Genomic DNA, 47,378 nt, shown 5'->3' on the forward strand with positions numbered 1-47,378 from the left:
TTGAGCCTGCGTCCTTTGGCCTGTCTGTTGAGGCGCTGCTCTGGATCAGGGCTTCGCCGCAGCACGTTGAGCGTGTAGGAAAGAGCCTCGCTGAACTTCCCACGGTCCGGTATGCAGCCGCGATCGCCGGCAATTACCAGATCATGGCCGACGTCACTGTGGAGGACATGTCCTCCCTTTACCGTTTCATCACGGACTCAGAGTGGGCCCAGGAGGCCACCGGCGTGGACGTGTCGATCCTGCTGGACGCGCGAAAGCGCGGGGGACGGGTCATGCGCTCGCCGTGGTAACAGGCTCGGCTTTCACAACAGGCGCGACGGCGGCGTACCGGGTCCGCTGCTCGAAGGCGTGGCCGTAGCGGAGCAGCTGCATATCCGTGTAGTGGTTGCTGGCCAACTGGAGGCCGATGGGCAGCCCGGAGGAACTGAATCCCGCCGGCACACTGAGCACAGGAAGGCCGGTGGCCGAGAGGAGGCAGGCCGATCGCATCCAATCCAGATAGGTCTCGGAGGGTACGCCGGCAACGTCCAAGGGATATCGGAGGGCGGCGTCGAAGGGGAGCACCTGGGCGCACGGGCTGGCGAACAGATCGTATCGGCCAAAGAAGTCCTGGATGCCACGTTCCAACCGGGTCCGGGCTGCCGCCGTTTCAATGAGGTCCCGGGCCGTCAACGCGAACCCCTTTTCCACATTCCAGTGCACTTCAGGCTTGATCACGTCCCCCGCGCGGGCCAGGAGGGGCCCCAGGCCAGCAGCGAAGTCCATGGCGCGCGTGTTGCCAAACACCAGGTCCGCTTCGCTGAAATCGGGAGTCGCTTCTTCCACGATCGCCCCGAGCTCCTCGAAAACGGAAAGCTGCCGTTCCAGATGTTCCACGATTTCGGGCTCCACAGGCACGCCGATGCCAAAGTCGCGGGACCAGCCGATCCGCACGCCGCGCATGTCCGTCTCCATGCTGGAGCGGAAAACCTCAGGATCCAGGCCCTCAGGGTGCGGAACCCGCGGATCCTTGCCTGCCGTGACGGACATGAACAACGCAATGTCCTCCACGCTCCGGGCCATCGGTCCGGTCCTTCCCAGCCACGCGAAGGCGTTGACATCGGACGGCATGGGGATGACCGCCGTCGACGGCCTGAAACCCACCACGTTGCAGAAGGAAGCCGGGATGCGCAGCGAACCGCCCATGTCGCTGCCGTCGCCGATGCTTTGGACGCGGGAGGCTACGACGGCGGCCACCCCGCCGCTGCTGCCTCCGGCACTCAGGGTTGGTGCGTAGGGATTGGTAGTGGTGCCGAAGAGGTCGTTGAACGTGTGCGAGCCCGCGCCGAACTCGGGAACATTCGACTTCCCTGTGCTGACCACGCCGGCTGCCTTGAGCCGCGCGATGATGAGGTCGTCGGCGTCGGGTACGAAGTCGCGCAAGGCGAGGGAGCCCTGGGTGGTGCGCATCCCGGCGGTGTTGTTCGTGTCCTTGTGCGTCATGGGCAGGCCGTGGAGGGGCGGCAGGTCAGCCCCCGAAGCCGTCAGCTGGTCGGCGCGATGGGCCAACTCCTGGGCGCCGTCGGCGTCCAGGGTCACCACGGCGTTGATCACGGGGTTCACTTCGGCAATGCGGTCCAGGTGATCGGCCAACGCTTCCCGCGCCGAGATTTTCTTCCCCCGGATTGCTGCGGAAAGTTCGACGGCGGACAGCTCGCCAATGGTGTCGGACATGGTGCTCCTTTGCTGGATGTCTACTGCCTGAAAGTGTGCAGGGTCACACCGAGGTAGGGAAGCCTCGATCGAGTGATGGCAAGCTTTGACCGATTCGGCCATTCATGTGGCTGATTCCGTCAGCTCTTGTGTGTGATCCGGCTCATAGCAGAAGGTGTTGGTAACCCGCTGGCCGATCTGGTCGGAGGGTAAGGATTAGCCCTACGGCGCCGCATACCGCACAGCGTGGTTCGGTCACGGAGTTGCCGCGGGGCCAACACCCGGAGGTTCCTTTGTTCCAACCCCTGGCACTTCAACCCCTCGCCCCCACTGACTCCACCGACATCATGGCCATCGCCAACAATCCCGTGCTGTGGATCTGCGTGGCCGGCGTCTTCGGCGTCATCATCATCCAATCCGTGATCTTCATGAAAGCGGCGCGACGCGCAGCCCCCTCCGTGGACATGAGTACGCAGGACATCAAAACCTCATTCCGTTCGGGCGCCGTATCGGCCATTGGCCCTTCCCTGGCTGTCTCCCTTGTAGCCATTGCCCTCCTGGGCCTTTTCGGAGCCCCGGCGGTCCTGTCCCGTATCGGCCTGATCGGCTCCGCGGCCTACGACGTTTCGGCCGCCGGCATCGCAGCAGGGTCCATGGGCGCCAAGCTTGGGGACGCCACTTATACGCAAAGTGTCTTCGCCGTCGCGTTCTTCGCCATGAGCATCGGCGGAGCCATGTGGATGCTCGCCACCCTCATTCTGACGCCGCTGCTGCGCAAAGGCGACGCCAAGATCCGCTCCATCAACCCCGCGGCCATGGCCATCGTCCCGGCGGCGGCACTGATCGGAGCTTTCTCCTGCCTGGGGCTCACCGAGTTGCCCAAGTCCGGCATCCATGTGCTGTCCTTCATCGGCTCCGCGGCCGTTATGGGGACCTGCCTCCTGCTGGCCAAGAAGTTGGGCAAGAGCTGGCTGCGGGAGTGGGGTCTCGGGATTTCCATCGTCATCGGCCTGGCCGCCGCTTATCTGGCCGCCGGCGCCTGAGCCGGCCCGCCGCCGTCGTCCTCCACACCGGCACCTGACCCGGGCACGAAAGGAACACCCCATGTCTTCCATCACCTCTGATCCCACCACCAGCACCGCCTCCATGGCGGACTTCAACCGCACCACGTCCCGCTGGGGCCAAATCACCATGATCGCCGGCCTGCTGATTTCCGTTGCCGGTCCGCTGTACCTTGTCTTCGCCACCGGCCTCGATATTGGACCGGCGCAGCTCTGGGTCGCTTTTGCGGCCGTCGCTGCAACGTTCGGCATCATCTGGATCGTCGAGCCGCTCACGTACTATCCGATCCTGGGGCCAGCCGCGATGTACCAGGCGTTCATGATCGGCAACATCTCCAACAAGCTCCTGCCTGCCGCGCTGATCGCCCAAACCAACATCGGCGCAAAGCCGGGCAGCAAGCGGGCTGAACTGGCCGCCGTCGTCGCCATCTGTGGCGCCGCGGTAGTCCACCTGACCTCGCTGGCGATCTTTGTTGGGCTCCTGGGCACGTGGTTGATCAGCGTCATCCCGCCTTCGGTTTTGATGGTCACCCGCTTGTATGTGCTGCCCACAGTGCTGGGTGCCGTGCTGGTCCAGGCCATCGTGTCCATGAAGCAGCCCCGCACCACCGTGTTCGCCCTGCTGGTCTCGGCCGTCGTCGTGTTCGTGGTGTTGCCGCTGGTGCCGTCACTCGCCATGGTTTCCACCGCCATCGCCGTTCTGGGGACCATCCTGTTGGCCTGGTTCTTCCGCAGCAAGGCCACCATCGCTGAGGCGAAGCCCATCCACATCGAGTAGCAGCAGCCCACAGAACAGAGCCATCACCCGCGAAGGAAGACAGGACAAATGACAGCCACAGCTACCGCCCCCGCCCTCGATGCCAGCCAGACCGCCAAGCTCCACGAGTTGTACCGGCACCTCCACGCACACCCGGAGCTGTCCATGCAGGAGTTCGCCACCGCCACCCTGATCGAGGAGCAGCTGGACGGGCTCGGCATCGAGCACTTCCGCTGCGGAGGAACCGGTGTTGTGGGCGTCCTGCGGAACGGCGACGGACCGGTGGTGGCCTTCCGCGCCGACTCCGATGGCCTTCCCATCGAGGAAGCAACCGGCCTCGACTATGCAAGCACGGACACTGGCACGCTCCCGGATGGCACGGTGGTTCCCGTCATGCACGGTTGCGGCCACGACACGCACGTGGCCAGCCTGTTGGGTGCCGCCGAAGTGCTTACAGACAACCGGGACGTCTGGTCAGGAACGCTGGTGCTGATCTTCCAGCCCGGCGAGGAGACTGCAGCCGGCGCGCTTGCCATGCTCGACGACGGACTATGGGACAAGGCGCCGAAGCCGGAAGTGGTGTTCGGGCAGCACGTCATGCCACGTCCGGTGGGCACTGTCGCGATCTCCAGCGGACCGGTTGCTGCCATGGCCGATTCACTCAGGGTCACCGTACATGGGCAGCAATCACACGGCTCACAGCCGCAGGATTCCATTGATCCGATCGTCATGGCCGCACACATGGTCACCCGGTTGCAGGGGATCGTGTCCCGCGAGCTCGACCCGCGGAAGTCCGCCGTCGTCACCGTTGGGACCTTTCATGCCGGCCTTAAGGAGAACATCATTCCGGCCTCGGCCGAGTTCACGCTTAACATTCGCACGTTCGACGAGGACGTCCGTCGCCAGGTCCTTGCCGCGGTCCGTCGCATCGTTACGGCCGAGGCCGCCGCGTCAGGTGCACCCGGGCCGGACATCGAGGAAATGTACCGTTTCCCGCAGTGCTTCAACGACCCCGACGCCGTTCCTCCCGTGCTGGAGGCGCTGCGGCTGGCGTTGGGGGCCGAGTCGGTGGAAATCACTCCTCCGATGATGGGCAGCGAGGACTTCGGGCACCTCGGCACTGCGATCGGTGTTCCGTCGGTGTTTTGGATGTTCGGTGGGACGCCGGTTGCCGGGCTTGAAGGGCCTCTCCCGGTCAACCACTCGCCCTTCTTCGCTCCCGAGCTGGAAGGTTCACTGGCCGGGGGAGTCTCTGCCGCCGTCGCGGTTTTGTTGTCCCGGCTCGGGAACTGAGGGACGCATGCGCCGGGCTGCCTGCGCATAGTCTGCTGCTCCAACCCAGCCAGCTGCAGGCACGAAAAAGGCGCGCCCGTTCGCTGAGCGCGCCTTTCCCGTGATGTCTTGTCAGTCCTTGAAAGCGTCCTTGACCTTTTCGCCGGCCTGCTTCAGATCGCCCTTGGCTTGGTCAGTCTGGCCCTCAGCCTTCAGGCTTTCGTCGCCGGTGGCGTTGCCTGCAGCTTCCTTGCCCTTGCCGCCTGCCTTTTCGGCAGCGTTCTCAATCTTGTCGCCCAGTCCCATGGTGTTTCCTCCTCTGGTTCGGCAGCCGATCGTGTTCGGCTGCCTCCATACTAAGCAGTCTTAGTATCTGGTTGGCAAGTCTGGTAACTCGAAGCCGCGGTCAATGAAGACCTGCGTCGGGCTACTTGGCGGCTGACATGCCCGGTTGCAGGGTGTATTGCTTGGGCAGCTTCAGGGACCGTTCGGCCATCACGTCCCGCAGCTGGTCCGGGTAGTCGGTGATGACGCCGTCCACGCCGTCGTCCATGAGTTTGCGCATCGTTGGTTTGTCATCGACCGTCCATGGGATGACTTGCATTCCCTTGGCGTGGGCGCGGGTCACCATGTCGGCGTTCACGTAGGGTACGTAGCCAGGGTCTGTGACGGTGCCGTTCTGTGGTGTGCCGTGGACGGGAGAGATAGCGTCGAAGCCGAGGGAAGCGGCAGCGTCCACCAGGTCCCCGCCGAAGTCGTCCGCGTCGATTCCGCCGAGCCAGGGGGATTTGCCCGGTTGTCCGGCCTGGAGGAAGTCCTTGTTGGTCAGTGCGACGGTGCGGATGCCGGGCTGGCGTTCCTTCACCAGGCGCAGCGAGCCCCAGTCGAAGCTTTCGATGGAGACGCGTTCTGCCATGTGTGCTTTGTTGATTTCGCGCAGGGCCACCTCGACGAACTGTTCGCGCGGGGCGGTCTCTTCGGGTGCGCCGGCTTCGACCTTGGTTTCGATGTTGAACTTGACCTGGCTGGCCCGGTAACGGTTGGCGAGGTCGAATACTTCGGCGAGGGTGGGCATCTTCGCACCCGGGGAGGGCTGTTGGCCGGGGAACTGGGGCAGTGTCTGGGAGCCGCAGTCCAGGCTGCGGACCTGGTCGAAGGTGAGGTCCTTGATGTACTTGCCGACGTACGGGTAGGACGGGTCACCCGGGGTGACGGGTGCGGTGTCTTTGCATTTCTGGCCGCTGATCTTCCGGTCGTGGGTGATGACCTCCCGGCCGTCCTTGGTGATCTGCAGGTCCATCTCCAGGGTGGACACGCCGGTCTCGATGCCCTTGGCGAAAGAGGCGAGCGTGGATTCGACGGTCAGGCCGATGCCGCCGCGGTGCGCTTGCAGGTCAAAGTGGTTGTCGGTGCCGTGGGGGTTGGTGTCCGAGGCGTGGGCCGGGAGGGATGTTCCCAGGGCGAGGCCGGCGGTAATGGCGGCCGCGGTCAGCAGCTTCGTGTATTTCATGGGTTCTCCAAAGTGGGTCGGGTGGCGCCTAGTTGCGCTTGTTGTCGTGGCCTTTGTGGGTGATGTTGGCGATGGCGCCGGTCTGTTCGTTGAGCAGGACGTTGTCGTTGCGTTCGTGGTGGAAGTTGAACATGGCGTTCATGGTTCCGGCGGCGGCGTCCGCTGAGGCGTCGCCGATCTGGCCGGTATGCCAGTTGTCTTCGATAAAGCGCAGGATCGAGGCCTGGTCGGTTTCGTTGTGGTCCACGAAGTTTTTCTTGGCATAGGGGGAGATGACTACGAGCGGTTGGCGCGGGCCGGGGCCGCAGCGGTCAGCGTACCCGCCGGCGATGGGGACGCCGTTGGCCGCGGCGTTCTGGCACCAGGCGGCGTCGTCGGGGCTGTTGGAGGCGTTCTTGGGCTGGGCGGCGACGTGGTCGTACCAGCCGTCGGAGTCGTCGTAGGCGAGAACGACGGCGGTGCTGTCCCAGTTTTTGGACTGCTGGATCTCGTTGACGGTCTTGGTGATGAAGTTCTGCTCATCGACCGGGTCTGAGTATGAGGCGTGGCCGTCCTGGTAGTTGGAGGCTTTCAGGAAGGACACGGCGGGCATGTTGTCGCTGTTGACGACCTTGGTGAAGTCGGTGAGGTCGTATTGGTGGTTCGCCTGGCCGTTGTGCCCGATTTCCGCGTCGGAGGCTGGGGCCAGGTGGTGGGGGTTGGCAGTGGAGGCGTAGTACTGGAAGGGCTGGTGGTGGGGGTTGTAGTCCGTGCTGGAGACTCCGGCGACGTTGTTATGGGTGCTCTTGCAGGCAGCGGGCGTCGTTGCGGTTGCCGCGGCGGTGGGTGCGAAGCCGCCCTGGAACCAGCCCCAGGACACGCCCTGGTCGTTGAGCAGGTCGCCGATGTTCTTGCCGGTCATGCCGGCGAGGTTGCTGGTCTTGGCGTGGCTGTTGTTGGAGCAGTCGTCGTAGACCGGGTCCGGGTCATTGATCATGGTCCCGACGCCGTTGGAGTCGGGGACGCGGACCGTGTAGTCGCTGGCGGTGGGGTTCACAGGCTGGCCGGCTGCCGTGAATTCCTTGACACCGTGGGTCTGGCCGGAGACCAGGTTCAGCGCGCCGGGGGTGGAAGGCCCGAAGACGGTGCTGAAGTGGTTGTCGCTCATGGCGTATTTCTGGGCGTAGTTCCAGATCCCGGTGACGGTGTTGCCGTCGTAGTAGTCCATGGTCAGCCCGGGGCGCCCGTACTGGTTCGGTGCACATGCATCCTTGCTGGTGAACTCCACGAACTTATCCATCAGCCCGCCGTTGTACGCCTTCTGTTCGGCGGTGTACTCATGGTCCTGGTCGCAGGTGACGGCCTGCATCGGGGACAGCCGCGCCGGCTGGACCGAGTTGGGGTTGTTCGGAGCCAGCAGGCCAGCTTTGGCGAGAGTATTGATTTCCTTCGGTGTGTCCTCGGATGCCTTGAATGCGGCAGCCGGTGTGCCGGAGCCCTGCTGGGCCTCGCCCGGAATGTTCGCCGCGTTGGGGTACGTCGCGAAGTAGTGGTCAAAGGAGACGTTCTCCTGGAAGAGCACCACCACATGCTTGATCGGCGTGGCGGTATCGCCCTGGGCTTTAAGGGCGGTGGCCGGGGCCACGCCGAATCCGACCAGTCCGGCCGCCAGGGCTGAGGCGGCGAGGGCGGCCGCGCCGGTCGCGGCGGCCACTCGTTTGCGGGTAACGGGTGCCTGAATAGGCATGGGGTATCCAATCGTTCAGTTTGGGTGTGGATTGCCGCGGGGCGGCGGGTCTTGGGGGTGTTACTTGGCGGGTGCGACGTCGGCTTCGTACGTGAGGATTTCGGTGCCGTTGCCTTCTTCGCCGTTGTCCGGGGCGACCTTCATGGTGAGGTGGTTCCCGTCGGCGGTCATCTTGAACGGGTTGCGGGTGGCCACGTGCCCGGCGGTGGACCATCGCTGGAACGGCACCTCGCGGGATACCTCGTGGGATTTGAGGTCAATCATGGCCATGCCGCCAAGTTCGTAGGTTGCCGTGGTGCCGCCTGCAGCGGGGGTCTGCGGGAGGTTGGTTACCCCGGCGCAGAGCATTTTGGCGTTGGGGACGTACTGGCAGTCCTGGTAGTCGATGAAGTAGTTCGGGTTCTCCCAAGTGGACAGTTGCTTGCCCTGGAGGTTCCATTCGGCGAACCGGCGCGAGCCCCAGGTGTTGCCGACCAGGTGGCCGGTCTGCTTGTCCAGGACGATGCCACCGAAGTGGTCTTTGACCTCGAACTGCTTGTGCACAGCCAGGGTCGTGGCGTCGACCTTGTAGATGATGGCGCTGCTGTTGGGTCGGTATTGGGCGACTGGAACCCAAACATTGGTTCCGTCAAAGTCGATGCCGCCGGGGTGGTACATGTCGCCCTCGCCCAGGATGATGTCTTGTTGCAGGTTCCCGGACCGGTCCATGACGAACAGGTGGCCGATGCCCTTGCCAGGGGTGCGGTCGTAACCGTCCTGCGGTGCCGTGTATTTGACGGTGGGTTCCGTGATCTGCACGGCAGAGAGGAAGATGTGGTCCTGGGTGTAGGCAATTCCTTCGGTGTGATAGGTCGGGAAGTTCAGCTTCAACTTGGAGGTCTGCTGCCAGGCGGTGTTTCGGTCGACGTGGTTGAAGGCGTCGGCCAGTGCGGTATCCGTTTCGTGGTGGGTTCCGGTTTCCGCGGGGCTTGCGCCCTTGCCCGGTTCATTGGCCTGCGCTGCCGTGGTGCTGGCGATCGCCGCTGCGGCAAGTATCAGGGACGCGACCGTTGTGATGGCGCGCCGGGTGGTTTTGGAGCTCATGGGGGCCTCTTAAGGTTGGGGTCTCAACAGGAACTCCCAAGTTACTTATGGGTAATTAACCGGAAGTGGCGCGATGGTGAACAGCGCCCATCTGAAGGGTGGAACCACGGCAGTACGGGCACGTGGGAGGTCGCTCCACGTCAGGCTTACGGGCCTTAGGCAGCAAAAAGCCCCGGCCAGTCCTAAAGTAAGGGCTGGCCGGGGCTTGCTCAGAGCTTCCTATCAGAATCGAACTGATGACCTTTTCATTACGAGTGAAACGCTCTACCGACTGAGCTAAGGAAGCACCGCGTTCATCACCGGTTTCCCGGGCGATCACGCAAGACATAACTGTAATAGAGGCAGCGCGCCCGGGTCAAAACGAGGGCGGAGGCGGCCGTTGCGGGGATGTTCACCCGCATGTCGGGCCGGGTTCAGGCTGCGGTCTCCCGGCGGCCTGAAGCTGGGGAACCAACCGTGCCACGCACACAAGCCGAAGGAGCCGCCCAATGACCGGGGACGCATTGATCACGGACGCCAGCCACACACCCAACAGGCTGCGGCTCGCGGTGGTGGACATGGTGGGCACCACCATCACCGACGACGGCCGTACGGAGCGGGCCATGTCCCGGGCACTAGTGGAACATGGCATAGAACCCGGCAGCAGCCGGTTCGAGAGCATGCTTGGTTACGCCCGCGACACTATGGGATTCTCGAAAATGACGGTATTCAGCCACCTTTTTGAGGATGCAGCCACCGCAGAGAGCGCCAACAAGGTCTTCGAGAAGGCCTACGACGAGATGATCGACGACGGCGGCGTCCGCGCCATTCCGGGGGCGGAGGACGCCATCCTGTGGATGCGTGAATCCGGCATGCAGATCTGCCTGGCCACCGGCTTTGGCCGCCACACGCAGAATACCGTGCTTGAATCGCTCGGCTGGATGGGGCTCGCGGATCTTAGCCTGTGCCCCGCGGATGCCGGACGGGGCCGACCCTACCCGGACATGATCCTGACGGCCGTGCTCGCGTTGGATCTCGACGATGTCCGGGAGGTGGCCGTAGTCGGCGACACGAGTTCGGACATGGTGTCGGGCGTACGTTCAGGGGCGTCGCTCATCGCCGGCGTGCTGACCGGCTCGCATTCGGAGGCCACCCTGCGCGCTGCCGGCGCAACCGCCGTGGTGGACTCCATCAAGCAGCTCCCGCTCCTGGTGGAAAAGCGCGAAGCCAGGCACCTCTAGCATTTCAGGCCATCCTGCGGCAGCTTCCCGTCGACAAAGTAGTCGTCGACGGCGTTGCTGACGCAGGTGTTGCTGCGGCCGTAGGCGGTGTGCCCCTCACCTTCCCATGTGACCAGGGATGCGGTTCCCAGCTGTTTGCGCAACGACTCGGACCATTCCAGGGGAGTTGCGGGGTCGCCGGTTGTGCCTACCACCACGATTGGTGCGGATCCCTTGTACTCCACAGGTGCCGGTGTCCGTGTGTGCGGGTACGGCCAGTCCCTGCAGTTGACACCGCCATAAGCGAAGAAGGAACCGAACGTGGGGGAGTCCAGCTTGAGCTGGGCTTCCTCCGCCCGCATCGCGGCGGGATCACTGACCATGGGGTAGTCCAGGCAGTTGATGGCTTGGAACGCGAGGGCGGAGTTGGAACTGTAGGTGCCATTGGCTTCGCGGTCCGCTCCCAGATCTGCGAGCCGCATCATGGGGGAAGCGTCGCCGGAAAACGCAGCGTCAAGTGCCTGGGTGAGGGCTGGCCAGCTTTGGTCGTTGTACAACGGCAGGATCAGGCCATTGACAAAGTCGTTGCTGGTCACCAGGCGGCCGTCCTTCGCCGTTTGTGGGTTTTGGTCCACGGCGTTGATGAGGTCCCTGATCTCCTGGACGCCGTTGTCCACGGACCCGCTGAGCGGGCACGAGTTTTGCTGCTGGCAGTTGGCCACGTAGGTGTGGATGGCCCGTTCGAAGGCCTTTGCCTGTCCCGCAGTCAAGGCTTCATTGCTGATGGAGGGATCCACGGCCCCGTCCAGGACCAGGCGACCCACGTTGTCCGGGAAGAGCGAGGCGTAGGTGGACCCAAGGAAAGTCCCGTAGGAGAAGCCCAGGTAGTTCAGCTTCGCATCGTTCATGACAGCGCGCAGGACATCCAGGTCCTTGGCAGCACTCACGGTGTCTATGTGGCCCAGGACCGCGCCGGTTTGCTGGGAACACTGCTGTGCCAACGTCTTGTTGAAGGCAAAAGCGGCTTCAAGTCCTTGGTCGGTGTCTTTCCTGAAGACCTTCGCGCGGGCAGCATCCCGTTCGGCATCGGTCATGCAGGTCACGGGGGCTGAACGGCCCACGCCCCTCGGATCGAAGCCCACCACGTCAAAGTTGGCGCGGAGCTTTTCCGTCAGGAGGGTCTTGCCTGCGTCCTTCACGAAGTCCACACCGGAGCCGCCCGGTCCGCCAGGATTCACAAGGACGGTGCCTTGCTTGTTGCTGGTGCTGGGCAGCTTGATGATGGACAGCGAGATATCGCCGGCGTCTGGGTTTGCGTAGTCCAAGGGCACCTGGACTTTGCCGCAGTGGAATCCGTCCTCGCATGAACTCCACTCCACGGACTGGGAGTAGAACTTCTCCAGACCCTTGGGAGCCGAAGCGGCGATGGACGGGTCCACCGTGCTGGTGGACGGCTTGGCCGTGGGGGTGGGCATGAACGGAAGGGTGCAGGCGCTCAGTACCAGCAAGGAAGCGAGAGCGACGCACAGCGCTGCGAACCGGCGTGGTGCGGACTTCATGGATTCTCCTATTGCTGGATGAGGCTGGTAGCCATGGACTCGACGGCCAACAGCGGGGCCACGTTGGTGGTGGTGATGCGGACACGTGCTTTGTTGATGGCGTCCATCCGGGCAAGGGTGGTTTCCGGGCTTGAACGACCGGCGTACTCTTCCAACTCGCCCTTGAGCTCAACGTTGACCAGCTCCACGGCGTTCCCCAACTGGATGATCAGCACGTCCCGGTAGAAAGACAGCAAATCCGTCAAAGTGCGGTCCAGCGAGTCCGTGATGGAGCGCTTGGCGCGGCGCTTTTGGTCATCCTCAAGCTGTTTGACCTGGCTGCGCATGGAGGGCGGCAGCGTTCCGGATTCCGGGGCACCAAGGCTCGCGAGCAGGGCAATCTTCTCTGCCGCGTCGCGTTCGTCATTGGAGCTGTTCGCTTCGTCGGTGGCGATCTTCACAAGTTTCTCGGCCATCATCACGGCAGCTGTGACGCCCCGGAGCCCCAAGGGAATCCGGACGGTTTCCAAACGACGCTCCCTGGCGTCGGCGTCACGGGCCAGACGCCTGGCGATACCGATGTGGCTTTGCGCAGCACGCGCTGCACGGTCGGCGAGTTGGCGATCGACGCCGTCGCGCCTTACCAAGAGGTCCGCGACATCGGAGGCCGGGGGGAGCCGCAGGCTCACCGGACGGCATCGCGACCGGATAGTGACCAGGACATCGGCCGGCGAAGGGGCACACAGCATCCAGATGGTGCGTGGCGTGGGTTCCTCGATGGCCTTGAGCAACACGTTGGTGGTGCGCTCCGCCATGCGGTCCGCATCCTCCACCACAATGATCCGCCAGCGGCCCGTGGCTGGCCGGTCTCCGGCCTTGGACACGAGTTCGCGGGCTTCGTCGATAGTAATGGTGACTTTTTCGGTCCGCACGAACGTCACATCCGAGTGCGTCTCGCCCAGAATCGTGTGGCAGGCCGCGCATTCGCCGCAGCCGCGACGGGTGACGTCGTCCTGCTCGCAGTTCAGGGCAGCAGCGAACGCTTTGGCTGCGTTGGAACGGCCGGACCCCGGGGGACCGGTGAACAGCCAGGCGTGGGTGAGGCCGGTTTCGCCCTGCGCCGCCTGCTTCAGCTGCGCCACGACGGGCGCCTGCCCCTGGAGGTCGTCCCAGACACTCACGGACGCACGTCCGAAACAGGCACGTCCGGAACGTGGCCGGTCAACAACGACTCCACCCGGTCCAGGATCCTGGCGGTCAGCGACTCGATGTCCGCGTTCGCCGGCAGTACCAGGTAGCTTGACGGGTCCGTCGCTGCCCGGTCCAGGAACGCGTGGCGGATAGTGGAGTGGAACTGGTCAGGTTCCGATTCAAGCCGGTCCTCGGCGGCGTCCCCTGCGGTACGGCGCTGGCGGCCGTCGGCGGGATCGACGTCGAGCAGTACTGTCAGGTCCGGATGCAGCCCTTCGGTGGCCCATTCATTAAGGGTCAAAACGCCTTCGGCGCCCAAACCGCGGCCAGCGCCCTGATAGGCAACCGACGAATCGACGTAGCGGTCCGTGATGACCACCGTCCCCTCGGCAAGGGCCGGCCGGATGACCTGGCTGGCGTGTGCGGCGCGGGCTGCGGCAAACATGAGGGCTTCGGTGCGCGCATCGATAGTGCCGTGCCCGTGGTCCAGGACAAGGGAGCGAAGTTTCTCGCCAATGGGAGTGCCGCCGGGTTCGCGGGTTCGCAGCACAGAAAGTCCGCGTGACTCAAGGGCGTCAGAGAGCCGGGCCGCCTGCGTGGACTTGCCCGCTCCGTCCCCGCCTTCGAAGGCGATAAAAAGACCTGCTCTCGGAATACTCACGCGTCTAGCCTACCGAGCTTCACCGACATCAAGGCGCGTAACGCCTTTCATCCACAGCCTTGGCCGCGGCTACGCTAAAACCATGAGCCTCTCCGATCAGCGCGCCGCCGAATTGTCTCCGGAAACCGTTGTGGTGGCTGCCGGCCGCCCGGAGCGCGCCCATGATGAGCCCGTGAATCCGCCCATCGTCCTTTCCTCCACATACTTCGGTACCGGCCCGCTCAACGACGGTGACCGTGGCTACGGACGCTACGCCAACCCCACGTGGGACCCCTTCGAGGATGCTTTGGCCAAGCTCGAGGGTGCGTCCCTTCCCGGCCTGCTCTACGCGTCCGGCCTGTCAGCGGTCAGTTCGGCGCTTTCGCTGGTTCCGGCGGGCGGCGTAGTTGTCATGCCTTCACACAGCTACTCGGGCTCACTGGTGATGGCCACCGAGTTGGCGGAGAAAGGCTTCCTGGAGCTGCGGACCGTTGACATCACGGACACGGACGCGGTCAAGGCCCTGATCAGCCCCGAGGAGGGCAAGAAGGCCAACCTCCTCTGGCTTGAGAGCCCCACCAACCCCATGCTCGGCATCGCCGACATCCGCGCCCTCACTGACGCTGCACACGCCGTGGGTGCCCTCGTCGTCACGGACAACACCTTTTCGACGCCTTTGGTGCAGCAGCCGCTGAGCCTGGGCTCCGACGTCGTCCTCCACTCGGTAACCAAGTACCTCGCCGGGCATTCCGACGTCGTCCTCGGTGCGTTGGTGACGTCCAACCCGGAACTGCGGGCCACGCTGCTGCACCACCGGATCATCCACGGCGGCATCGCCGGGCCCTTTGAAGCATGGCTGGCCCTGCGCGGCCTGCGCACGCTGGCGCTGCGGATCGAGCGTTCGCAAGCCTCGGCGGCTACGCTCGCCGAACGCCTCAGCACCCACCCGCGCGTGGAAACCATCCGTTTCCCCGGCCTGCCCACGGATCCAGGCCACCAGCGTGCCAAGGATCAGATGAAGGGCTTCGGTTCCATCCTGTGTATCCAGATCGCCGGTGACCACCACCGAAGCGGCGCTGAGGCCGCGGACGAACTGGTCCGTGCCCTGCAGCTTTGGCTCCCCGCCACCTCGTTGGGTGGGGTGGAGTCCCTTATAGAACGGCGACGCCGGCACGCGGCTGAGCCGGTCAGCGTTCCGGAGAACCTGGTCCGGTTGAGCGTCGGGATCGAAAATGTCGAGGACCTCTGGTCGGACCTGGACCAAGCGCTCAAGTCTTTGGACAGCTAGGCTAAGGGGCGTGGACGGAAAATCTTTGATCGGCCTTGTCAGCTACGGGGTCTATATGATCGTCGGCCTGGTTGCCCTTGCCTTGGAATTGTGGGCCTTCGCGGACTGCCTGCGGCATCGGCCCACGCTGTTTGTGGCCGCTTCCAAGCGCACCAAGACGTTCTGGCTGGCCCTCACCGGTGTGGCGCTTGCGATCGGTGCTCTTTCTCTATGGGGCGCGGGTGGCAGCTTCAGCCTGTTCGGCATCGCAGCTGTCACGGCGGCCTCCGTCTACCTCGCCGACGTCCGTCCCGCGCTCAAGGAAGCCGGCAGCGGCGGCAACCGCAACGTCGGACCATACGGCCCCTGGTAAACAGCGTTATTTTGGCGCCACCGCGTCCCAAGCGACGGTTAATTCGCCAAGGCGCCACCGGGCTGGCCCGTCCTGAAGCGGCCACCCGGCGTCGCGCAGTGAACGGCACATAGCCGTCCAGCGCTGCCGGTTCCCGAACGACGCCAGGGGAGCCGCCTCCAGCCACGCCTTGTCCATGGCCTGCAGGAAAACATGGACCGGTTCGCCGGGCACGTTGCGGTGAATCAGCGCCTTGGGCAGCCGTTCGGCTACCTCCGAGGGCAGTTCGAAACTCCCGAACCGCACGGAAAAGCTCAAGCTCAACGGTCGCTCCGGATCGAGCGCCACCCACGTGACGCGCCTGCCGATTTCATCGCAGGTTCCATCAATGAACAGGCCCCCGGGGGCCAACCGGGACTGCACCAAGGCCCAGATGTCTTTGACGTCGGCCTCCTCGTATTGCCGCAGCACGTTGAAGGCCCTGACCAACACTGGATTGCCGGGCACGGGGAGCTCGAAGCCGCCCACGTGGAAGCTTAGCCCTGGCCGTTCGAGGGCCTTCGCGGTCCGCACCCGCTCCGGTTCGATCTCGATCCCGCAGACCCGCACATCCGGGCGGACGGCCTGGAGCCGTTCAAAAAGCTCGACGGCGGTGGTCGGCGAAGCGCCGTAGCCCAGGTCCACCACCAAGGGCTCGACGGCGGCGCGCAGCCGCCACGCCTGCGGCCCGGCCAGCCAACGATCCAGGCGGCGCATCCGGTTGGGGTTGGTGGTGCCACGGGTGATGTTGCCAACCGGTTTCCCGCCCCGACTCCGGGGAGAGCCCACCCGTTCCGCTTTTTGCACCACGGCCAACACTTTATCGGGTCCGATGCCCGCCCCAAGCGTGTAACGGGGGCGCACGCCGTAACGCCCGGCACGGCACCGGACCCCTCGGCTAGGATAAAAACCATGACTTACAAGCTGATTCTGCTGCGCCACGGCCACAGCGACTGGAACGCCAAGAACCTGTTCACCGGTTGGGTGGACGTTGACCTGAACGACCAAGGCCGCAAAGAAGCAGTACGCGGTGGGGAACTCCTGGTTGAGAACAACATCCTCCCGGATATCCTCTACACCTCGCTCCTGAAGCGCGCCATCAACACCGCCAACATGGCACTGGACAAGGCCGACCGCGGTTGGATCCCCGTCAAGCGCGACTGGCGCCTCAACGAACGCCACTACGGCGCCCTTCAGGGCAAGGACAAGGCCCAGACGCTGGCCGAGTTCGGTGAAGAGCAGTTCATGGAATGGCGCCGCAGCTACGACACCCCGCCGCCGCCCCTGTCCGACGACAGCGAATTCTCCCAGGCCCACGACCCCCGCTACGCGGACCTCGGCGATGCACTGCCGCGCACCGAATGCCTCAAGGACGTCCTTGTGCGCCTCCTCCCGTACTGGGAATCGGACATCAAGGAAGACCTCACGGCCGGCAAGACCGTCCTGGTCACCGCACACGGCAACTCCCTGCGCGCACTGGTCAAGCACCTGGACGGCATCAGCGACGAAGCCATTGCCGGGCTGAACATCCCCACGGGCATCCCGCTGGTGTACGAACTGGACGAGGACTTCCAGCCCATCACCCCGGGCGGAACCTACCTCGACCCCGAAGCAGCAGCCCAGGCCATCCTCGCGGTGGCCAACCAAGGCAAAAAGTAAGGCTTCGCGGTTCTTCGCCGGGTGCTCGGTCGTTCCTCCCTTAGACGCACTCCGGCCGAAGAACGCGCTGCGCCAAAACAGGGGCGGCCGGTTACCTTTCCGTGAAAGGTGACCGGCCGCCGTCGTATCTGCAGTTGTAAGGCTAGAAGCCCTCGGGCTGCCATTCGCCCGTCACCAGGTAGGTGACCTTCCGGGCGACGGAAACACCGTGATCGGCGAAGCGCTCGAAGTAGCGGCTGGCCAAGGCAACGTCCACGGTGGTGGACGGGCTTTCAGTCCAGTCCGGGGAAGCGATCGCCTTGAAGACGCTGAGGTGGAGGTCGTCCACGGCGATGTTGATCTTCAGGATGTCGCGGGCAACCTCAAGATCGCGGGTTTCGAGAAGCTCGATGACCTTCGCGGTGATCTCAATGTCGTGCTGCGCCATGGCCTTGAAGGTCTGGGTCATCGACGCGGGGATGACCGTTGCCGGGTAGCGGAGGCGTGCAAGCTGGGCTACGTGGCGGGCGAGGTCGCCCATGCGCTCCAGCGAAGCGCTCATGCGAAGCGAACCGACGATCATGCGGAGGTCGCTGGCCACGGGACCCTGCAACGCCAGGATGTCGATGGCGCGCTCGTCGAGGCTGTTCTGCAGGAAGTCGATGCGGGCGTCCGCTGCGATGACGTCCTGGGCCAGATCCACGTCGGCGCCTTCGAAGGATGTTGTGGCCTTCGTGATTGCTTCGTGAACCAGCTTGGAGATCTCGATGAGGTCGTCACCTACCTGGGTAAGTTCCGCCTGAAAAACCTTGCGCACTAAGGCGTCCTTTCCTTGGAGATCCCGTTCCCATGATGGGGGCCGGATCTCAAAACCATTGACAGTCCAACCAGTAACTGTGTCAGGGGTCAGTGAACTGTTCGGCACCTTTAGATGAACGTTAGTTGAACCGTCCGCGTTTGGCCCCGGATCCATGCTCGGCCGTGTTTCAACAGCATAAGCTGGACCCGTGGATCCATTGCTCATAGGTGTCGTCGCAGGCCTCGTTGGCCTGTCATTGGGCGTCTTTGGCATGCTCGCATTCAAGCTCAGCGAACGCCAGCGGAGCATTGTCGACCTCGACGTCACTGAACCCCTGCTTCCTGAAGGCGCAGCGGAAGTCCTTGCCGTCGTCGGGCGTGCCTTCGTGGTGGTGGACGCCATTGATGGCGTGGTCCGCGCAAGTCCCGCCGCCTACGCCTACGGCCTGGTCCGCGGCCACACCGTGGTGCACAAGCAACTTCTGGACATGACCGCGAAGGTCCGCCGCGATGGCGTGATCCTGGAGGAACAGTACGAGCTTCCGCGTGGTCCGTTGGGCAAGGGCACCATCGTGGTCCAGGTCCGCGCTGCCATGCTCGGCTGGGAATACATCGTGCTCCTGGCCGACGACCGCACCGAGATCACCCGCACGGAGGAGATCCGGAACGACTTCGTGGCCAACGTCTCCCACGAACTCAAGACGCCCGTGGGGGCCATTTCGTTGCTTGCCGAGGCACTGGAAGCCTCGCCCGACGACGAAGAAGCGGTGCGGCGTTTTGCCAAACGCATGCACAAGGAATCCGGCAGGCTCGCGGCCCTGGTCCAGGACATCATTGAACTTTCCCGCCTGCAGGGCGCCAATGTGGCCCAGCAAGGGCACGCTGTGGACATCAACACAGTCATCAACGAAGCCGTGGACCGCTCGCAGCTCCCAGCCGAAAGCAAGAACATCCAGATCGTGGTGGGCGGCCATTCCGAGTCCCTGGTTTTCGGTGACCGCGACCTCCTGGTGACGGCCCTGCGGAACCTGATCGACAACGCGATCCGCTATTCGCCCGAAAACACGCGGGTCGGCGTCGGCGTCAGAACCCGCGAAGGCGTCGTGGCCATTTCCGTCACGGACCAGGGCGAGGGCCTGACTCCCGAGGACCAGGAACGCGTCTTCGAGCGCTTCTACCGCGTGGACGCCGCGCGTTCGAGGCACACCGGCGGTACGGGCCTTGGCCTCAGCATCGTCAAGCACGTGGTCTCCAACCACGGCGGCGAGGTGACCGTTTGGTCCCAGCCCGGCCAAGGTTCCACGTTCACTGTCCGCCTGCCGGAGATGGAAGGCCAGGACGACGACGCCGGCCTGCCGCCCACGGCGCACGAACTTCCGGCGGCTGTGGCCGCCGTCGAACCCCATCACGCGAGCCAAAACGCGAGTGAAAAAACGGGCACCAGCGGTGCCCAAGAGCAAGGAGCCAGCGCTTGAGCCGGATTTTGATAGTTGAGGACGAGGAGTCCTTTAGCGATCCCCTTTCCTACTTGCTGGGCAAGGAGGGTTTCGACGTTGAGGTAGTGGACAACGGCAGCGACGCTTTGGTGGAGTTCGATCGGAATGGCGCCGACCTGGTGCTCCTTGACCTCCAGCTGCCGGGCACTCCGGGCACCGAAGTCTGCCGCCAACTGCGTCAACGCTCCAGCGTTCCTGTGATCATGCTGACCGCCAAGGACTCGGAGATCGACAAGGTAGTGGGCCTGGAACTCGGCGCCGACGATTACGTCACCAAGCCTTATTCCTCCCGTGAGCTTGTAGCCAGGGTCCGCGCCGTCCTTCGCCGTCAAGGGGAACCGGAGGAGCTGATCACGTCCACCGTGCAGGCCGGTCCTGTCCGCATGGACATCGAGCGCCACGTGGTGAGCGTGAACGGCGAGCAGGTGTCCCTGCCGCTGAAGGAGTTTGAGCTGCTGGAAATGCTGCTCCGGAACTCCGGCAGGGTCCTGACGCGTGGCCAATTGATCGACCGCGTTTGGGGTTCGGACTACGTGGGGGACACCAAGACCCTGGACGTCCACGTCAAGCGGCTACGCAGCAAGATCGAGCCGGATCCCTCGCTGCCGCGCTACCTGGTGACTGTGCGGGGCCTGGGCTACAAGTTCGAGCCGTAAGCCTTCGCCCCCGCATAGGCGCGTTGGCGGGTAAAAAACAAAAGGAAGGGTTCCGCCGCGGCGGAACCCTTCCTTTTGTTGTATGGCTTTCGTGTGCCGCCTGCTAGTGGCCGGCTGCTGCCGACTCCGTGGAGGTAGCAGTGGTGGACGGCGTGGCCGATCCGGACGGCGAAGGCGTTGCCGAGCTGGACGGAAGGTACTTCTTGTATTCGGGAAGCGTGCCGTTGACAACAGGAATGTTGATCTGGGCGGAGTCGGAACCGCTGCGGACCGTGACCTTCGCCAGGCCGCCGGGTGCAGCGCCGGCCGTGCTGAGTACGGCAGCGTCGCTTTCCTCGTTCAGGTAGGTCTCCGACTTTGCCTTGACGGGGATTTCCGTCTGGGCGCCGTCCGCTCCGCTGATGGTCAGCGTTGCGTCGGAGTTGGACTGGTTGAATACGGCACCGATGACTCGGCCGGATTCCTTCTCGCCCGAAGCAACAATCAGCATGTTGCGCAGCTGCAGCTTGCCGAGATCAGCTTTGATCCCGTCCGATGCCGAGTACTGGTGGGTAGTCTGCTGGGCGTTGACGAATCCGCAGCCGGTGACGGACAGAAGACCGACGCCGATTGCAGCCGCCGCAATTGCCAGCTTGCCGCGCTGGACAGGGTTCATCGCAGTATTGCGCACGACACCTACTCCTCAAGAGTCATTGGAACACTTTTCAGCCATAGCCTATCGGCAAACCCGTCGAAATAAGGATTCGGGGAACGTATGTGGCGCAGTCAACGGGAACGATTTGTCCGACAGCTTCGCTGTTCGATGCATCTTTCCTTGATTACGTCAAGAGGTTGGACGAATCCCTTTTGGGCCTCTTTCCCAGTATTGGCGCGGCTGGAGAGCCCGTTCGATGCCAGTCGTATGCCTTAATCGTGATAGACTAATCTGCGGGAAAGGGGAAAGTCCACATGGTTTTTGAGGTCGGCGAGACAGTAGTTTACCCTCACCACGGTGCAGCAAAAATTGAGGAAATCAAGATGCGCACCATCAAGGGCGAAGAGAAGATGTATCTCAAGCTCAAGGTGGCTCAGGGTGATCTGACCATTGAAGTTCCAGCAGAGAACGTTGACCTTGTTGGGGTCCGGGACGTAGTGGGCAAAGAAGGCTTGGAGCACGTTTTTGACGTTCTCCGCGCCGAGTTCACTGAAGAGCCTACCAACTGGTCACGTCGTTACAAGGCGAACCTGGAGAAGCTTGCTTCGGGCGATGTCATCAAGGTGGCAGAGGTCGTTCGCGATCTTTGGCGTCGTGATCACGATCGCGGCCTTTCCGCAGGCGAGAAGCGCATGCTGGCCAAGGCGCGGCAGATTCTGATTTCAGAACTGGCCCTGGCTGAGAAGACGGATGAAGAGAAGGCTGCAAGCGTTCTTGACGAGGTCTTGGCTTCCTAAGAATTGAGCCCCGGTGGTGCGAAAGCGCCGCCGGGTTTCTTTTTGCCCAAAAACGTGGCCGCCGTTCCACGGAACCCGCCCGCCATGTGGGTATTCCAGCCAGAATGCGCATAACCTTGGGCGCATGACTCATCCTTCCAAGCGCGCCGTTACGGCCGTGATCGTGGTGGCAGCCGGTTCCGGCGAACGCCTCGGATACGGCATGCCCAAAGCCCAGGTTCCGCTGGGCGGGGAAACCATCCTGATGCACGCCCTGCGTGGCGTGGTGGCATCCGACGTCGCACGCCAGGTCTGCGTCGCCGTGCCCCAGGGCGACACTGCCCTCCGCGCGCTGATCGCCGAATTCACCGTTGACCTCGTTGACGGTGGCCCTGAAATTTCGGTCGTCGACGGCGGATCGACCCGCGCCGATTCCGTCCGCGCCGCTTTGGCTGCCTTGGAAGACGGGACCGAGTTCGTCCTCGTGCACGATGCCGCGCGCGCCCTGGCCCCGGAGCGCGTCTTCGAGCGGGTGGCCGAGGCCTTGGCCGCAGGCGCTAAAGCCGTCATCCCCACAATGCCCGTGGTCGACACGATCAAGACTGTCGCCGGGACCGACGGTGCGGATGCCTTGATCGCCCCTGAATTGGTCACCGGCACGGCTCCCCGCGAAGAGCTCCGCGCTGTACAGACCCCGCAGGGCTTTGAACTGGCTACGCTGCTCCGGGCCCACGAGGCTGCCGGGCTCTTCGACGGGAAGCAGGCCGCGGCCGTCACCGACGACGCCATGCTCGTTGAACTCCTTGGCGTCCCCGTTCATGCCGTTCGTGGGGCGAGCCAATCACTGAAAATCACGACGCCGCTGGACCTCATCATCGCTGAAGGTCTCCTCGAAGGTCCCTTGGGCATCCGGTGGGTGGAGGGATAGTGGCTGCCGAGAACATGCTGCTGCCCCGGACCGGTATCGGCATCGATGTCCACGCCTTTGCCCCCGACGACGACCCCCAGCCGCTCTGGTTGGGCGGGCTCCTTTGGGAAGGTGAGCAAGGGCTGTCCGGCCATTCCGACGGCGATTGCGTCGCCCACGCAGCTGCGGACGCGCTCTTCTCCGCCTGTGGCATCGGCGACCTCGGAACGCACTTCGGCACGGACCGTCCCGAGTACGCCGGGGCGTCGGGGGTCAAGCTTCTCGGGGAGGCCGCCCGGATCGTGCGCGAGGCAGGCTTCGAAATCGGCAACGTAGCCGTCCAGTTCGTCGCCATCCGACCAAAGTTCGGCCCCCGGCGCGAGGAATCCCAACGGGTCCTGAGCCAGGCCGCCAACGCTCCGGTCAGTGTCACCGCTACCACCAGCGACGGTCTGGGTTTCACCGGACGCGGCGAAGGTATCTCCGCCGTCGCCACTGCCCTCGTCTACCCGGCTGCCAGCTCCCACCCGGGACCGGCAAAAGGTGCGCCGCATGCCTAAGTCACCTACCGGCGTCGTACGTCCCGCCGTGCTGCTGTCCGCAGGGCTTGCCGCCGCGCTCCTGCTGGGTGGCTGTGCAGGGGCGCCAAGGATGGACGTGAAGGCCAGTTGCGACTTCCTGAATGGTGACGCCTTCAAACCGGACGGCAATCAACAACAGCAGTCAAAGCAGCTCGCTGAGCACTACCACGAGCTGGGGGACAAGCTGGCCCCGGAGATTGCCGATCCCATCAAGGAAATGGCCGCAATCATGGACAGGGCTGCTGCCTCGTCGCTGGGGGCGGCCACCCAGGAGCAACAGGAAAAGCTCAAGGTGCAGTTCAACAAGATCGGTGAATACTGCAAGTAGGCAGGTCACGCCGCGTCATCGGCTAATCTGGAGCGGTGACCCTGCGCTTTTATGACACCGCCTCCGCCGAAGTCCGCGACTTCGTTCCCCTCGAAGACGGCAAGGCCAGCGTCTACTACTGCGGAGCCACCGTCCAGGGAATGCCACACGTGGGTCACGTCCGGTCCGCCATCGCTTTCGACCAGCTGACCCGTTGGCTGGAATTCCGCGGCCTCCGCGTCACCGTGGTGCGCAACGTCACCGACATTGACGACAAAATCCTGGCCAAGTCCCAGCAGTCGTTTGGCCCGGACTGGGACGCTGAACCCACCGCCAAGCATGCCGAGGAATGGTGGGCTTTGGCCTACCGCTACGAGCAGGAATTCGAGAAAGCCTACGAATCCCTGGGCGTCCAGCGGCCCACCTACGAGCCCCGTGCAACCGGCCACATCCCCGAGATGCACGCACTCATCCAGCGACTCATCGACCGCGGCCATGCATACCCCGCCTTGGATGATTCCGGCGACGTCTACTTCGACGTGCGCTCCTGGAGCAAGTACGGCTCCCTGACGCGGCAGAACATTGATGACATGCAAGGCGCAGCCGACGCCGATCCTCGGGGCAAGCGCGACGCCCGCGACTTCGCGCTGTGGAAGGGTTACAAAGAAGGCGAGCCCGCCACCGCGAAGTGGGATTCGCCGTGGGGTGCGGGCCGTCCCGGCTGGCACCTCGAGTGCTCCGCCATGGTTACCAAGTACCTTGGCACGCGTTTCGATATCCACGGTGGGGGACTGGACCTCCGTTTCCCGCACCACGAGAACGAAATGGCCCAGTCCCAGGCTGCAGGCGACGAGTTTGCCAACTTCTGGATGCACAACGGCATGGTCACTTTCGAAGGCGAAAAGATGTCCAAGTCGATTGGCAATACAGTGAGCCCGGCCGAGATGCTCGAACTCGCTTCACCACGCGTGGTCCGTTACTACCTGGGCCAGGCGCACTACCGCTCCATCCTGGACTACCGGCCCACCTCGCTTCAGGAAGCTGCCGCGGCCGTGGAGCGCATTGACGGGTTCATTTCCAAAGCCACGGCAAAGGTGGGCATGGATGTCGTCGAGGTTGCACCTCAGGCCAACATGCCTGCAGCCTTCATTGCCGCCATGGATGACGACCTCAACGTGCCCCAGGCGCTCGGCGTGCTGCACGAAACCGTGCGTGCCGGAAATACGGCCTTGGCATCAGGCGACCTGGAGGCGACCAAGGCAGCGCTTGCTGGCGTGATGTCCATGACAGAGGTCCTCGGCCTGGATTCCGTCAAGCAGCCCGAAGCTACCCGGGGCAGGGAGCACGCCGCGCTGGAAGTCCTGGTGGAAGCCCAACTCCAGGCGCGCGCAGCAGCGAGGGCCAGCAAGGACTGGGCAGCATCCGACGCGATCCGTGACACGCTCGCTGCCGCCGGCGTCGTCGTCGAAGATGGTGCGGACGGCGCTACCTGGAGCCTGAAGCGCGACTGACAAGGGGCCTCGACGGCCGAATTGCATTGGGTCAGTAGACTTGATTCCAGACTTACTCACGAAATCAAGGATGGAATCTCATGGCCAATAATGGTCGCCGGTCGGTCAAGCAGAAGAAGGGCCCCACCACCGGAACCGGTGGCCACGGCCGCAAGGCCCTGGAAGGCAAGGGTCCCACGCCCAAGGCGGAGGAACGGACCTACCACAAGGCATACAAGAACAAACAGCTGGCTGAGCGCTCGGCTGCCAAGCGCGGGCCTGCACGTCCGGGCACGGGCGCACGCTCAGGTCCCAAGGGTCGCGCAACGGAAGAACTGGTCACCGGCCGTAACTCGGTTGTCGAGGCGCTCCGCGCCGGCATCCCGGCCAAGGCCCTGCACGTAGCCATCCGCATTGAGATGGACGACCGCGTCAAGGAATCCCTGAAGCTCGCAGCCGAGCGCGGCATCCCGCTGCTCGAAACCGGCAAGCCCGAGCTCGACCGCATGACTGAAGAGGCTGTCCACCAGGGCCTCGTACTGCAGATCCCGCCCTACGAATACCAGGACGCGTACGACCTCGCCGAGGAAACCATCGCCAAATGGAAGAAGGGGCACATCTCCAACGCCCCCATCTTCGTGGCCCTCGACGGCATCACCGACCCCCGCAACCTCGGCGCAATCATCCGCTCCGTCTCCGCGTTCAGCGGCCACGGCGTGATCGTCCCCGAGCGTCGCTCCGTCGGCGTCACAGCGTCCGCTTGGAAGACCAGCGCCGGTGCCGCTGTCCGCGTGCCCGTGGCCCGCGCGTCGAACCTCAACAACGCGCTCAAGCAGTTCAAGAACATGGGCATCTACGTCCTGGGCCTGGACGGCGACGGCGATGTTTCGTTGCCCGACCTCACCGTAGCCACCGAACCGGTATGCATCGTGGTTGGCTCCGAAGGCAAGGGCCTCAGCCGATTGGTCCGCGAAAACTGCGACCAGATCGTGTCGATCCCGATTGATTCCGCCATGGAGTCGCTCAACGCATCCATGGCCGTGGGAATCTCGCTGTACGAAGTATCGAGGCAGCGCGCCGCCAAGTAGGCCCTAAGGCGCCGCAAGCGCCATCCTCCGCGTGCTCCCCACCGTCCCCCTAGCCTCGCAAGCTCGGCAAGGGAACCCTGACGGCGTGGGCCCCGTCCTCGCTTGGACGCACGCTTCCGGATGACGCCTGCGGCGCCTTTCGCGTGCCTGCACCCAACGCTCTCTCACTTCCCGCCTGTTTGGGGCGGACGCTCGCTCACTTCCCGCCTGTTTGGGGTGGACGCTCGCTCAGTTCTCGCCGGGATGTGGAGGAGCGTTGGGCTCAAGGGGTAGGGATGTGAAGGAGCGTTGGGCTCAAGGGGTAGGGACGTGAGAGAGGGACGGCCGGAAGGGGTAGGGATGTGAGAGAGGGCTAGAAGTCGCGGCGGTTGGCCAGTACGGGGAGTTTTTGGCGGGCTTCTTCGACATCGGCGGGGTCGAGGTCGGCGAAGATGAGGCCGGGTTCGCTTTCGAGCGATTCCAGGACCTGGCCGAAGGGGGATACGACGGCGGAGTACCCGACTCCCGTGGGCGCGGTGCCTTTGGCTTCGATGCCTTGGGTGGCTGGGTCGGCCTGGCCACAAGCGAGCACGAACGTGGTGGTGTCCACGGCGCGGGCCCTGGCCAGAAGCTGCCATTGCTCGGCCTTGCCGGGTCCTGATCCCCATGACGCGGACACGATGTTCACCACGGCGCCGCGTTGGGCGTTGGCCGTGAAGAGTGCAGGAAAACGGATGTCGTAGCAGGTGGCCAAACCGAAGGTGACGCCGCCGGCGTCGAACGTCACCGGGTCTGTACCGGCCTCAACGGTGTCCGATTCCGCAAAGCCGAACGCGTCGAAGAGGTGGATCTTGTCGTAACTGGCCTCGAGGCCGGGCCCGGTGGCCAGAAGCGTGTTCCGCACCCGCGGCTTACCTGCCTCGGAGGGAGTGCCGGGTGTGAACATACCCGCGACGATCACCACATCAAGCTCCGCAGCGAGGGCGCGCACGCGGCTGGCCCACGGTCCGTCGAGGGGTTCGGCGATGTCCAACAGCGAGTTCCCGAACGCGCGCATCATGGCCTCCGGGAAAACCACAAGCCCGGCTCCGCCCTCCTTGGCGCGGCGGGCGTACTCCTCCAGGAGCCGCAGATTTTCGGTCAGATCCCGGCCGGTGATGACTTGGGCGAGTGCAACGCGCACCATTGAACCTCCAGTTGTCTCCGTTCCAGTATGCCAAGTAATGAATTCACTGGGCCGAACGTCGTCACATGAGCGCCGGACGCGGCACATAGTGGGCGTGGAACTAAACTTGCAATCAATGGTTATGCCTATCTTTGACACAGAAGCTGCCGTCGACGCGTCGCGTCCCCGGCCCCTCGGACTGAGCACGCCCCAGTCCGGCCTTTCCGGTGCGCCGGATGCGCAGGACCATGAAGTGAATGTGGCCGTCTTCGCGCCTGACTTGGAGCGGGTGGAGGTTGCCTTCCAGTCCCCGGGTGCCCCATGGCGCGCGCAGGTTCTTCCCAATGTGGAAGATGGCGTGCACTTCGGGCTGATCGCCGGAATGCCGCCCGGCACCCGTTATGGTTTCCGCGAGGCACCCGCAGAGGCTGGCCTCCCCATGCCGGTTCCTGCTTTGGACCTGGACGACGACGGCGGGACCGGGCTGCTGCTCGATCCTTACGGTCGCGCTGTGGACCAGCGGGGCGAGTTCCTCACGAGCGTCCACATGGACAACAGTTTTGATTGGGGCGACGACCAGCCGCCAAGGACGCCCTTGCGGACGTCCGTGATTTATGAAGCCCACATCCGTGGGCAGACGATGCTTCACCCGGACATCCCGGAGCACCTCCGCGGCACGTACGCGGGGATGGCGCATCCTGTCATGATCCAGCACCTCACGGAGCTGGGGATTACCGCGGTTCAGTTGTTGCCCATCCACTTCCACTTGGATGAGGCGCACCTGCAGGACCTTGGCATGACCAACTACTGGGGCTACAACACGGCGGCATTCTTTGCCCCGCATGCCGACTACGCCACCGAGGCCGCCCGGAACGCTGGCCCGCACGCCGTGCAGGATGAGCTCAAGGGCATGATCAAGTTGCTGCATGCGGCCGGCATCGAGGTGATCCTCGATGTTGTGTATAACCACACAGCCGAGGCCGGACCTGACGGGCCCGCCATCAGCTTCCGGGGGTTGGCTGAGAAGCGGTACTATCGGCACGACGCCCACGGACGCTACCTGGACACCACCGGCTGCGGAAACACGTTGGACTTCAGCGATCCCGTGGTAGTGGACCTCGCCCTGGATTCCTTGCGTTACTGGGTGAACGACTTCCACGTGGACGGTTTCCGCTTCGACCTTGCGGTGACCCTCTGCCGTGACGCGGGGAACACGTTCGACCCCCAGCACCCGTTCCTGCAAGCCATCGCCGAAGACCCGGTGTTGTCTGAGGTCAAGCTCATCGCTGAGCCGTGGGATGTAGGCTACGGCGGCTGGCAGACAGGCCGCTTCCCGCATGGCTGGTCGGACTGGAATGACCACTTCCGCGACGGCGTACGCAGCTTCTGGCTGTCCGACCGCGCCGCCTTTGAGGCCGGTGGCCAGGGTGGCTCCGTGGCGTCGTTGGCTGAGCTCATGGCCGGTTCAGCCAATCTCTTCGCATCATCCGGGCGCACGCGCCTTGCCTCGGTCAACTTCATCACGGCCCACGATGGCTTCACGTTGAAGGACCTGGTCAGCTACGACCGTAAGCACAATGAGGCCAACGGGGAGCAGAACCGCGACGGGCACGGCGACAACCGGAGCTACAACCACGGAGTGGAGGGCCGCAGCGAGAATGAGGCGATTGTTGCCGCCCGTTCCTTGTCCATCCGCAACCTGATGGCCACGTTGCTGCTGTCCTTCGGTGTCCCCATGATCACGGCCGGCGACGAGCTTGGCCGAACGCAGCAGGGCAACAACAATGCTTACTGCCAGGACAATCCCACGGCCTGGCTCGACTGGAGCCGCACGCAGGAAGCCAACGCCATGTTCCGGACCACACGGGAGCTGGTCAGGCTTCGCAGGTGGTTCCTGAGGCGCCAGCCTGAGAGCTTCCCCGGCCAGGCGAATGACGCGAGCCTGCAGTGGTTCGATGACAAGGGCAAACGGATGACTCCGGCCCGCTGGAACGATCCCAACGTCCGCTCGGTCCAACTGCTGATGGGCCATGAAGACAGTGAGATCCGGGGCCTGATCGTCGTGAACGGCAGCAACCACGACGTGAAGATGATCTTGCCCGAGATCCTGAGCGAGTCGGGCATCGGCAAGCGGATGTTTGAACTCCGCTTCACCACATCGGTGCTGCACGAGCGTCGCAAGGGCGCGTTGGTGGCGTCGGGCGAGAGGGATATCCTGCAAGCCAACACCATCAACGTCTACCGCACGTAGCCCCACCGAACAGGAAATCCCCACATGAACCGCAGCCGCAGCAAACTGGTGGCTTTCGCGGGGCTGGTGATCGCCGTCGTCGTACTTGTGGTTGCCATGGTGGGCGGCGGCGCCCTGACCGCCCCCTCTACCGCGCCGCCGACGCCTTCCAGCGCGCAAACCACGACGCCGGTACCTGGCGCCGTTTCCACGGCGGCTGCCGGCGTGGCGAACCCTTCCAGCCTGCCCACGATCAACGCGTCGCAGCTCCCTAAGGAAGCCCGGCAGACACTGGCCCTGATCGCGAAGGGTGGCCCGTACCCGTACGGTGAAGATGATGGAAACTTCGGTAATTTCGAAGGACTTCTCCCTAAGAAGGCGAGCGGCTTCTATAAGGAGTACACCGTTGTCACACCCGGCGCGTCCAACCGCGGCGCACGCCGGATCATCGTGGGCAAGGACACCGCCAAGTACTACACCGCCGACCATTACGAGTCGTTCAAGTTCATTGTCGAAGGCAAGTAGGAGCCCATGAAAATCTATTCAGCAGACACTTGGACCCTTGAAGAACTCAAGGAACAGGTCTCCGACGCCGGCCGCCGCACCCTCCTGGTACCGCCCGCCAACACCAAGCAGTCAGTGTTGGAAGTCTTCGCCCAGGTCCTCGACTTCCCCGAGTTCTACGGCGTGAACCTGGACGCCTTGAACGACTCCCTGCACGACTACGCGGACGCCTTGTCACAGGACGACGGCGGCCCGGTCACCATGATCTGGCAGGTCCCGGCGGCCTACCGAACGGACCGCTCCTTCGGCGTGGTCTGCGAGATCCTGCAGGACGCAGAGCGTTACGCGGGCCGGGACCTGGCAGTGATCGCGGTTTTCCAGAACTAGTCGCTCCGACGTCACAAGTGGTTCCCACCTGAGTTGTGGCAACCGCCGAAATATCCTAAGTGGTGCGAGCGGCCCAATCGTGACGCGAAAAATTGAATATTTCTTTGTTTGTTCCCTTTGTTTCAAAAGGTTGAAATTAAAAGTGTCGGGAGATACATTCTTGCAGAGGCAATTATGTGCCTCGTCACTTGCGAATTGGGGAACGCGCGGACGTAATTGCAAACCTCATGGCGCACGAGCTGAATGAGGATCAGTAAATATGAAAAAGCTCTCACGGGTGGCTGCTGTCGTCGCGCTTTCCACTGGGGCCCTTTTGCCGCCGGCCAGTCGGCGAATGCCAGTATCTTTTACGATAACAATGATTACGGCGGCGCGACGTACGGAGCCGACAATTCGACCTGGATGGGGTCCTTTGACAATAAGGCGAGTTCAGTAAAAAACTTCGGCTACTACGTAACCTGGTGGCAAGACATTAACTACGGCGGAGCTGGCTTCGGCAGCTCCAACGACTATAGCGCCATGGGTTGGTACGTGCCCTTCCTGGGAACGTGGAATGACAACATCAGCAGCTTCCATCGGGGATAAGTCCAGCAGCACTCTGTCCGCTTAGCACAGAGTGAGCACCACCATGCTTTGACCTGCCGATCAAAGTATCTGCAGGTCAAAGTTGCTGTCTGAGAAGTGGCTAGGCGACTCAGTCGAGGCGCTCGAAGTGAGATTGGAAGCGGAAGTGCCGAGAAGAATTCCTGAACGAAGGACGCGCTGGGCTGTGCTTGTTTCGGTCTCGCTAGCCATGGCCGTAGCTTTGGCTATTTCATCCTGTTCTGGGGCCGCGGACAGTCCAATCACCCCAGACCCATCTGGAAAAGTGAATCTGGACTACGAGAATTCTCTGATTGTGTTTCCTGTCGATTCGTATGGAATCTCGGCTCGTGATCGCTCTCAAATTCTCCTCGCGCGGGAAGTCATTATGACTACGTGCATGAAGAAATTTGGCTTCATCGACGATCCGAACGCTGCTTATCCCAGGGCAGAGAACCGGAACTTTGGCGTGTGGAACGTTGATCGCGTGAGGCAGCACGGCTTCCGGCTTATTGGAGAAGACTCTCAATCGAACCGGAAGCACGATGAGGCGGGTGCGTGGGGCGACGCCAGATATGAGTGTCTCGCCAGTGAAAAGAGCAAGATCGATGAAATCACTCCACCGGACGATCTTATGAACGGGGGCACTGCAGCAGAAATTGCCTTGAAGAGCCTGAGCATGGCATCAGAAACCTCTGCCTGGAAAGCCGCCAAAGATGACTGGGACAATTGCATCTCAGCGGCCGGCTTGACGCCGGGACGGGACGCCGCCACCGCGATGTGGTCGAGCCAGCAGTCCTTTGACCTGCAGGTGAGGACAGATCAGCAAAACCCGTCGAAGGCGGACGCTGCTGAGGGCATCCGAATCGCCACGATTGAAGCCGAATGCAATCAGGAGGTACGGCTAACCCAAACGCTCGGCGATATTCAAGCAAGCTACCAGTTGCCGCTCATAAGGCAGAATGAGGCAGTTCTTATTGAGCTCAAGAAGAAGAGCCAGAAGTACGTGGATGCCGCTGAGAAGTTGTTGAAAGAGACGCAGTGAAGGATGCCCAGCCCAAGAGAGCGGCGGCAGCTGTTGGCTTGACTCGGCTCTCGCGACGGTGGCTGGTCGTCCTTTTGGCACTGACCGCAGTCATTTCGGCGGGGGTGGGCTTGCTGGCTGGGCGCGTCTTTGATCAATCAGATGTCATTCGGCCAGAGAACTCTATGGCCGAAGTCCCCGTCTATGCAAAGGTTGAAAACCGTATTGTCGACGATCGGCTAACGTTCGCCGGAGTTATCAAAGCCGGACCGGAAGTGCCGATCCTCATCGATCTAGAGGGACAAGAACCAATTGTCGTGCGTCAGACGCTTAAGGCGGGGGAAGCGTTAGAGTGGGGCGACCTTGCGGGGGTAGTTTCCGGCAAGCCCTATTTCGTTCTGCCGGGTCCGCTCCCGTTGTATCGGGATCTCTCTCAAGGCGATGAGGGAGATGACGTGTTGGCTCTGCAACGGGCGCTTACGCAAATGGGGTACGTCACCCGCGAAACTGGTCACTTGGACAGCGCAACCATAGCAGCAGCATCCTCTTTCTTTGCCAGCGAGGGTTTCACCTTGAACAGCGGCCGAGTGCCCGCCGAGAAGAGTCACCAAGTCGAACCAGGAGCTACACCGGAAAATCCGGCACCAGACGGCTCGAAAGGGTGTCGATCCCGTTCAGGCAACTGCTGGCCCTCCCCGTCGCTAGCGCGACCGTAATCTCCGCGGTGGAAATAGGGCAGAAAGTGACCGTCCAAAGCCCTCTGGCCACGTTTCAAACCGAAAACAACTTCGTCGAGTTCATTGCTGAGGGCCAGCAGGCGGAATCCCTCAGGACTGGGCAGGATGTCACTATCAGGGTCGCGGAGAAGGAACTGACAGGACGGATCACAGCAGTAGGTCCATTTACGGATGCGGGTAATGGGCAACGTGTGGGATATCCCGTGACGGTAGAGGCCATAACTAAGGCAGATCTGGCCTTGTTGACCCCCAATTTAAGCGTCACTGTGGCAGGTAAGGGTAGTGCGGCACAGGCTCTCGCAGTGCCGTTATCCGGTATTCGACAGGATGCCGATGGGGCTTACGTTCTCAGAAGTTCGGGGGGCGATAGAAGTACAAAGGACCCCGCAGCACGCGTCCCCATCACGGTTCTTCGGTCAGGGGGAGGTTTCGCCGCGGTCACTGGTGATCTCAGCGAGGGGGACGAGGTCCAAATATCGTGACGACTTCGCGATCGGCGCTCCTCGCACATGGAGCGGGAGAAGCGGGATTCGATGAAACATTGGCCATCAGCTTGGCAGGAGTTTCGCGCACATATCCAGGCGGCGGGCCCCCGGCTCTATCTGACGTCTCACTGGCGATTCAGTCCGGTGAGTTCGTGTCCATTGTGGGTCCCTCAGGCTCGGGGAAATCGACGCTTTTGAACATCATGGGCTTATTGGACAGGCCCAGCTCCGGACGCCTCGTAATTCGTGGGCAGGCCGCCGGAGCCGCTTCAGAACGAAACCTCGACACGGTGCGCCTGGACTCCATCGGGTTTGTTTTCCAGTCGTCTAACGTCATCGGTGACCAAAGCGTGATAAGCAATGCCGCTATCGGGCTGCGGGTCCAGGGCGTGCCGATGGACGAACGAGCAGAGACTGCATTGGACGCGCTGGAGTTCGTGGGGCTGGAGCATAAGCGCATGGTGCAAGCTAAACTCCTGTCAGGCGGAGAACGGCAACGCCTTGCAATAGCAAGAGCAATCGCAACGCACCCGCAGATCATCCTTGCCGACGAGCCGACAGGCAATCTTGATTCCGACAACGGTCAACGGGTCATCGAATACCTTCGGAAGCTCAACTCCGAGGGTGTCACCGTAATTATCATCACCCATGATTTGAATGTGGCGAACCAAGCAAATCGCCGGATCGAGATCCAGGACGGTCGAATCACGAGTGACGCCGAAACCAATAATCATCCCAGGCCGCGACGTAAGGTCCCGGCCCACCCAGCGCCCTTCGTTATGTCAAGCCAGCAGTCATGGGCGTCACGCATCGCTCAGTCCCTTTTGGATGATTGGGGTGATGCGCTCACCGCGCTCTCCGCTCGTACCATCCGAACGACCCTCCTCATCCTTGCCTTTGCCATCGCCATTGGCGGGATGACTGGCGCCCTTGGTATCAGTTCAACCACTTCGAATGCCATTAACACTCGGCTGGCGATTGCGTCACAGGATACTCTGTCCATGACTGTCGGAGACGGACCTGTTGTGCTTCCGAGCGATTTCGATGAACTTCGTTCCGGGGTAGATCGCATTACCCGCGTTCCTCATGTAGTTGGCGCATCCTATGTTTACTCAGCGGTTCCGGCAGACGTACGTATTACACGGGTTGGACCTTCCGATCTGGAACCTGAAACGCCGTTGTCACTTCATTCCTCCTCGAAGAACTACTTCGATGACTTCGGTATACGGCTAATTCCCGACAACAGCCGGACTGCCCTCGACAACCCACGAGCTGGTCCCCTCGCAATAGTCTCGACCAAGGCAGCAAAAGCGCTCGACATCCCGTATAGCAGGAAAACGGGTCCGGTTGAGGGGGCGAGCATATGGATCGATGACCGGCTTGTGCCCGTTATTGGTGTATTCGATCCCGGTCCAAATTTTCCTGAGTACGCCAACTCCGTCTTCGTAGACGCCAGCATAATGCGTGCCGTATCCAGGACCGACCTAAAAATTCAAGTTAGAACTGAAAAGGGCTTCTCGGCTGCGATCGCGCAAGTTGCACCGCTGGCGTACTCGCCGAGCGACCCCGGAAAGGCGCAGGTGGACGTCACCGCCGATATTCAGTCGATCAGGCAGGGTGTCTCAAATGACCTCGGGTCCCTCATTGCTTTGCTGTCGCTTGTCCTGATGCTCCTGGCCGTTATCACTGCGGCTTCCTCGATGTACCTGACGGTTCAGAACCGGTCGGCAGAGGTAGCCCTCCGACGAGCGATCGGCTCAAGTCGATGGCTGATTTGCCGGTCCTTCATTCTTGAGGGCTTCATCGTTGGAATAACAGCAGGTTTGCTTGGCGGCATCATCGGAACCATGACCACGCTCGGGGTCTCTTGGATCCAGTCCTGGCCGCCTGTGTTGCCGTCAGATCTCTGGCTCGTCGGAATCCTTCTAGGTACGGCCACCGGTATTGTGAGTGCCATATATCCTGCCTGGGTCGCCAGCCGCAAGGATCCCGCTATTGCAATTCGGGGCTAGCAAGCCCACACTCAAACGTCGCTGGCCCGCTAATTCGTTGTTGGGCAACAACGGCAAAGCGGGCCAGCAACGGATCAGGCTTAGGCGTTCGCGATCAACCCCAACTCAGCTTTGGAAGCCAACGCTGAGTGCTTCGGGAACACGCGGACGGTGTAGCCGAAGGAGCCTGAGCGGTTGATGACCAGGGAGCCGTTGAAGAGGTGGCGTCCGTTCCCGAGGTCCTCCACGGAGTCCAGCTCGGCCACCACCACATCCTCCAGCTCATCGGTCTCTTCGGCGCGGCCGAAGGCGACCTCCACGGAGACGTCGTCGGGTGTCAGGTTGTTGAGGGCCACGTAGGCGTTAACCTGCAGGGTGTCGCCCACCTGGGGTTCCTCGGAGACGCCAACGGAGTCCACGTGTTCCACTACGACTTCGGGCCACGCGCTCCGCACCTTCGACGTCCAGGCAGCGAGTTCCTTCGCTTCCTTGAACGATTCAGCCACGGCGCGGCGCCCCGAAACAGCGGCCGGGCAGTAGAGGTTGTTCACGTAGTCGTGCAGCATGCGTTCTGCCGAGACCGCCGGGCCGAGGTTGGCCAGGGTGTGCTTGATCATGGATACCCAATGAGTGGGCACGGTCTCGGTGCTGGACTCGGACGGGCCTGCCGCACCGGCACCCTGGGCCACGGTTGTGCCGTAGAAGCGCGGCGCCACCTGGGTTTCAAGCAGCTCGTACAGTGCGGATGCTTCGATGTCGTCGCGCTCGTCGGCGGAGGCGTTGTTGTTGGCCGTGGGGATGGCCCAGCCGTTTTCGCCGTCGTACATTTCGTCCCACCAGCCGTCGAGGACGGACAGGTTGAGCGAGCCGTTGATCGCGGCCTTCATGCCGGACGTACCGCAGGCTTCGAGCGGGCGGAGCGGGTTGTTGAGCCAGACGTCGCAGCCCGGGAAGAGGGTCCGCGCCATGGCGATGTCGTAGTTGGGCAGGAACACGATCCTGTGCCGGACTGCGGGGTCGTCAGTGAAGCGGACCAGGTCCTGGATCATTTTCTTGCCGGCATCGTCCGCAGGGTGGGACTTCCCGGCGATGACCAATTGGATGGGGTGCTTGGGGTCCAGGAGCAGGGCCTTCAGGCGTGCGGGGTCGCGCAGCATGAGGGTGAGCCGCTTGTAGGTGGGGACGCGGCGGGCGAAGCCGATGGTGAGGACGTCGGGGTCCAGCACTGAATCGGTCCACCCAAGTTCGGCGTCCGCGGCGCCGCGCTTCTTCCACGACGCCCGGAGACGGCGTCGAACGTCGTCGATGAGCTGGGCGCGCAGGTCGCGGCGGAGCGCCCACACGTCTTCGTCGCTGACGTTGTAGGCCAGGTCCCAGCGTCCCAGCGCTTCCGCTTCGGCGCCGAACTGGTGCCGGGCCAGGGAAGAGATGCGCGGGTCCACCCAGGTGGGTACGTGGACGCCGTTGGTGACGGACGTGATGGGAATTTCGGAGTGGTCGAATCCCGGCCACAGCCCGGCGAACATTTCGCGCGAAACCACGCCGTGCAGTTTGGCGACGCCGTTGGCCCGCTGCGCGAGGCGCAGGCCCATGACGGCCATGTTGAAGACGGAGGGGTTGCCGCCTTCGTAGTTTTCCCGGCCGAGTTCCAGGATCCGGTCGGTGGGAACGGCTGGCGCCAGTCCGGCGTCGAAGAAGTGCTTGATCTGCACGGTTTCGAAGCGGTCGATGCCTGCGGGCACGGGTGTGTGCGTGGTGAAGACGGTGGAGGCGCGTCCCGCGGCCAGGGCTTCGTCCCAGCTGAGGGGATCGGTGGCGTTGGACATGGCTTCCTGGATGCGTTCGATTCCCAGGAAACCTGCGTGGCCTTCGTTGGTGTGGAAAACCTCGGGCGCCGGCGTGCCGGTGAGCTCCTGGTAGACGCGGAGGGCCTTGACGCCGCCCATGCCCAGCAGCAGTTCCTGCTGGAGGCGGTGGTCGCCGCCGCCGCCGTAGAGGCGGTCGGTGATGCCACGGGCAGCTTCGTCGTTGGACGGAACGTTTGAGTCCAGCAACAGCAGTGGAACGCGTCCGACGTCGGCACGCCACACGTGCGCGTGGAGTTCACGGCCGTTGGGCAGCGGCAGGGAGATGTGGACTGGCTTGCCGGGGACGCCGTCCTTGCCGGGGTGGCGAAGCAGGGTCAGCGGCAGGCCGTCCGGGTCCAGAACGGGGTACGTTTCCTGCTGCCAGGCGTCGCGGGACAAGGACTGCTTGAAGTAGCCGGCCTGGTAGAGGAGGCCGACGCCGATCAGCGGCACGCCGAGGTCGGACGCGGCTTTGAGGTGGTCGCCTGCCAGGATGCCGAGGCCACCGGAGTACTGCGGCAGGACCTCGGTGATGCCGAATTCCGGGGAGAAGTAGGCGATGCAGGCGGGAGCGTCCTCTCCGAGGCCCTGGTACCAGCGCGGTTCGCTGAGGTACCGGTCCAGGTCCGCTGCTGCGTCCTGCACGCGGGACACTACGTCGCCGTTGTTGGCGAGGTCCTGCAGCTGTTCGCGGCTGATCGACCCCAGGAGGGCTATAGGGTCGTGTTGCGAGGCCTCCCAGAGAGCCGGGTTAAGGCTCGCAAAAAGTTCCCTGGTGGGCCTGTGCCAGGACCAGCGCAAGTTGGTCGCCAAGCGGGCCAGGGGCCTGATGGGCTCAGGGAGGACGGTGCGGACTGTAAACCTTCGAATTGCCTTCACGAGCGCCACACTAACGGACTGGCATGGCAGTCGGAACCGGATTGGGTTTCTTTTAGGTAAAAGTCATCTTGCGCAGAGGAGAAAGGTCGTTTGCTTAGCATTTCCCGATTTTTGTCGCTAACGTCGTGCTTGTGACGAATACCGTGCGAAACATCACCGCCCTGAAAACCAAGACGAAAACGGACATCACCGACGGACTTCGTTTCGGCCGGTTCCCCATCACGGCTGTTCAGCCGGTGGTGGAGGGTGGCCGTTTCCCGGCGAAGGCCCTGCCGGGGGAGGACCTCGTGGTGGGTGCCACGGTCTTCCGTGAAGGCCACGACCAGCTTGGTGTGTCCGCTGTGCTGCTCGACCCGAGAGGCAGGGAGCGCCAGCGTGTGCGCCTGAATCCCGCCCAGGGCGAACAATGGAAGGGCCTTGACCGCTGGGAGGGCCTCATCACCCCCGGTGGCACTGGCGCATGGTCATTCGTCATCGAGGCGTGGCACGACCGCTACGGAACGTGGCACCACAACGCAGAGGTCAAGATCGCCGCCGGCATCGACGTCGAGTTGATGCTCGCCGAGGGCGCAGCCCTCCTGGCCGAAGCAGCCGACGACGCCGGGCGCAGCGGGGCGGACAAGCGCACCCTTCGTGCCGCTTCTGTCGTGCTGGCCGACACCTCCAAGTCTGCCGAGGAGCGCCTTGCTGCCGGGTTCAGCGCCCAGGTGCTGGCCGCCGTCGAGCGCCTTCCGATCCGCGAATTGGTGACTGTTTCCGAACGCTTCCCCCTGCAGGTGGAGCGCGACCTTGCCGGTCGGGCCGCCTGGTACGAGTTCTTCCCCCGTTCCGAGGGCGCGGTTTTCGACCACAACACCGGGGTGTGGACGTCCGGTAATTTCCGTACGGCGGCGAAGCGGCTCGACGCCGTGGCGGAGATGGGATTCGATGTTATCTACATGCCGCCCATCCACCCGATCGGCTTCCAGCACCGGAAGGGACGCAACAACACCCTGACTCCGGGGCCCAACGACCCGGGTTCGCCGTGGGCCATTGGCTCCAAGGACGGTGGCCACGACGCCATCCACCCCGAGCTGGGGACGTTTGAGGATTTTGATGCTTTTGTTGCCCGCGCCAACGAGCTCGGGCTTGAGGTAGCGCTGGACCTCGCCTTGCAGGCAGCCCCTGACCACCCTTGGGTAACGTCGAACCCTGAATGGTTCACCACGCGTGTGGACGGTTCCATTGCATATGCGGAGAACCCGCCCAAGAAATACCAGGACATCTACCCGCTGAACTTTGACAATGATCCCGCGGGCCTGTCGAAGGAAATCCTGCGGATCGTGCTCTTGTGGATCAGCCACGGCGTGAAGGTCTTCCGCGTGGACAACCCGCACACCAAACCCGTCTGGTTCTGGGAGTGGCTGATCGGGAAGGTCAACAAGAAGCACCCCGACGTCGTTTTCCTCGCCGAAGCTTTCACCCGCCCGCCCATGATGCATGCCCTGGGCCGGGCCGGTTTCCAGCAGTCCTACACGTATTTCACGTGGCGCAACACCAAGACGGAGCTGGAAGAGTACTTCTACGAGGTCAGCCACGTCAGCCCGGCGTATTTCCGGCCCAACTTCTTCGTCAACACCCCTGACATCCTCACCGAGTACCTGCAGTACGGCGGTCCGGCGGCTTTCAAGATCCGCGCAGTCCTGGCTTCCACAGCCAGCCCGTTGTGGGGCGTGTACGCCGGCTACGAGCTGTATGAGCATGTTGCCCGCCCTGGTGCCGAGGAGTACATCGACAACGAAAAGTTCGAGATCAAGGCCCGGGACTGGGAGGGTGCGGCCGCGTCAGGGCGGACCCTTGCTCCGTACATCACGCGGCTCAACGCCATACGCAAGAACCACGTGGCGTTGGGGGACCTGCAGAACCTGACGTTGCACCACAGCACGGACGACGCCACCATTGTCTACTCCAAGCACAAGACTCTTCCGGACGGCACCAAGGACACGTTGATCATCGTGGTCAACGTGGATCCGCACAGCGCCCGGGAGAGCACGGTGTCCCTGGACCTGGCAGCGTTGCAGCTGGACCCTGAGGACTTCAACGAGGACGGCCGCTTCCGCGTGGACGACCTGATCAGCGGACAGAGCTGGGAGTGGGGCGAGCACAACTACGTCCGCCTGGACGCCCATGTTGAACCCGCACACATCCTGAGCATCCGGAGGCAGCTTTAGTGAGTTTCTCTCCGCAAAACCCCAGCCAGTACTTCACTCCGAAGAACACCTTCGAGTTGAACGCCCCAGGTCTCCAGCACGATCCGAACTGGTACCGCAAGGCAGTCTTCTATGAGGTACTGGTGCGGGCCTTTGCGGATGCCAACGGGGACGGCTCGGGCGACTTTCAGGGGCTGATCGAGAAGTTGGACTACCTGCAGTGGCTGGGCGTGGATTGCCTGTGGCTGCCGCCGTTCTTCCATTCCCCGTTGCGTGATGGCGGCTACGACATTGCGGACTACACCTCGGTGCTGGACGAGTTCGGGACCATCAGCGATTTCAAGCGGCTGGTGGCTGAGGCGCACGCCCGCGGCGTCCGGGTGATCATCGATCTTCCCCTGAACCACACCTCGGACCAGCACCCTTGGTTCCAGGAATCACGCAAGGACCCAACGGGCCCCTACGGGGATTTCTATGTGTGGAGTGACACGGACGAGAAGTACCAGGATGCCCGCATCATTTTCGTTGATACGGAAGAGTCGAACTGGACCTTCGACCCTATCCGCCGCCAGTTCTTCTGGCACCGGTTCTTCAGCCACCAACCCGACCTGAACTTCGAGAACCCCAAGGTCATCGAGGCCCTCTTCGACGTGGTCCGGTTCTGGCTGGACCAGGGCATCGACGGTTTCCGTGCCGATGCCATTCCGTACCTGTTCGAAGAAGAGGGCACCAACTGCGAGAACCTGCCGGCCACGCACGCCTTCCTGCAGGATCTTCGCCGGATGGTGGACGCGAACTACCCGGGCCGTGTGATCATCGCGGAGGCCAACCAGCCGCCGCATGAAGTGGTGGAGTATTTCGGCACGGAGGAAGCTCCTGAATGCCATATGGCCTTCCACTTCCCGATCATGCCCCGGCTGTATTACGCCCTGCGCGACCAGAAAGCCGCGCCGATCATCGAGACGTTGCGAGAGACCCCCGAGATCCCCAAGGGTGCCCAATGGGGCACATTCCTCAGGAACCACGACGAGCTCACCCTGGAGATGGTGCCGGCCGAGGAGCGTGCCGCGATGCTGGGGTGGTACGCCCCGGATCCGCGCATGCGGGCGAACATCGGTATCAGGCGCAGGCTGGCCCCGCTGCTGGATAATTCCCGCGCCGAGATCGAACTGATCAACGCGCTGTTGCTGTCCCTGCCTGGTAGTCCCTTCCTTTACTACGGGGATGAGATCGGCATGGGAGACAACATCTGGTTGGACGACCGCGACGCCGTCCGCACGCCCATGCAGTGGAACCCCGATCGGAATGCGGGCTTCTCGGGAGCGGATCCGGGAAAGCTGTACCTCCCGGTCATCCAGTCGCTGGTTTACAACTACAGCATGGCCAACGTTGAGGCGGAGGCGGCGCACTCCGGTTCGCTGCTGCGCTGGACGCGGCAGATCCTCAGCGTTCGAAAGAACCATCCGGTGTTCGGCTTGGGCGGTTTCCGCCACATTGAGGCCGACCACGAGGTAGTGCTGGCGTACGTGCGTGAGTTGCCGCCCGGTAATCCGGATGGGGAGGTCGCCGAAACCATACTGTGTGTGTTCAACCTTTCGCAGCACCCTGTGGCAGCTACCTTGGACCTTCCCGAGTTTGCGGGCCGCGGCCTGCGCGATATCTTCGGCGGCCAACCCTTCCCGGCTGTCGGCGAGAACGGCAACCTGACCGTGATGCTGGGCAGCCACAGCTTCTATTGGCTGCGGCTGCGCTCGGCATCTTCCAATCCATCGTCGCCTTTTACCCAGGCGATCCCCGTGGTGTCGACCAAAGGATGAGATGAGCAAGGGAACAAACAACCCCGCCATTGAAAGTCTTCTCCGGACCTGGCTCCCCACCAAGCGCTGGTTCCCGGTGAAGAGCCCCGATTTTGCCGTTGAGCAGGTGGGCGGTTTCAGACTCCCAGCCGCCGCCGATGATGCCGCGTTTGAGGTGGTGTTGTTGGCAGTCACCTACCGGACGGCCGACGGCGGTCCCCGGACTGACGTTGTCCAGGTGCCGTTGAGCTTCCGCAGCCAGCCGCTCGTGGACGCGCCCACAGCGCTTTTGGGTGAGTTCACTGATCCGGAACGAGGGCTTCAACTGGTGTACGACGCCGTGTACGACTCCGCGTTCGTTTCCGCTTGGCTGGACTTCATGCGCAGCGAAGCCTCCTTGGAGGACAGCCTGGCGCAGGGGCATCTCACCCACGGCAAGGTCACGCTCCCCAGGAATCCGGTTTCTGCGCGAGTCCTCTCCGGTGAGCAATCGAATACCTCGGTCATCATCGACGACGGCGACTCGGCCGCCATCCTCAAGGTTTTCCGCGTGCTGGCGGCCGGCAAGAACCCGGAAGTGGAGCTGGGCGCAGCACTGACGGCGGCCGGAACCAGCGAGGTTCCCGCGACGCTTGGTTGGATCACCGGCTCGTGGCACCAACCGGCGTCGAACGGTTCCGCAACCGCCACCGGTGAGCTGACAGTCGCCCACGAGTTCCTCCTGGGTGGGCAGGATGCCTGGCGCCTGGCCGTCGACGCCGCGGCGGCAGGGAAAGATTTCACCGCGGAAGCCCGCGGCTTGGGAGCGGCGACAGCCACAGTCCATGCCCGGCTGGCCGAAACGTTCGGCGTTCTGGACGGTCAGGCACAGGGCCCGGACATCATCGCCACTGTTGCCAGGCGGGTCCGTCAGTCCTGGGCAGAGGCCGCCTCCGCCGTCGGGCCTTACGACGCGAATGTTCAGGAACTGCTGGACACTTTGGACCCGCGCGACGTCGGGCAGTTGCAACGCGTGCATGGCGATCTTCACCTTGGGCAGATCCTCTGGGTCCCGGGCGCGGAAGACCGCGCAGGGCGTTGGGCCATCCTGGACTTCGAAGGGGAACCGCTGCGCACCATTGACGAACGCAATATGCCCGACCTTCCCCTGCGGGACGTGTCGGGAATGCTGCGGTCCTTCGACTACGCCGCAGGCGCCGCCACGCGCGAGAATGCCGACGCCTCGGTGCCCGAAACCTGGGTGGATGACTGCGCTGCCGCCTTCCTTGAGGGGTACAGCGACGTCACCCCCGGAACCATAGACCGCCGCTCGCCGCTCTTTGTGGCATTGTGGCTGGACAAGGCCTTATACGAGGTGGTCTACGAGCTGCGAAACCGGCCCGACTGGCTGTCGATCCCGGTCAACGCATCGCGACGAATCCTCGACAACACAAGCCGCGGCAAGCATGCGGCAGCTACAGCGGAAGGTAATGACATGACTGGCTCTGCACGTACCGAACGGCCCCGAGTCCCACTGCACGTGGATTCCGAGACCTTGGAACGCGTGGCAGCGGGGGCTTACCACGCACCGCACTCCGTGCTCGGCGCCCATCTGGATGATCACGGCCACGTCACCATCCGGACCGTGAAGCACTTGGCCAAGTCCGTTGCGGTAGTGACCGAAGCCGGACGCACGGACATGACGCACGAGGCACACGGTGTCTGGGCTGCCGTCCTGGAACCGCTGCAGGCCGGCCACGTGCCCGACTACCGTTTGGAAGTGGCGTACGACGCCGAGACAGTCACCGTTGATGACCCGTACCACTACTTGCCTACGGTGGGCGAGGTAGACCTGCACCTGATCGGCGAAGGCCGGCACGAGCGGCTGTGGGACGTCCTTGGTGCCCATGTCCAGCACTACCGGTCCTCGCTGAGCGAAGTGGACGGGGTCTCCTTCGCGGTGTGGGCTCCAAACGCGCAGGCTGTCCGGGTCAAGGGTGACTTCAACGGCTGGGACGGCCGCTCTCACGGCATGCGTTCCTTGGGCTCCTCGGGCGTATGGGAACTCTTCGTTCCCGGTGTTGTAGTAGGGGCGTGCTACAAATACGAGATCCTGACCAAAGAAGGGCAGTGGGTGGAGAAAGCGGACCCCCTGGCCTTCGGGACCGAAGTTCCGCCGCTGACTGCCTCGCGGGTGGTTGATCCGAGCTACCGCTTCAAGGATGAAGAGTGGATGGCTGCCCGTGCACAAAGGGATCCCCACAATTCGCCGATGAGCGTCTACGAAGTCCACCTGGGCTCTTGGCGATTGGGCCTTGGCTACAAGGAACTGGCCAAGGAACTCGTCGACTATGTGAAGTGGCTTGGCTTCTCCCACGTGGAGTTCATGCCCGTCGCCGAGCACCCCTTCGGCGGCTCGTGGGGCTACCAGGTGACGTCCTATTTTGCGCCGACGTCCCGGTTCGGGCACCCGGACGAGTTCCGGTTCCTCGTGGATTCCCTGCACCAGGCAGGCATCGGTGTGCTCCTGGACTGGGTCCCGGCGCACTTCCCCAAGGACGCCTGGGCTTTGGCCAAGTTCGACGGCCAGCCCCTGTATGAGCACTCCGATCCCGCCCTCGGTGAGCACCCGGACTGGGGAACACTGATCTTTGACTTCGGGCGCAGCGAGGTCCGGAACTTCCTGGTGGCCAACGCGCTGTACTGGCTGGAGGAGTTCCACATCGACGGCCTGCGCGTGGACGCGGTGGCATCCATGATCTACCTGGATTACTCCCGCGAAGAAGGACAGTGGCGCCCCAACAAGTTCGGCGGCCGCGAAAACCTCGAGGCCATCTCCTTCATGCAGGAAGTCAACGCCACGGTCTACAAGTCCCACCCGGGAGCCATCATCATCGCCGAAGAGTCCACGGCATTCCCCGGTGTGACGGCACCGACCAACCATGGCGGGCTCGGCTTCGGGCTCAAATGGAACATGGGCTGGATGCACGATTCGCTGAAGTACATCTCCGAAGACCCCATCAACCGCAAATGGCACCATGGCACCATCACGTTCTCCCTGGTCTACGCGTTCACGGAAAACTTCCTGCTGCCCATCAGCCACGACGAGGTAGTCCACGGCAAGGGTTCCATGCTGCGCAAGATGCCGGGTGACCGGTGGCAGCAGCTGGCAAACCTTCGCGCCTTCTTTGCATACCAGTGGGCGCACCCGGGCAAGCAGCTCATCTTCATGGGTACCGAGTTCGGCCAGGAAGCGGAGTGGTCCGAACAGTACGGGCTGGACTGGTTCCTCGCCGACATCCCGGCCCACCGCGGACTCCAGCTTCTGGTCAAGGACCTCAATGAGCTGTATTCCTCGACGCCGGCACTGTACCAACGCGACAACGAAGCCGGCGGTTTCCAGTGGATCAACGGCGGGGACGCGGACCACAACGTCCTCACCTTCATCCGGTGGGACCATGAAGGCAAGCCGCTGGTCTGTGCCATCAACTTCTCCGGCGGCCCGCACAAGGACTACATCCTGGGTGTACCTGGAGCAGGGGAGTGGGTGGAGGTGCTGAACACCGACGCCGAAACGTATGGCGGCTCGGGTGTCGTCAACGCCGGCACCTTGAAGGCCAGTGCGCCGGGAACCGATGGACAGCCGGCCGCGCTCACCGTCACGCTTCCGCCGCTTGGGGCCTCGTGGTTCGCGCCCTCCGAATAGACCCACGCTCTCTCACGTAATCACCCCTTCCGGCCGACGCTCTCTCACGTAATCACCCCTTCCAGGCAACGCTCCTCCACTGTGGTGGGGGAGCGTTGTTGTTAGGCAAGCCCGTCCTGAGACAGGGGCTTTGCCAAGCCGGCAGAGTGTGTGTATAGTTAGTACCCGCGCTGCTCCCCAGTGGAGGAAGGCGAAACCGACATGAATCCTCAAGGAAAATCAAGTCAACTTCGCCGATTTGACCCGGAGGCGGGCAGCGGGTAAGTTTGAAAAGTTGCTCCGGAGCGATCCTGGACCCCTTGTGGGGTGTGGGTGGTGCCGGTAAGTGTCTGTTGTTTGAGAACTCAATAGTGTGCCAAGTTTGTTGATACCGATTGTTTTATTGATTGGTTGAAATTATGGCTGGATCATTGCGCACCCCCGTGTGTGGTGGTCTGGTTTTCAGCTGGTTTCGAATTTTGTGCAGCCGCGTTTTACCGTTATTTCCGGTGGGTGTGGTTGTGTCTGTTTGATTTTTTTTACTTCAACGGAGAGTTTGATCCTGGCTCAGGATGAACGCTGGCGGCGTGCTTAACACATGCAAGTCGAACGATGATCCCAGCTTGCTGGGGGATTAGTGGCGAACGGGTGAGTAACACGTGAGTAACCTGCCCTTGACTCTGGGATAAGCCTGGGAAACTGGGTCTAATACCGGATATGACCATTCCACGCATGTGGTGGTGGTGGAAAGCTTTTGTGGTTTTGGATGGACTCGCGGCCTATCAGCTTGTTGGTGGGGTAATGGCCTACCAAGGCGACGACGGGTAGCCGGCCTGAGAGGGTGACCGGCCACACTGGGACTGAGACACGGCCCAGACTCCTACGGGAGGCAGCAGTGGGGAATATTGCACAATGGGCGCAAGCCTGATGCAGCGACGCCGCGTGAGGGATGACGGCCTTCGGGTTGTAAACCTCTTTCAGTAGGGAAGAAGCGAAAGTGACGGTACCTGCAGAAGAAGCGCCGGCTAACTACGTGCCAGCAGCCGCGGTAATACGTAGGGCGCAAGCGTTATCCGGAATTATTGGGCGTAAAGAGCTCGTAGGCGGTTTGTCGCGTCTGCTGTGAAAGACCGGGGCTCAACTCCGGTTCTGCAGTGGGTACGGGCAGACTAGAGTGCAGTAGGGGAGACTGGAATTCCTGGTGTAGCGGTGAAATGCGCAGATATCAGGAGGAACACCGATGGCGAAGGCAGGTCTCTGGGCTGTAACTGACGCTGAGGAGCGAAAGCATGGGGAGCGAACAGGATTAGATACCCTGGTAGTCCATGCCGTAAACGTTGGGCACTAGGTGTGGGGGACATTCCACGTTTTCCGCGCCGTAGCTAACGCATTAAGTGCCCCGCCTGGGGAGTACGGCCGCAAGGCTAAAACTCAAAGGAATTGACGGGGGCCCGCACAAGCGGCGGAGCATGCGGATTAATTCGATGCAACGCGAAGAACCTTACCAAGGCTTGACATGAACCGGTAATACCTGGAAACAGGTGCCCCGCTTGCGGTCGGTTTACAGGTGGTGCATGGTTGTCGTCAGCTCGTGTCGTGAGATGTTGGGTTAAGTCCCGCAACGAGCGCAACCCTCGTTCTATGTTGCCAGCGGTTCGGCCGGGGACTCATAGGAGACTGCCGGGGTCAACTCGGAGGAAGGTGGGGACGACGTCAAATCATCATGCCCCTTATGTCTTGGGCTTCACGCATGCTACAATGGCCGGTACAAAGGGTTGCGATACTGTGAGGTGGAGCTAATCCCAAAAAGCCGGTCTCAGTTCGGATTGGGGTCTGCAACTCGACCCCATGAAGTCGGAGTCGCTAGTAATCGCAGATCAGCAACGCTGCGGTGAATACGTTCCCGGGCCTTGTACACACCGCCCGTCAAGTCACGAAAGTTGGTAACACCCGAAGCCGGTGGCCTAACCCTTGTGGGGGGAGCCGTCGAAGGTGGGACCGGCGATTGGGACTAAGTCGTAACAAGGTAGCCGTACCGGAAGGTGCGGCTGGATCACCTCCTTTCTAAGGAGCTGCTAACAACTGTCCGTGTTCTGTGTATGCGGTTCGTGGTGGTTGTCAGTGTTGCCCATTGCGCAGGCGTCTGTTCTGCGGTGGGTGCTCATGGGTGGAATATCAACGAATCATTTTTTGGCATGGCCTGTTCGGTTGTGTCCTGGTG

The 47,378-nt window shown here is 62.8% G+C and carries 39 protein-coding genes, 1 tRNA gene and 1 rRNA gene (1 of these 41 only partly in view); 27 read left to right on the forward strand and 14 right to left on the reverse strand.

The genetic code is table 11. The features are described 5' to 3' along the window. Nucleotides 1-290, forward strand: the 3' end of a protein-coding gene (locus QRM57_RS02670) for an Lrp/AsnC family transcriptional regulator (protein WP_257370364.1). The gene continues 667 nt to the left of window position 1, outside the view; the window shows 290 of its 957 coding nt (coding positions 668-957); its start codon lies off the left edge, out of view; the stop codon is at nucleotides 288-290. Here QRM57_RS02670 and QRM57_RS02675 read toward each other — a convergent pair. Then, on the reverse strand, nucleotides 271-1,713 hold the full coding sequence (locus QRM57_RS02675) for an amidase family protein (RefSeq protein WP_284985492.1): 1,443 nt from the start codon (nucleotides 1,711-1,713) through the stop codon (nucleotides 271-273). The genes QRM57_RS02670 and QRM57_RS02675 overlap by 20 nt on opposite strands. 272 nt (nucleotides 1,714-1,985) lie before the next feature. Here QRM57_RS02675 and QRM57_RS02680 point away from each other — a divergent pair, with 272 nt between their 5' ends. The 3 genes from QRM57_RS02680 (at nucleotide 1,986) to QRM57_RS02690 (ending at nucleotide 4,803) form a co-directional block, all read left to right on the forward strand. Beyond that, complete coding sequence (locus QRM57_RS02680) at nucleotides 1,986-2,735, forward strand: DUF5058 family protein (RefSeq protein ID WP_284985493.1); 750 nt, start codon at nucleotides 1,986-1,988, stop codon at nucleotides 2,733-2,735. 61 nt (nucleotides 2,736-2,796) lie between these two features. After that, nucleotides 2,797-3,531: a hypothetical protein gene (locus tag QRM57_RS02685; protein ID WP_284985494.1), complete on the forward strand. Its 735-nt coding sequence runs from the start codon at nucleotides 2,797-2,799 to the stop codon at nucleotides 3,529-3,531. A 48-nt stretch (nucleotides 3,532-3,579) separates the two neighbouring features. After that, on the forward strand, nucleotides 3,580-4,803 hold the full coding sequence (locus QRM57_RS02690; protein ID WP_284985495.1) for an amidohydrolase: 1,224 nt from the start codon (nucleotides 3,580-3,582) through the stop codon (nucleotides 4,801-4,803). 111 nt (nucleotides 4,804-4,914) lie between these two features. Here QRM57_RS02690 and QRM57_RS02695 read toward each other — a convergent pair whose 3' ends face one another. The 5 genes from QRM57_RS02695 to QRM57_RS02715 form a co-directional block, all read right to left on the reverse strand. Beyond that, the gene (locus QRM57_RS02695; protein ID WP_211711403.1) at nucleotides 4,915-5,088 is read right to left on the reverse strand and encodes a CsbD family protein; all 174 of its coding nucleotides are present in this window, start codon (nucleotides 5,086-5,088) and stop codon (nucleotides 4,915-4,917) included. A 121-nt stretch (nucleotides 5,089-5,209) separates the two neighbouring features. Beyond that, the gene (locus QRM57_RS02700) at nucleotides 5,210-6,292 is read right to left on the reverse strand and encodes a glycerophosphodiester phosphodiesterase (RefSeq protein WP_284985496.1); all 1,083 of its coding nucleotides are present in this window, start codon (nucleotides 6,290-6,292) and stop codon (nucleotides 5,210-5,212) included. Between the two features lie 28 nt (nucleotides 6,293-6,320). Beyond that, nucleotides 6,321-8,018: a phospholipase C gene (locus QRM57_RS02705; protein WP_284985497.1), complete on the reverse strand. Its 1,698-nt coding sequence runs from the start codon at nucleotides 8,016-8,018 to the stop codon at nucleotides 6,321-6,323. A gap of 60 nt (nucleotides 8,019-8,078) precedes the next feature. Further along, nucleotides 8,079-9,101 carry a DUF6454 family protein gene (locus QRM57_RS02710; RefSeq protein ID WP_284985498.1) on the reverse strand — a complete coding sequence of 341 codons (1,023 nt, stop codon included), beginning with the start codon at nucleotides 9,099-9,101 and terminating at the stop codon, nucleotides 8,079-8,081. 213 nt (nucleotides 9,102-9,314) lie between these two features. Next, nucleotides 9,315-9,387 (reverse strand) — tRNA-Thr (locus QRM57_RS02715). A gap of 202 nt (nucleotides 9,388-9,589) precedes the next feature. On the opposite strand from QRM57_RS02715, the gene QRM57_RS02720 reads away from it, so the two are divergent. After that, nucleotides 9,590-10,321 carry an HAD family hydrolase gene (locus QRM57_RS02720; protein ID WP_257370356.1) on the forward strand — a complete coding sequence of 244 codons (732 nt, stop codon included), beginning with the start codon at nucleotides 9,590-9,592 and terminating at the stop codon, nucleotides 10,319-10,321. On the opposite strand, the gene QRM57_RS02725 is transcribed toward QRM57_RS02720, so the two are convergent. From QRM57_RS02725 to tmk, 3 genes are read right to left on the reverse strand one after another with little or no spacing between them, the layout of a single operon-like run. Next, the gene (locus QRM57_RS02725; protein ID WP_257370355.1) at nucleotides 10,318-11,859 is read right to left on the reverse strand and encodes an alpha/beta hydrolase; all 1,542 of its coding nucleotides are present in this window, start codon (nucleotides 11,857-11,859) and stop codon (nucleotides 10,318-10,320) included. The genes QRM57_RS02720 and QRM57_RS02725 overlap by 4 nt on opposite strands. A gap of 8 nt (nucleotides 11,860-11,867) precedes the next feature. Next, on the reverse strand, nucleotides 11,868-13,019 hold the full coding sequence (locus QRM57_RS02730; protein WP_235520087.1) for a DNA polymerase III subunit delta': 1,152 nt from the start codon (nucleotides 13,017-13,019) through the stop codon (nucleotides 11,868-11,870). Continuing rightward, nucleotides 13,016-13,690, reverse strand: a complete 675-nt coding sequence (gene tmk / locus QRM57_RS02735; RefSeq protein WP_284985499.1) for a dTMP kinase — start codon at nucleotides 13,688-13,690, stop codon at nucleotides 13,016-13,018. The genes QRM57_RS02730 and tmk overlap by 4 nt, the downstream gene beginning before the upstream one ends. An 82-nt stretch (nucleotides 13,691-13,772) precedes the next feature. Here tmk and QRM57_RS02740 point away from each other — a divergent pair, with 82 nt between their 5' ends. Beyond that, nucleotides 13,773-14,957 (forward strand): trans-sulfuration enzyme family protein, encoded by a 1,185-nt coding sequence (locus tag QRM57_RS02740; protein WP_284985500.1) that lies wholly within the window; start codon nucleotides 13,773-13,775, stop codon nucleotides 14,955-14,957. Between the two features lie 10 nt (nucleotides 14,958-14,967). Next, nucleotides 14,968-15,309: a DUF2516 family protein gene (locus tag QRM57_RS02745; RefSeq protein WP_284985501.1), complete on the forward strand. Its 342-nt coding sequence runs from the start codon at nucleotides 14,968-14,970 to the stop codon at nucleotides 15,307-15,309. Between the two features lie 6 nt (nucleotides 15,310-15,315). Here the strand turns inward: QRM57_RS02745 and QRM57_RS02750 are convergent, their stop codons facing one another. Continuing rightward, entirely contained in the window at nucleotides 15,316-16,137 is an 822-nt protein-coding gene (locus QRM57_RS02750; RefSeq protein WP_284985502.1) for a class I SAM-dependent methyltransferase, read from the reverse strand. 102 nt (nucleotides 16,138-16,239) lie between these two features. Here QRM57_RS02750 and QRM57_RS02755 point away from each other — a divergent pair, with 102 nt between their 5' ends. Then, nucleotides 16,240-16,986: a phosphoglyceromutase gene (locus tag QRM57_RS02755; RefSeq protein ID WP_284985503.1), complete on the forward strand. Its 747-nt coding sequence runs from the start codon at nucleotides 16,240-16,242 to the stop codon at nucleotides 16,984-16,986. Nucleotides 16,987-17,128: 142 nt separating this feature from the next. Here the strand turns inward: QRM57_RS02755 and phoU are convergent, their stop codons facing one another. Further along, nucleotides 17,129-17,782 (reverse strand): phosphate signaling complex protein PhoU, encoded by a 654-nt coding sequence (gene phoU, locus QRM57_RS02760; RefSeq protein WP_235520093.1) that lies wholly within the window; start codon nucleotides 17,780-17,782, stop codon nucleotides 17,129-17,131. Between the two features lie 199 nt (nucleotides 17,783-17,981). On the opposite strand from phoU, the gene QRM57_RS02765 reads away from it, so the two are divergent. Then, nucleotides 17,982-19,238, forward strand: a complete 1,257-nt coding sequence (locus tag QRM57_RS02765) for a sensor histidine kinase (protein WP_284985536.1) — start codon at nucleotides 17,982-17,984, stop codon at nucleotides 19,236-19,238. Then, nucleotides 19,235-19,915 carry a winged helix-turn-helix domain-containing protein gene (locus QRM57_RS02770; protein ID WP_211711390.1) on the forward strand — a complete coding sequence of 227 codons (681 nt, stop codon included), beginning with the start codon at nucleotides 19,235-19,237 and terminating at the stop codon, nucleotides 19,913-19,915. Before QRM57_RS02765 ends, QRM57_RS02770 begins: the two co-directional genes overlap by 4 nt. Nucleotides 19,916-20,018: 103 nt before the next feature. Here QRM57_RS02770 and QRM57_RS02775 read toward each other — a convergent pair whose 3' ends face one another. Continuing rightward, entirely contained in the window at nucleotides 20,019-20,570 is a 552-nt protein-coding gene (locus QRM57_RS02775; protein WP_284985537.1) for a hypothetical protein, read from the reverse strand. A gap of 293 nt (nucleotides 20,571-20,863) precedes the next feature. Here QRM57_RS02775 and QRM57_RS02780 point away from each other — a divergent pair, with 293 nt between their 5' ends. From QRM57_RS02780 to rlmB, 6 genes are all read left to right on the forward strand, one after another. After that, nucleotides 20,864-21,346 carry a CarD family transcriptional regulator gene (locus tag QRM57_RS02780; protein ID WP_011690592.1) on the forward strand — a complete coding sequence of 161 codons (483 nt, stop codon included), beginning with the start codon at nucleotides 20,864-20,866 and terminating at the stop codon, nucleotides 21,344-21,346. A 124-nt stretch (nucleotides 21,347-21,470) separates the two neighbouring features. Beyond that, nucleotides 21,471-22,253: a 2-C-methyl-D-erythritol 4-phosphate cytidylyltransferase gene (gene ispD / locus QRM57_RS02785; RefSeq protein ID WP_235520094.1), complete on the forward strand. Its 783-nt coding sequence runs from the start codon at nucleotides 21,471-21,473 to the stop codon at nucleotides 22,251-22,253. Nucleotides 22,254-22,267: 14 nt separating this feature from the next. Further along, on the forward strand, nucleotides 22,268-22,792 hold the full coding sequence (gene ispF / locus QRM57_RS02790) for a 2-C-methyl-D-erythritol 2,4-cyclodiphosphate synthase (protein ID WP_284985538.1): 525 nt from the start codon (nucleotides 22,268-22,270) through the stop codon (nucleotides 22,790-22,792). Beyond that, entirely contained in the window at nucleotides 22,785-23,141 is a 357-nt protein-coding gene (locus QRM57_RS02795) for a hypothetical protein (RefSeq protein WP_284985504.1), read from the forward strand. The genes ispF and QRM57_RS02795 overlap by 8 nt, the downstream gene beginning before the upstream one ends. Before the next feature lie 35 nt (nucleotides 23,142-23,176). After that, nucleotides 23,177-24,631 carry a cysteine--tRNA ligase gene (cysS, locus tag QRM57_RS02800; protein WP_284985505.1) on the forward strand — a complete coding sequence of 485 codons (1,455 nt, stop codon included), beginning with the start codon at nucleotides 23,177-23,179 and terminating at the stop codon, nucleotides 24,629-24,631. An 80-nt stretch (nucleotides 24,632-24,711) separates the two neighbouring features. After that, nucleotides 24,712-25,698 (forward strand): 23S rRNA (guanosine(2251)-2'-O)-methyltransferase RlmB, encoded by a 987-nt coding sequence (gene rlmB / locus QRM57_RS02805; protein ID WP_284985506.1) that lies wholly within the window; start codon nucleotides 24,712-24,714, stop codon nucleotides 25,696-25,698. 352 nt (nucleotides 25,699-26,050) lie between these two features. Here the strand turns inward: rlmB and QRM57_RS02810 are convergent, their stop codons facing one another. After that, a complete protein-coding gene (locus QRM57_RS02810) occupies nucleotides 26,051-26,860 on the reverse strand; it encodes a carbon-nitrogen hydrolase family protein (RefSeq protein ID WP_284985539.1) in 810 nt (269 codons plus the stop codon). Nucleotides 26,861-26,978: 118 nt separating this feature from the next. On the opposite strand from QRM57_RS02810, the gene glgX reads away from it, so the two are divergent. The 7 genes from glgX (at nucleotide 26,979) to QRM57_RS02845 (ending at nucleotide 34,803) form a co-directional block, all read left to right on the forward strand. Continuing rightward, the gene (gene glgX / locus QRM57_RS02815; RefSeq protein WP_284985507.1) at nucleotides 26,979-29,093 is read left to right on the forward strand and encodes a glycogen debranching protein GlgX; all 2,115 of its coding nucleotides are present in this window, start codon (nucleotides 26,979-26,981) and stop codon (nucleotides 29,091-29,093) included. Nucleotides 29,094-29,117: 24 nt separating this feature from the next. Then, nucleotides 29,118-29,597, forward strand: a complete 480-nt coding sequence (locus QRM57_RS02820; RefSeq protein ID WP_257370346.1) for a guanyl-specific ribonuclease — start codon at nucleotides 29,118-29,120, stop codon at nucleotides 29,595-29,597. A gap of 6 nt (nucleotides 29,598-29,603) precedes the next feature. Continuing rightward, a complete protein-coding gene (locus tag QRM57_RS02825; RefSeq protein ID WP_284985508.1) occupies nucleotides 29,604-29,963 on the forward strand; it encodes a barstar family protein in 360 nt (119 codons plus the stop codon). 243 nt (nucleotides 29,964-30,206) lie between these two features. Continuing rightward, nucleotides 30,207-30,548, forward strand: a complete 342-nt coding sequence (locus QRM57_RS02830; protein WP_284985509.1) for a hypothetical protein — start codon at nucleotides 30,207-30,209, stop codon at nucleotides 30,546-30,548. 397 nt (nucleotides 30,549-30,945) lie between these two features. Continuing rightward, complete coding sequence (locus QRM57_RS02835; RefSeq protein ID WP_284985510.1) at nucleotides 30,946-31,590, forward strand: hypothetical protein; 645 nt, start codon at nucleotides 30,946-30,948, stop codon at nucleotides 31,588-31,590. Nucleotides 31,591-32,230: 640 nt separating this feature from the next. Beyond that, nucleotides 32,231-32,788 (forward strand): efflux RND transporter periplasmic adaptor subunit, encoded by a 558-nt coding sequence (locus QRM57_RS02840; protein ID WP_284985511.1) that lies wholly within the window; start codon nucleotides 32,231-32,233, stop codon nucleotides 32,786-32,788. Further along, complete coding sequence (locus QRM57_RS02845) at nucleotides 32,785-34,803, forward strand: ABC transporter ATP-binding protein/permease (protein ID WP_284985512.1); 2,019 nt, start codon at nucleotides 32,785-32,787, stop codon at nucleotides 34,801-34,803. Before QRM57_RS02840 ends, QRM57_RS02845 begins: the two co-directional genes overlap by 4 nt. A gap of 80 nt (nucleotides 34,804-34,883) precedes the next feature. On the opposite strand, the gene glgP is transcribed toward QRM57_RS02845, so the two are convergent. Further along, nucleotides 34,884-37,508, reverse strand: a complete 2,625-nt coding sequence (gene glgP / locus QRM57_RS02850; protein ID WP_284985513.1) for an alpha-glucan family phosphorylase — start codon at nucleotides 37,506-37,508, stop codon at nucleotides 34,884-34,886. Between the two features lie 125 nt (nucleotides 37,509-37,633). Here glgP and QRM57_RS02855 point away from each other — a divergent pair, with 125 nt between their 5' ends. The 4 genes from QRM57_RS02855 (at nucleotide 37,634) to QRM57_RS02870 (ending at nucleotide 47,221) form a co-directional block, all read left to right on the forward strand. Then, nucleotides 37,634-39,718 (forward strand): alpha-1,4-glucan--maltose-1-phosphate maltosyltransferase, encoded by a 2,085-nt coding sequence (locus tag QRM57_RS02855; RefSeq protein WP_284985514.1) that lies wholly within the window; start codon nucleotides 37,634-37,636, stop codon nucleotides 39,716-39,718. Beyond that, on the forward strand, nucleotides 39,718-41,514 hold the full coding sequence (gene treS, locus QRM57_RS02860; protein WP_284985515.1) for a maltose alpha-D-glucosyltransferase: 1,797 nt from the start codon (nucleotides 39,718-39,720) through the stop codon (nucleotides 41,512-41,514). The genes QRM57_RS02855 and treS overlap by 1 nt, the downstream gene beginning before the upstream one ends. Nucleotide 41,515: 1 nt before the next feature. Then, entirely contained in the window at nucleotides 41,516-45,178 is a 3,663-nt protein-coding gene (locus tag QRM57_RS02865; protein WP_284985516.1) for a 1,4-alpha-glucan branching enzyme, read from the forward strand. A gap of 523 nt (nucleotides 45,179-45,701) precedes the next feature. Continuing rightward, nucleotides 45,702-47,221: ribosomal RNA gene (locus QRM57_RS02870) — 16S ribosomal RNA — on the forward strand. Nucleotides 47,222-47,378 lie beyond the last annotated feature (157 nt).

The sequence above is a fragment of the Arthrobacter sp. fls2-241-R2A-172 genome, assembly GCF_030208885.1.
Lineage (GTDB): Bacteria > Actinomycetota > Actinomycetes > Actinomycetales > Micrococcaceae > Arthrobacter.

What these genes read in the sequence shown, in the direction of transcription:
- QRM57_RS02710 (WP_284985498.1), bottom strand. Translation starts at nt 9,101, where the DNA reads ATGAGCTCCAAAACCACCCGGCGCGCCATCACAACGGTCGCGTCCCTG.
- ispF (WP_284985538.1), top strand. Translation starts at nt 22,268, where the DNA reads ATGCTGCTGCCCCGGACCGGTATCGGCATCGATGTCCACGCCTTTGCC.
- ispD (WP_235520094.1), top strand. Translation starts at nt 21,471, where the DNA reads ATGACTCATCCTTCCAAGCGCGCCGTTACGGCCGTGATCGTGGTGGCA.
- QRM57_RS02700 (WP_284985496.1), bottom strand. Translation starts at nt 6,292, where the DNA reads ATGAAATACACGAAGCTGCTGACCGCGGCCGCCATTACCGCCGGCCTC.
- QRM57_RS02775 (WP_284985537.1), bottom strand. Translation starts at nt 20,570, where the DNA reads ATGAACCCTGTCCAGCGCGGCAAGCTGGCAATTGCGGCGGCTGCAATC.
- glgX (WP_284985507.1), top strand. Translation starts at nt 26,979, where the DNA reads ATGGTTATGCCTATCTTTGACACAGAAGCTGCCGTCGACGCGTCGCGT.
- QRM57_RS02825 (WP_284985508.1), top strand. Translation starts at nt 29,604, where the DNA reads ATGAAAATCTATTCAGCAGACACTTGGACCCTTGAAGAACTCAAGGAA.
- QRM57_RS02795 (WP_284985504.1), top strand. Translation starts at nt 22,785, where the DNA reads ATGCCTAAGTCACCTACCGGCGTCGTACGTCCCGCCGTGCTGCTGTCC.
- QRM57_RS02675 (WP_284985492.1), bottom strand. Translation starts at nt 1,713, where the DNA reads ATGTCCGACACCATTGGCGAGCTGTCCGCCGTCGAACTTTCCGCAGCA.
- QRM57_RS02725 (WP_257370355.1), bottom strand. Translation starts at nt 11,859, where the DNA reads ATGAAGTCCGCACCACGCCGGTTCGCAGCGCTGTGCGTCGCTCTCGCT.
- QRM57_RS02695 (WP_211711403.1), bottom strand. Translation starts at nt 5,088, where the DNA reads ATGGGACTGGGCGACAAGATTGAGAACGCTGCCGAAAAGGCAGGCGGC.
- QRM57_RS02830 (WP_284985509.1), top strand. Translation starts at nt 30,207, where the DNA reads ATGAGGATCAGTAAATATGAAAAAGCTCTCACGGGTGGCTGCTGTCGT.
- QRM57_RS02755 (WP_284985503.1), top strand. Translation starts at nt 16,240, where the DNA reads ATGACTTACAAGCTGATTCTGCTGCGCCACGGCCACAGCGACTGGAAC.
- QRM57_RS02685 (WP_284985494.1), top strand. Translation starts at nt 2,797, where the DNA reads ATGTCTTCCATCACCTCTGATCCCACCACCAGCACCGCCTCCATGGCG.
- QRM57_RS02705 (WP_284985497.1), bottom strand. Translation starts at nt 8,018, where the DNA reads ATGCCTATTCAGGCACCCGTTACCCGCAAACGAGTGGCCGCCGCGACC.
- QRM57_RS02690 (WP_284985495.1), top strand. Translation starts at nt 3,580, where the DNA reads ATGACAGCCACAGCTACCGCCCCCGCCCTCGATGCCAGCCAGACCGCC.
- QRM57_RS02780 (WP_011690592.1), top strand. Translation starts at nt 20,864, where the DNA reads ATGGTTTTTGAGGTCGGCGAGACAGTAGTTTACCCTCACCACGGTGCA.
- QRM57_RS02835 (WP_284985510.1), top strand. Translation starts at nt 30,946, where the DNA reads ATGAAGAAATTTGGCTTCATCGACGATCCGAACGCTGCTTATCCCAGG.
- QRM57_RS02720 (WP_257370356.1), top strand. Translation starts at nt 9,590, where the DNA reads ATGACCGGGGACGCATTGATCACGGACGCCAGCCACACACCCAACAGG.
- QRM57_RS02740 (WP_284985500.1), top strand. Translation starts at nt 13,773, where the DNA reads ATGAGCCTCTCCGATCAGCGCGCCGCCGAATTGTCTCCGGAAACCGTT.
- QRM57_RS02865 (WP_284985516.1), top strand. Translation starts at nt 41,516, where the DNA reads ATGAGCAAGGGAACAAACAACCCCGCCATTGAAAGTCTTCTCCGGACC.
- QRM57_RS02820 (WP_257370346.1), top strand. Translation starts at nt 29,118, where the DNA reads ATGAACCGCAGCCGCAGCAAACTGGTGGCTTTCGCGGGGCTGGTGATC.
- rlmB (WP_284985506.1), top strand. Translation starts at nt 24,712, where the DNA reads ATGGCCAATAATGGTCGCCGGTCGGTCAAGCAGAAGAAGGGCCCCACC.